Raw genomic sequence first — 57671 nt, 5'->3', positions numbered from 1 at the left:
CAAAGAAGAAAATCCGCGTCAATGCCGTTTGCCCGGCGGTGATCGACACCGACATGTTCCGTCGCGCCTATGAGGCCGATCCGAAGAAGGCCGAATTTGCCGCGGCCATGCATCCGGTCGGGCGCATCGGCAAGGTCGAGGAGATCGCCAGCGCGGTGCTTTATCTGTGCAGCGACGGCGCCGCTTTCACCACCGGTCATGCCCTGGCCGTGGACGGCGGAGCCACCGCGATTTGAGCTGTCGCTCGCTTCCCCCGGCTTCGTAGCCGTTTTGCAAGGAACCCGCCTAATGGCGGGTTTTTTTATGTCCGCCGGTGTTGGAAATACGGTCGGTGCATTCGCCTCGCTGTGTCAGTCGGTGTCTTCGGGGCCCGGCGGGCGGGCGTTCCACGGCATAGTCGAGAGGCTTTTTGTGCAAGCAAGGCCCCCGAGCTTTTGTGTTTAACTGTTTAACGAGAAATAACAATGGGTTGGAGCGTCAAACACAATGGATTTGGAAATTGATCGGCAGGCACTGGTCCCCGTCGTGCAGCAAATCGTCAACGCCGTGATCGAATGGATTCGCAGTCATCGCGCGGGCCCCGGGACTCGCCTGCCGTCCGTTCGACAGTTGGCCAAGGACAACTCCCTCAGCCAGGCGAATGTCCTGGAAGCCTGCCAGCGGTTGGTGGCACAAGGCGTGCTGACGCCGCGCAACGGCTCGGCCTTTATTGTCTCGGAAGCCCATGGCGACAGCCGCGACAGCGGTGAGCCACAGTGGTACGAAGGGTTGGAGGCGGAGTGGGGGGCGTTCAGTGAACATCCCCTGGGCGAGTTGAAGTTGGGCTGCGGCTGGGTGCCTGAAAGCTGGCGCGAGAGCGACGACATCGCCTATGCCATTCGCCAGGTCAGTCGTACGCAGATGCATGGGATGTTCAGCTACAGTACGCCGCTGGGGCTGCTGGCATTGCGTCAGCAGATCCAGAAACGCCTGACGCAAAAGGGCATCCCTTGTGCGCCCGAGCAGATACTGACGACCCATGGCGTCACCCAGGCCCTTGACCTGCTGGTACGCCACCTGCTCAAGCCGGGTGACTGTGTCGTGGTGGAAACCCCGGGCTACGCCAACCTCTACAAGCTGCTGGCACTGCAGGGGGTCAAGCTGCTGGAGGTGGAGCGGACCCATTGCGGACCGGACGTGGAGCAGTTGCGCAAGCTGTTGCAGCAGTACCGTCCGCGCTGCCTGTTTATCAACAGTCTCTACCACAACCCGACGGGCACCAGCCTGAGCCTGGCGGTGGCCACGCAGTTGTTGCAGTTGGCCCAGGCCCATGACTTCCTGATCGTCGAAGACGCTATCTACAGCGATCTGCAAAGCGGGCCGGGGGTACAGTTGGCGGCGCTGGACAGCGCGCAGCGGGTGATCTACGTCGGGGGGTTTTCGAAGACCCTGAGCAGTTCGTTGCGGGTCGGCTTTGTCCGTGCCCGGGGCGAACTCATCCAGCGCCTGGCACAAGTGAAGATGATCACCAGCCTTGGCGCCTCGCGTTTTGCCGAATGCGTGGTCGCCATGTTGCTGGCCAATGGCGCCTACCGCAAGCTGCTGCAGCGCCTGCGCCAGCGCCTGAACGTGGAGCGGGTCACCACCCTGGACACCCTGGAGAGGGCGGGCTGGGAGGTGTTCGCCGAGCCTGCCGGCGGCATGTTCATCTGGGCCCGCAGCCCGGGCTATCCTTTGGTGCAAGTCCTGGCCCGGGCGCGCAAGCTGGGGGTGCTGCTGGCACCGGGCGAGGCCTTCATGCCGCAAGGTATGAGCAGTGACTGGCTGAGGATAAATGTGGCCTATGCTTCGGATCTGCGCGCACAGAAGTTCTTCCGTCTGCTGGGTGGCGCCGAATCGACCTCGACCATCCTGAAAGCGACGCGGATGTAGCTTTTGGCCATTATTCCGGCGCCAAAGGCTTGTGCTTTACCCGTCCCGATTGCGAATCTGCATGAATCTTGAATGGGCGTGTGCACCTTCAGCATTCTAATCGGGGATTAAGCGCCATGATTTCTGCCGTGCAAGGACGTTTCGCCAATCTCGGTATGGCCAAGAAATTGGGTATCGGGTTTGCCCTGGTATTGCTACTGACCGGTCTGGTGGCGGCGATCGGTGTCTGGTCCTTGCAAACCATCAGTTTGCGCTTCGATGGGCTCAAGCAGATGTCTTCGCTCAACAGCCAATTGCTCCGGGTGCGTTTGCTCGAGCAGGAATATGCGCTGCATTCGGACCCCAAGACCGTTGATGCCCTGCACCAGGGCGTCGACGGCCTGTTGGCGCAGGCGCAGGTCCTCAAGGCGCAATCGGCGGCCAATGTGCCGGTCATGACCGATGTCGAGCAGGCCCTGGGGGCCTACCGCAAGGCGTTCGATGAATTTGTCGAGTTGACCCAGACCAAGGACCTGGCGTTGGAAATGGCCAGCTGGTCGGTTTCCAGCGTGGCCAACAACCTTGACGTGCTCCAGGCCGGGTTGTCCGACGACGGCACCTATGCCCTCAAGGACTCCCAGGGCAAGGACGGCAAGGAGTTTGTCGAGCAGGCCGGCCAGGTCAGTCATGTCTCGCAGTTGATGTTGCAGGCGATGAACGAGGCCCGGGTGCGCCTCGACCAGAGCCGCAAGGGCGATGAAGAGAACCAGAACAAAGGCAAGATCGAGCAGGCCGACCAGGCTCTGGCCCAGGTGGAACAACTCAAGACCGCGGTCAAGGACCCGGGCTATCAGACGGTACTCACCGAGGTCAGCGGTCATATCGCCAGCTTCGGTGAAAAACTCGCCGAATACACCGGCCTGCTGGAACAGGAGAAAAAGGTTTACCTGCAGTTGCATGAGCGCGCGGCTCAGGTGGTGCAGCGGGTCAACCAGGCTTATGCCGCCGAGGACCAGTCGATGCAGGCCGAGCTGAAAAAGAACTCGCTGTTGATCATCGGCTCGTCGGCCCTGGCCCTGTTGGTCGGCATGGTGGCGGCACTGGTGATTACCCGCCTGATTGTCGCGCCGTTGCGCAGTGTGATTCTGGTCGCCCAGCAGATTGCCGCCGGAGACCTGACCGGTAATCGTGTGGAGGTCCGGCGCCGTGACGAAATCGGCCAGCTGATGCTCGCCATGCAGCAGATGGGCGTGGGCTTGAGCAGCATTGTCAGCGGGTTGCAGGCGGGGATCGAGCAACTGGCGAGCTCGGCGCATTCGTTGTCGGCGGTCACTGAGCAGACCAACCTGGAAGTCAGCAGCCAGAAGGAAGAAACCGAGCAGGTTGCTACCGCAATGAACCAGATGACGGCGACCGTGCACGATGTCGCGCGCAATGCCGAAGAGGCCGCCCAGGCGGCGCAGACCGCCGACGACAAGGTCGACAGCGGCCAGCAGGTGGTGCGCCAGAGCATGCAGCGGATCGAGCAACTGGCGGATTCGGCCAGTTCGGCGAGCCTGAGCATCGAAAGCCTCAGCGCGGAAATCCAGAATATCGGCACGGTGCTCAGCGTTATCAAGAGCGTGGCCGAGCAGACCAACCTGCTGGCCCTCAACGCGGCCATCGAGGCGGCCCGGGCCGGCGAGCAGGGTCGGGGCTTTGCCGTGGTCGCCGATGAAGTGCGGGCCCTGGCCAAGCGTACCCAGCAGTCCACCGAAGAGATCGAGCGCCTGGTCAGTGCCTTGCGTACGGCGGCGCAGACCTCGGTGCATCAAATCCAGAGCAGTGGCGAGTTGGTCAAGCTGGCGGTCAGTGATGCCTTGCAGACCGAGAGCGCGCTGGGCAGCATCGCCGCGGCGGTGTCGCTGATCCAGCAGATGAACCAGCAGATTGCCGCGGCGGCCGAGGAACAGAGTTCGGTGGCCGAAGAGATCAACCGCAGCGTCACCAGCATCCGCGCCAGTGCCGATCAGTCGGCGCTGGCGATGCAGGGCAACGCGGCATCAAGCATCGAGCTGGCGCAACTGGGGATGGAATTGAAGGGCATGGTCGGGCATTTCCGGATCTGATCCCGACCATTGTGCCAAGCCTGGGGCGGCGATCCTCTGGGAGCGGTGCTTGCCCGCGAAGAACGATAAGGCGGTCTTCCTGACGAACCGCGGTGCTCCTTTCGCGGGCAAGCACCGCTCCCACAGGTTGTATGTTGTGCTCAGGCCTTTTCCAACGGTTGTATGTTGCTCAGGCCTTGCGCCAATTGAGGATCAGCAACGTCAGTACGCCCGCGACGATCCCCCAGAAGGCCGAGCCCACCGAAAACAGCGTGAACCCCGACGCTGTCACCATAAAGGTGATCAGCGCCGCTTCCCGCTCCTTGGGCTCGTTCATGGCCAGGTTCAAGCCGTTCATGATTGAACCGAACAACGCCAGTGCCGCGATCGACAGCACCAGCTCCTTGGGCAGCGCGGCAAACAGTGCCGCCAGCGTGGCGCCGAAGGTCCCGGCAATCCCGTAGAAAATCCCGCACCACACCGCAGCCGTGTAGCGCTTGCTCTTGTCTTCATGGGCATGGGGCCCGGTGCAGATAGCCGCGCTGATGGCCGCCAGGTTGATCCCGTGGGAGCCGAAGGGCGCCAGCAGCAGCGAGGCGATCCCGGTCACGCTGATCAACGGCGACGCCGGCACGTTGTAACCGTCGGCGCGCAGCACGGCGATACCGGGCATGTTCTGCGAGGTCATGGCCACCACGAACAGCGGAATACCGATGCTGATGGTCGCGGCCAGGGAGAACGACGGCATGGTCCACACCGGCGTCGCTACCTCCAGGTGGAAGCCACTGAAATCCAGCAGCCCCAGCAGCCCCGAGAGGGCGCTGCCGACCAGCAGGGCGGCGAGCACGGCATAGCGCGGTGACAAGCGCTTGACGATCAGGTAGCTGAAGAACATCCCCAGCACCAGCCCGGTGCGATGTTGCGCGGCGACGAAGATCTCGCTGCCGATCTTGAACAGGATGCCCGCCAGCAGCGCCGCCGCCAGTGAAGAGGGCAGGCGCTTGACCAGCTTCTCGAAACTGCCGGTCAGGCCGCAAATCGTCACCAGCAGCGCGCAGGTGATGTAGGCACCGATCGCCTCGCCGTAGGTCACCCCGGACAGGCTGGTGATCAACAGGGCCGCGCCGGGGGTCGACCAGGCGATGGTGATTGGCGTGCGGTAACGCAGGGACAGGCCGATGCTGCAAAGCGCCATGCCGATCGACAGGGCCCAGATCCACGAGGATATCTGGCCGCTGCTCAGCCCCGCGGCTTGCCCGGCCTGGAACATCAGCACCAGGGAGCTGGTATAGCCGGTCATCATCGCGATAAAGCCGGCGACCACGGCGGAAGGCGAAGTGTCGGCCAAGGGGCGCAGGCGCGCCCGGGTGATCTCGGTCATGGAACGGCATTCCTTGTACAGGGAAACGGGCGATGGCAGTCCGGTAGACTAAACGCAAAGGTGAGCGTCGATTGCAATACAGCCGCTGCGGCAAATAGCCGTACAGTCGTGTCGGCACTCGGCTTTGTGTACAATGTGCCATGCTTTTATGCGCTACTTGTCAGTGACCCGCTGTGCCGTTCGCCAGTCGGGGTCCATTCGCCGCCGTCTCCGATCCGAGTGACCATGAACGAACAGTTGCAACCCCTCAAGAAACAACCGCGTGCCGGCAAGGCCGGACGCACCGGGACCCAGGACGATATCGTCTATGCGCATATCTTCGAGGCCATTCTCGAACAGCGACTGGCACCCGGGACCAAGTTGAGCGAAGAGGCGCTGGGGGAGATTTTCGGGGTCAGTCGCACCATTATTCGGCGCGCCTTGTCGCGCCTGGCCCACGAAGGCGTGGTGCTGTTGCGGCCGAATCGTGGCGCGGTGGTGGCGAGTCCCAGTGTCGAGGAAGCCCGCCAGGTGTTCCTGGCCCGGCGCATGGTGGAGAAGGCGATTACCGAGCTGGCGGTCTTGCACGCCACGGCCGAGGAACTGGCCCTGTTGCGGCAGATGGTCAACGACGAGCGCGACAGCTTTTCCCGTGGCGATCGTGGGGCCGGGATCCGCCTTTCCGGCGAGTTCCACCTCAAGCTTGCGGAAGCGGCGAAGAATGCCCCGCTGATCAGCTTCCAGCGCAGCCTGGTGTCGCAGACGTCGTTGATCATCGCCCAATACGAAAGCGGTAATCGCTCGCACTGTTCCTACGATGAACACACCCAGTTGATCGACGCCATCGAGGCCCGGGATGCGGTGCTGGCGGTGGATCTGATGATGCACCACATGGATCATATCGACAGCAAGCTCAACCTCGATGAAGAGAGTGCCTCGGATGACCTGCATGCGGTGTTCTCGCACCTGTTGTTGGCGAAGAAGCCGGGGCGGTCCGGGGCAAAACTCTGATCGCAAGCTGTTCTTCGAGCCAAGGATGATCTTGAGTCGAGCCAGGCGTTGTGGCGAGCGGGCAAGCTCGCTCGCCACAGTAGTAGTGTCACCCTACAGCAGTGTGTAGTGCCGCAGCCCTTATCGCTGATGCACCAGATTCCCCGCCGCATAGGTCTGCTTCACCGTCCGGTCATCCCCCAGGGTCATCAGCACGAACAAAGTCTCGGCAATATTCCGGGCCTGTTTCAGGCGATAACTGAGCAGTGGCGTGGCATGGTAGTCCAGCACCAGGAAGTCGGCGTCGCTGCCCGGTTGCAGGCTGCCGATCCGTTCTTCCAGGCGCAACGCCCGGGCGCCGCCGAGGGTCGCCAGGTACAGCGATTTGAACGGACTCAAGCGCGCCCCCTGCAACTGCATCACCTTGTAGGCCTCGTTCAGCGTCTGCAGGATCGAGAAACTGGTCCCGCCGCCGACGTCCGTGCCGACGCCGACATTCAACTTGTGCTTCTCCGCCATCGGCAGGTTGAACAAACCGCTGCCGAGGAAGAAGTTCGACGTCGGGCAGAACGCCACCGCCGAGCCCGTCTGCGCCAGGCGCGCGCACTCGTCGTCACACAGGTGCACGCCGTGGGCGAACACCGAGCGCTCGCCGAGCAGTTGGTAGTGGTCATAGACATCCAGGTAGCCCTTGCGCTCGGGGAACAGCTCCTTGACCCATTGCACTTCCTGCAGGTTCTCACTGATGTGGGTCTGCATGTAGAGGTCCGGGTATTCCCCCAGCAGTTGGCCGGCCAGGGTCAATTGTTCCGGCGTCGAGGTCGGCGCAAAACGTGGCGTTACCGCATAGTGCAGGCGGCCCTTGCCATGCCAGCGTTCGATCAGCGCCTTGCTCTCCAGATAGCCGGACTCGGCGGTGTCGGTCAGGTAGTCCGGCGCGTTGCGGTCCATCATCACCTTGCCGGCGATCATTCGCAGGTCGAGCTTCTCGGCGGCCTCGAAGAACGCATCCACCGATTGCGGGTGCACGCTGCCGAAGACCAGGGCTGTGGTGGTGCCGTTGCGCAGCAGCTCCTTGATGAAAATATCCGCGACTTCCTCGGCATGCGCCCGGTTGGCGAACTGGCTTTCGCAGGGGAAGGTGTAAGTGTTCAGCCAGTCCAGCAGTTGCTCGCCATAGGCCCCGACCATCCCGGTTTGCGGCAGGTGGATATGGGTGTCGATAAACCCCGGGGTGATCAGGGCGTCGACATGATGGATGACTTCAACGTCGGCGGGCAGGCTCGGCAGCAGGTCGCTGGCGGCGCCGAGGGCGCTGATGCGACCGTTTTCGACCAGCAGCAGGCCGTCTGGGAAATATTCATAGGAGGCCTCGATGCCGACCTCGGCTGGATCGGCGAGGCTGTGCAGGAGGGCTGCGCGGTAGGCTTTGCGGGTCGAAGGCATGGTCTTTCTCAGTTTGTGACCTGGCTGCGGCGCGAAGCCGGCAGCAGTTTGGCAATAGGTTCGGCGCTGGCGCTGTGCTGGCCGAAATTCGCGTTATAGGTGGCGATGATCTCGCCGGCGATGGAGATGGCGATTTCCACCGGCAACTTGCCTTTGACTTCGGCCAGGCCCAGCGGGCAGCGCATGCGTTGCAGCAGGCTGGCATCGAAGCCGCGCTCTCGCAGGCGGTGTTCGAACTTGACCCGTTTGGTCTTCGAGCCGATCAGGCCGAAGTAGGCGAAGTCGTTGCGCTTGAGGATCGCGGCGCTGAGCTCCAGGTCGAGCGGGTGATTGTGGGTCATGACGATGCAGTAGCTGCCGGCGGGCAGGTTATCGATTTCATCCACCGGCTCTTCACTGACGATCTTGCGCACGCCGCTGGGCAGTTGCGCCGGAAATTCCTGCTCGCGGGAGTCGATCCAGCGCACCCGGCAGGGCAGGCTGGCGAGCAGGGGCACCAGGGCACGGCCGACATGGCCGGCACCGAATACCGCGATTTCCGCCTGGACCTGGCCCATGGGCTCGAACAGCAGCACCGTGGCGCCGCCGCAGCATTGGCCGAGGCTGGCGCCCAGGCTGAAGCGCTCCAGATGAGTGCTCTGCTGGCCGCGGGCGAGCATGTCCCGGGCGATCTGCATCGCCTTGTATTCCAGGTGGCCACCGCCGATAGTATCGAAGGTGCTGGCGGCACTGACGACCATTTTCGAGCCGGCATTGCGCGGCGTCGAGCCGAGCTCTTCGATGATGGTCACCAGTACGCAGGGTTCGCCCTGGCTTTGCAGGTCGGCGAGGGCACTGATCCAGTAGTTCATAGACACCTCTCTGTTGTCTGTCCCGGCCCCTTCGCGGCGGTGCGGCGACCCGACAAGCTTTTCATGGTGAGATCAACTCGATTTCGCTGCTCAAGGCCTGCTCCGCCTTGACCCGGCGCATCTGCTCACAGCCCCACAACACCCGCTCCGGCGTCGCCGGGGCATCGATTTTCGGTTGGACCCGATAATCCGCCAGGCTCGCCACCGCATCCTTGAGCGCGCACCACACGGCAATCCCCAGCATGAATGGCGGCTCGCCGACAGCCTTGGAATGGAACACCGTGTCTTCCGGGTTCTTGCGGTTCTCCACCAGCTTGACCCGCAGGTCCAGCGGCATGTCGGCCACCGCCGGGATCTTGTAGCTGGCCGGGCCGTTGGTCAGCAACTTGCCCTTGGCGTTCCACACCAGCTCTTCCATGGTCAGCCAGCCCATGCCCTGGACAAAGCCGCCTTCGACCTGGCCGATATCGATGGCCGGGTTCAGCGAGGCGCCGACGTCATGCAGGATGTCAGTGCGCAGCATCTTGTACTCGCCGGTCAGGGTATCGACGATCACCTCGGCACAGGCCGCGCCATAGGCGAAGTAATAGAACGGCCGGCCGCGGGCCTGGCTGCGGTCATAGTAGATCTTCGGGGTCTTGTAGAAGCCGGTGCTCGACAGCGAGACCTGAGCGAAGTACGCCTGCTGGATCAGGGTCTCGAAGGTCAGGATCTGATCGCGCACGCGTATATGGCCGTTGCGGAATTCCACGTCCGCCTCGCTGACTTTATAGTGCCGCGCGGCAAACTCCACCAACCGCTGCTTGATGGTTTCGGCGGCGTTCTGCGCCGCCTTGCCGTTCAGGTCGGCGCCGCTGGAGGCTGCCGTGGGCGAGGTATTGGGCACCTTGTCGGTGTTGGTGGCGGTGATCTGCACCCGGTCGATTTCCACCTGGAACACTTCGGCCACCACCTGCGCGACCTTGGTGTTCAAACCCTGGCCCATTTCCGTGCCGCCGTGGTTCAGGTGGATGCTGCCGTCGGTGTAGACGTGCACCAGCGCCCCGGCCTGGTTGAGGAAACTGGCGGTGAACGAGATACCGAACTTCACCGGGGTCAATGCCAGGCCCTTTTTCAGCACCGGGCTATGGGCGTTGTAGCGGCGAATGGTTTCCCGACGCTCGGCGTACTGGCTGCTGGCTTCCAGTTCGGCGGTCATCTCCTCGAGCATATTGTGCTCGACGGTCTGGTAGTAATGGGTAACGTTGCGCTCGGTCTTGCCGTAATAGTTGGCCTTGCGCACCGCCAGCGGATCAAGGCCCAGGTGCCGGGCGATGCTATCCATCACCTCCTCGATGGCGACCATGCCCTGCGGGCCGCCGAAGCCGCGATAGGCGGTGTTGGAGGCGGTGTTGGTCTTGCAGCGGTGGCCGTTGACGGTAACGTCGCCCAGGTAATAGGCGTTGTCGGCATGGAACATCGCCCGGTCGACAATCGACGCCGACAGGTCCGGCGAACAGCCGCAGTTGCCCGCCAGTTCCAGGTTGATCCCATGCAGGCGCCCGCTGCTGTCGAAACCGACGTCGTACTCGATATAGAAGGGGTGGCGCTTGCCGGTCATCAGCATGTCTTCGACCCGGGGCAGGCGCATCTTGGTCGGTTGTCCGGTCAGGTGCGCGACTACCGCACACAGGCAGGCGGGGCTGGCAGCCTGGGTTTCCTTGCCGCCGAAACCGCCGCCCATGCGCCGCATATCGACCACGATCTTGTTCATCGACACATCCAGCACCTCGGCCACCAGCTTCTGCACTTCGGTGGGGTTCTGGGTCGAGCAGTAGACGATCATGCCACCGTCTTCGGTGGGCATCACCGAGGATATCTGGGTTTCCAGGTAGAAGTGCTCCTGCCCGCCGATATGCAGGTTGCCCTGGATACGCTGTTCGGCAGTGGCCAGGGCCGCGGCTGAATCACCGCGCTTGTGGGTGTGGCTGTCGAGCACGAAATGGCGCTTGCGCAGGGCCTCGACCACATCCAGCACCGGTTCCAGGTCTTCGTATTCGATCAGTGCGGCCATGGCCGCCTGGCGTGCGGTGTCCAGGTCGCGGGCGGCTACCGCGAGCACCGGCTGGCCGACGAACTCGACGATGTCGATGGCCAGCAACGGGTCGCCCGGCAGCAGCGGGCCGATGTCCTTGAGACCGGGAATGTCCTCATGGGTAATGACGATGCGCACACCCTCGAAGGCGTAGCACGGTGCGGTGTCGATGCTGAGGATGCGCGCATGGGCACGGTCGGACATCCGCGCATAGACGTGCAACTGGTTGGGGAACTCCAGGCGGTCGTCGATATACACTGCTTCGCCGGCCACATGCTTGTCGGCGCTATCGTGCTTGACGCTGCGACCGACCCCGGTGCTCAGGTCGCGGGCGAACAGTTCGGCCATCTCGGCCTGGGTTTTTTCCACGGCGTGAGGATTAGACATAAGCGGTCACCCGAGTCTCGATATGCGGTGTCTGCAGCTCGATGAAGTACTTGCGCAACAGGTTGCGCGCACTGAGCAGGCGATATTCCTTGCTGGCGCGGAAGTCCGACAGCGGGGTGAAATCCTCGGCCAGCGCCGCGCAGGCACGTTCCAGGTTGTCCTGGTTCCAGGGCTGGCCGACCAGGGCGCGTTCGCAGGCGCGGGCCCGTTTGGGAATCGCCGCCATACCGCCGAAAGCGATCCGCGCCTCGGCCACAATGCCGTTTTCCAGGCGCAGGTTGAAGGCCGCGCAGACCGCCGAAATATCGTCGTCCAGGCGCTTGGAAACCTTGTAGGCGCGGAACTGCCAGGCGGCATTGGCCCGGGGCACGACGATGCTTTCGATGAACTCGCTGTCCTGCCGCGCGGTGACCCGGTAGTCGATGAAATAGTCTTCCAGCGCCAGGGTCCGAGTGCTGTCGCCCTTGCGCAGGCGCAGTTGCGCATCCAGCGCGATCAGCAGCGGTGGCGAATCGCCAATCGGCGAAGCGTTGCCGATATTGCCGCCGAGGGAGCCCTGGTTGCGGATCTGCAGCGAGGCGAAGCGTTGCAGCAGTTCGCCGAAGTCCGGGTACTCGGCCTTGAGGGCCGCGTAGCAATCGGAGAGCGGGGTGGCGGCGCCGATTTCCAGGTGATCGTCGAAGGTCTCGATGCGCTTGAGCTCGGCCACGTTGCCGACATAGATCATCACCGGCAAGGTGCGATGGAGCTGGGTGACTTCCAGCGCCAGGTCGGTGCCACCGGCCAGCAGGCGGGCTTGCGGATAGGAATCGTAGAGCGCGGCCAGGTCGGCGACCGTCAACGGCACCAGGCAGCGCTTGTCGCCGCTGTTGAGCTCGACGGTTTCGCTCGGCGCGATGGCCTTGAGGCGGGCGATGGTTTCGGCTTCGCGGGCATCGAACTGATCAGCCGGCTTGTTGCAACAGGCGCGCTCGGCGGCGGCCAGGATCGGCCGGTAGCCGGTGCAGCGGCAGAGGTTACCGGCCAGGGCTTCATGGGCCTTGTGGCTGTCCGGTGCGTCGCTGTTCTTTTGCAGGGCGAACAGCGACATCACGAAGCCCGGCGTGCAGAAACCGCATTGCGAACCATGGCAGTCGACCATCGCTTGCTGCACGCTGTGCAGCTTGCCTTGGTGCTTGAGGTCTTCGACGCTGATCAGTTGCTTGCCATGCAACGATGCAACAAAGGTCAGGCAGGAATTGAGGCTGCGATAGCGGATATGATCATGCCCCGCCGCGTCGTGCTGCAACTCGCCGACCACCACGGTGCAGGCGCCGCAGTCGCCGCTGGCGCAGCCTTCCTTGGTACCGGATTTGCCCAGATGCTCGCGCAAATACTCGAGCACCGTCAGATTCGGGTCCAGGGCGTGCTCGCGACGGAGTTCCTGGTTGAGTAAAAACTGGATCACGGAAGGCCTCGCAGACTCATTATTGTTGTTGACCGATGAGCAGAATCTAGTGATATCTGACTTTTTGGTCAACAAATATCTGACCTAAGGGTCAGGAAAATCTCGCGATTGAAAGCATGCAGCGCTTTCTCCCAGTCTAGCTGCTGAAATAATTGCGGGATTCGTGCCAAATTCCGCCCTTGGAGCCCTGCGCCACCAGGTATCAAGTGCGCTACACTGCGCCGCTTGCACCGATCGAAGATTTTGAAGGAAAACCATGACGTTCAAGGCGCCGGACAGCCTCGCCGAGCAAATTGCTCACCACCTCGCCGAGCGCATCATTCGCGGCGATCTCAAGCCCGGGGAGCGCATCCAGGAACAAAAGGTCACGCTGGCACTCAATGTCAGCCGTGGCTCCGTACGCGAAGCGCTGCTGATTCTCGAGCGCCGCCATCTGATCGCCATCCTGCCCAGGCGCGGCGCCCATGTCACCGAGCTCACCGCGCACAAGGTGCAGAGCCTGTGCACCCTGATGAGCGAGCTGTACATCCTGTTGGGCAATGCCGTGGCCCAGCGCTGGAAGGAGCAGGCCGATCTCGCGCCGTTCCTGCAATTGCAACAGCGCCTGAGCGCCAGCTTCGAGCATGGGGATATCCGCACTTTCGTCGAAGACAGCTTCAACGTGATGCGTGCGGCCTTTCCGTTCGCCGACAACCCATACCTGCAGGAAACCGTCGAGAACCTGCAGCCGGCCATGAGCCGCGCCTATTACCTGGCGCTGGAACGGCGCAAGGCGGAAATGAGCGAATACCTGAACCTGTTCGCGCAGCTGCTGGCTGCCGTCGTGGCCCGCGACCTGCCGCTGATCCGCACGGTCCTGGCCAACTACGCCCAGCGTAGTTGTGACATCGTCCTGTCAGCCCTGGCGGTCGACTAAGCGTGCGGCTCAAGTGCATCAAGTTGGCGGGGTTCAAATCCTTCGTCGACCCGACCACGGTGAACTTCCCCAGTAACATGGCGGCGGTAGTCGGTCCCAATGGTTGCGGCAAGTCGAACATCATCGACGCCGTCCGCTGGGTGATGGGCGAGAGCTCGGCGAAAAACCTGCGCGGCGAGTCGATGACCGATGTCATCTTCAACGGCTCCACCAGCCGCAAGCCGGTGAGCCAGGCGAGCATCGAACTGGTGTTCGACAACTCCGACGGCACCCTGGTCGGCGAATACGCCGCCTACGCGGAAATCTCCATCCGCCGCAAGGTCACCCGCGACAGCCAGAACAGCTACTTCCTCAACGGCACCAAATGCCGGCGCCGGGACATTACCGATATCTTCCTCGGTACCGGCCTGGGCCCGCGCAGCTATTCGATCATCGAGCAGGGGATGATCTCCAAGCTGATCGAAGCCAAGCCCGAGGACCTGCGCAATTTCATCGAGGAAGCGGCGGGCATCTCCAAGTACAAGGAGCGCCGGCGCGAGACCGAGAACCGCATTCGCCGCACCCATGAAAACCTCGCGCGCCTGACCGACCTGCGCGAAGAGCTGGAGCGCCAGCTCGAACGCCTGCACCGTCAGGCCCAGGCCGCCGAGAAGTATCAGGAATACAAGGGCGAGGAGCGTCAGCTCAAGGCCCAGCTGTCGGCCCTGCGCTGGCAGGCACTGAACGAACAGGTCGGCCAGCGCGAAGCGATTATCGGCAACCAGGAAATCAGCTTCGAAGCCCTGGTGGCCGAGCAGCGCAATGCCGATGCCAGCATTGAGCGCCTGCGCGACGGCCACCATGAGCTGTCCGAACGCTTCAATCTGGTGCAGGGGCGCTTCTATTCGGTCGGCGGCGATATCGCCCGGGTCGAACAGAGCATCCAGCACGGCCAGCAGCGTCTGCGCCAGTTGCAGGACGACCTGCGTGAAGCGGAGCGCGCGCGTCTGGAAACCGAATCGCACCTGGGCCACGACCGCACCTTGCTCGCGACCCTCGGCGAAGAGTTGGCCACGCTCGAACCCGAGCAGGAACTGACCAGCGCCGCCGCCGAAGAGGCCGCCGCCGCGCTGGAAGAGTCGGAAACCACCATGCACGGCTGGCAGGAGCAATGGGACAACTTCAACCTGAGCTCGGCCGAGCCGCGGCGCCAGGCCGAAGTCCAGCAGTCGCGTATCCAGCAACTGGAAACCAGCATGGAGCGCCTGGCCGAGCGTCAGCGGCGTCTGGCCGAAGAGCGCGCCTTGCTCTCGGCGGACCCGGAAGACGCGGCGATCCTCGAACTCAGCGAGCAGTTGGCTGAAAGCGAGCAGACCCTGGAAGACTTGCAGGCCAGCGAGGAAGGCCAGGTCGAGCGCCTGGAACAACTGCGCCAGGATCTGCAGCAGGCCATGCACGACCAGCAACAGGCCCAGGGCGACTTGCAGCGCCTCAACGGTCGCCTGGCCTCCCTGGAAGCCTTGCAGCAGGCCGCGCTCGATCCGGGCGCCGGGACGGCCGAATGGCTGCGTGAACAGCAGTTGGCACAGCGCCCGCGCCTGGCCGAAGGCTTGAAGGTCGAGGCGGGTTGGGAGCTGGCGGTGGAAACCGTGCTCGGCGCCGACCTGCAGGCGGTGCTGGTGGATGATTTCGCCGGCCTCGACCTCGGCGCTTTCCAGCAAGGCGACCTGCGCCTGCTCAGTCCTTCGGCGGACGGCGTGCGGGTGCCGGGCAGCCTGTTGGAGAAGGTCGAGGCGGATATCGATCTGTCGCCCTGGCTGGGTCAGGTCAAGCCGGTTGAAAGTCTTGAACAGGCTTTGTCCCTGCGCGGCCAGTTGGCGGTCGGGGCAAGCCTGATCAGCCGCGACGGCTTCTGGGTCGGCCGGCATTTCCTGCGGGTGCGTCGGGCCAGCGAGGCCGAGAGCGGCGTGCTCGCCCGCGGCCAGGAAATCCAGCGCCTGGGCCTGGAACGTGAAGAGCGCGAGGAAACCCTGGCCAGCCTCGAAACCCGCTTGCAAACCCTGCGCGCCACCCAGCGCCAGCAGGAAACCGGCCGCGAACACCTGCGCCGCCTGTTGCAGGACGAAGCCCGCCAGCAGGGCGAGCTCAAGGCCAAGTTGTCCGCCGGCAAGGCCAAGGTCGAGCAACTGCAATTGCGTCGCAGCCGTCTCGACGAGGAGCTGGGGGAGCTGGCCGAGCAGCGCGCACAAGAACACGAAGAAGTCGGCGAGGCGCGCCTGCAACTGCAGGAGGCCCTCGACACCATGGCCGTCGACACCGAGCAGCGCGAGTTGCTGCTGGCCCAGCGCGACAGCCTGCGCGAACGCCTCGACCGGGTTCGCCAGGAAGCCCGCCAGCACAAGGACCATGCCCATCAACTGGCGGTGCGCCTCGGTTCCCTCAAGGCCCAGCACGACTCCACGCGCCAGGCCCTGGAGCGCCTGGAGTTGCAATCCGAGCGCCTCAGTGAAAAGCGCGAGCAACTGAGCCTGAACCTGGAGGAGGGCGAGGCGCCGCTGGAAGAGCTGCGCCTCAAGCTCGAAGAATTGCTCGACAAGCGCCTGAGCGTCGACGTCGAACTGAAGGCCGCGCAGATCGCCCTGGAAGACGCCGACCGCGAACTGCGCGATGCCGAAAAGCGCCGCAGCCAGGCCGAGCAGCAGTCACAACTGATTCGCGGCCAGCTCGAACAGCAACGCATGGAATGGCAAGCCCTCAACGTGCGACGCAAGACCTTGCAGGACCAGTTGCTGGAAGACGGCTACGACCTGCATGGCGTGCTCGCCACCCTGACAGCCGAGGCCAGCGAGAAGGAAGCCGAGGAAGAGCTCGAGCGCATCGCCGCGCGCATCCAGCGGCTGGGCGCGATCAACCTCGCGGCCATCGACGAATACCAGCAGCAGTCCGAGCGTAAACGTTACCTGGATGCGCAGAACGCCGACCTGGTGGAAGCCCTCGATACCCTGGAAAACGTCATTCGCAAGATCGACAAGGAAACCCGCAACCGCTTCAAGGACACCTTCGACCAGATCAATGCCGGGATCCAGGCTTTGTTTCCAAAAGTGTTCGGTGGTGGCAGCGCTTACCTGGAACTCACCGGCGAGGATCTGCTCGATACCGGGGTCACCATCATGGCGCGGCCCCCGGGCAAGAAGAACAGCACCATCCATTTGCTCTCCGGTGGCGAAAAGGCCCTCACCGCCCTGGCGCTGGTGTTTGCCATTTTCAAACTGAATCCGGCACCGTTTTGCATGCTCGACGAAGTTGACGCGCCGCTGGATGACGCTAACGTTGGACGGTATGCCAGACTTGTCAAAGAGATGTCACAAACGGTGCAGTTCATCTATATCACCCACAACAAGATCGCCATGGAAATGGCCGATCAACTGATGGGGGTGACCATGCACGAGCCGGGTTGCTCGCGCCTGGTGGCGGTGGATGTGGAGGAGGCCATGGCCCTGGTGGATGCCTGAAACGCACGTCGCTGAGGCAAAGATTTTCAAGGCGTAAGGGGATTTCCTTGGGCGTTGTGGGAACTAGCACTGATCCTTGGGGACTTATAAATGCAAGCCTGTACGACAGACGGTGTAAAGTTTCCTTGTGTCGTGTTAATTTAATGTCAAGTTTTCTTGTGCGTGGGAAAAAAGGCCTGTCAGAACATAGAGTTGGCGCCACGCTTTAAAGGGTTTTCAGCCCTTTCTTCATAGAACCATTTATTTAGAGGCACGGGATTACATGGAAATCGGTCTGCGCGAGTGGCTGATCGTCATCGGCATCATAGTCATTGCCGGTATTCTTTTCGATGGCTGGCGTCGGATGCGCGGTGGCAAGGGCAAGCTCAAGTTCCGTTTGGACCGGAGCCTGTCCAACCTGCCCGATGAAGACACCAGTGCTGAATTGCTGGGCCCGGCGCGTGTGCTGGACACCCACAAGGAACCTGAGTTGGACGAGCATGACCTGCCGTCCGTCAGCATGCCGGCGCGTGAGTCCCGCGAGAAACCGTCCAAGCGCGGCAAACGTGGCGGCGAGCCGAGCCAGGGCGATTTGAACCTGAACCTGGATCTGGATGAAGGTCCGCGCTTCAGCAGCCGTGACGATGACTTCCCAGAGGAAGGCAACAAGCCGGCGGCGCGTCAGGAAAAGGAACAGCCGGCGGCGGAAGAAGTGTTGGTGATCAGCGTGATCAGTCGCGATGTCAACGGTTTCAAAGGTCCGGCGCTGTTGCAGAACATTCTGGAAAGCGGTTTGCGTTTCGGCGAGATGGATATCTTCCATCGTCACGAAAGCATGGCCGGCAACGGCGAAGTGCTGTTTTCCATGGCCAACGCGGTGAAACCGGGTGTGTTCGATCTCGATGATATCGACCACTTCACCACCCCGGCGGTGAGCTTCTTCCTCGGCCTGCCAGGCCCGCGTCATCCGAAGCAGGCGTTCGACGTGATGGTGGCCGCTGCGCGCAAATTGTCACAAGAGCTCAATGGCGAACTGAAGGATGACCAGCGTAGTGTGCTGACCGCCCAGACCATCGAGCACTACCGTCAGCGCATCGTCGAGTTCGAACGTCGCGCCTTGACCCAGAAGCGTTAACCGCCGCGAAGAGGCCAGATGGCTCACCGCAACAACCCGCACTAACATATTGAGCAGCCTCGGCTGCTCTTTTGCTTTATGAGAGAACTCCATGACCGCCGCCCACACCCGGATTCTAGAACTGCGCGCTGAACTGGATCAGCACAACTACCGTTACTATGCCCTCGACGAGCCGAGTATTCCCGACGCCGAATACGATCGCCTGTTCCGCGAACTCCAGGCCCTGGAGGCCGCGCACCCGGAATGGGTCAGCGCCGATTCGCCGACCCAGCGCGTCGGCAGTGCCGCGCTGTCGGCCTTTACCCAGGTCCGGCATGAAATCCCCATGCTCAGCCTGGGCAACGCTTTCGAAGAAACCGACATGCGCGAGTTCGATCGCCGGGTCAGCGAAGGCCTGGATCTGCCAGCCGGTGACCTGTTCGGCGGCGGTGCCGAAATCGAATACAGCTGCGAGCCGAAGCTCGATGGCCTGGCGGTCAGCCTGTTGTACCAGGACGGCGCACTGGTGCGTGGCGCCACCCGTGGCGACGGCACTACCGGCGAAGACATCAGCGTCAACGTGCGCACCGTACGCAACATCCCCCTCAAGCTCCACGGCAGCGGCTGGCCGGTGACCCTGGAAGTGCGCGGCGAAGTATTCATGTCCAAGGCTGGTTTCGAGCGGCTGAACGCTGCCCAACTGGAAGCCGGCGGCAAGACCTTCGCCAACCCGCGCAACGCCGCGGCCGGCAGCCTGCGCCAGCTGGACTCGAAGATCACCGCCAGTCGACCGCTGGAGTTCTGCTGCTACGGGCTGGGCCAGGTGTCCGCCGAGATTGCCGATACCCATATCGGCAACCTGAAGCAACTCAGGGAATGGGGCATGCCGGTCAGTCGCGAACTCAAGCTGGCGAAAGGCATCGGTGAATGCCTGGATTATTACCGCGATATCGGCGAGCGGCGTAACGCGCTGCCCTACGAAATCGATGGTGTGGTGTTCAAGGTCAACAGCCTGGCATCCCAGCGTGAACTGGGCTTCCGCGCCCGCGAACCGCGTTGGGCGATTGCCCACAAATTCCCGGCCATGGAAGAGCTCACCGAACTGCTCGACGTGGAGTTCCAGGTCGGGCGTACCGGTGCCGTCACCCCCGTGGCCCGACTCAAGCCGGTCAAGGTCGCGGGCGTGACCGTGTCCAACGCCACCTTGCACAACATGGACGAAGTGGCGCGCCTGGGGCTGATGATCGGCGACACCGTGATCGTTCGCCGGGCTGGTGACGTGATTCCGCAAGTGGTGCAGGTGGTCACCGAACGGCGTCCGGAAAATGCCCGCGCCGTGCAGATCCCGGAAAGCTGCCCGGTGTGCGGCTCCCATGTCGAGCGCACGCAACTGGTCAAGCGCAGCAAGGGTCGCGAGACGATCAGCGAGGGCGCGGTGTATCGCTGCGTCGGCCGTCTGGCCTGTGGCGCACAGCTCAAGCAGGCGATCATCCACTTCGTCTCCCGGCGGGCCATGGACATCGATGGTCTGGGCGACAAGACCATCGAGCAGTTGGTGGACGAAAAGCTGATCGCTTCGCCGGCGGACCTCTACATCCTGAAGTACGAACAGCTCGTCGATTTGGAAGGCTTTGCCGAACTGTCGACACGCAACCTGCTGGAGGCGATTGCCGCCAGCAAGAAGCCGAGCCTGGCGCGGTTTATCTATGCCCTGGGCATTCCCGATGTGGGCGAGGAAACGGCCAAGGTCCTGGCGCGCTCCCTCGGCTCGCTGGAGCGGGTCATGCAGGCCTTGCCGTCGGTGCTGACCTATCTACCGGATGTCGGCATGGAAGTGGCCTACGAGATCCGCAGCTTTTTCGAAGATGAACACAACCGCACGGTCATAGCGCAACTGCTGGAGCGCGGTCTGGAGTTGCAGGACCAGGGCGAACTGGGTGCCGAGTTTGCCGCCAGCACCACCTTGGGTGGGCTGATCGCCAAGCTGGATATCAGCTCGGTGGGGCCGACGGCAGCGGAAAAGCTGGCGACCAGGTTCGGCTCGGTCGAAGGCGTTATCGCGGCGGACTGGCTGGATCTGCGTCAGACGCTGAGTGAAAAACCGGCCAATGCCGTGCGTGAATTCTTCGCTCAGCCAGGGAATGCCCGGCGTGCCTTGGCGATTGAAGCGCAGTTGCGTGATTTTGGCATGCATTGGCATAGCGAGAAGAAGGCGGTGGAAGGCTTGCCGCTGGCGGGGCAGACCTGGGTGCTGACCGGTTCGCTGGAACTGATGAGCCGCGATGTGGCCAAGGACAAGCTGGAAAGCCTGGGGGCCAAGGTGGCGGGCTCGGTCTCGGCCAAGACCCACTGCGTGGTGGCGGGTCCGGGCGCGGGTTCGAAATTGACGAAGGCCAACGAGCTGGGGCTCAAGGTGCTGGATGAAGAGGCGTTCGTGGAGTTCCTGAAAGGACATGGCGTCGAGGTCTGAACCGCTACGCCAGCGCCGAACACGCCACGATTCCATGTGAGCCGGCTTGCTGGCGATGGCGTTCTTGAGATCGCCAAAAGCTTCGCGGGCAAGCACCGCTCCCACAAGTTCTCCGTCATTCGCAGCAATTGCGTCGGTCTCAAAACTTACATGTGGGAGCGGAGCTTGCCCGCGAAGAGGCCCTTGAGGCCACCAAGTCTTCTGCGGCGAGCCACATTCCGACCGCCCATGGTTCTTCCCTACATCAGGGAACCCACCACCGTGCCCAATGATCTAGTCTAGGCAGGCCCCTGGAGAGATCGCCATGTACCGGTTCTTCGAACAACTCAGTTCCCGCATCGCCGCGCCCTTCGTCAGCGAGCCCTCGCGCAGCAGCAAGGTCTGGCATTGCCGCTGCGGACAATCGGTATTCTTCCGCAACAGCCAATGCCTGGCCTGTTCCGCGGCCTTGGGCTACGAGCCCCAGGGCAGTGCACTGTCGTCCCTCCAACCCGGCCCCTACCCAGAGAGCTGGCAACTGGACACCGACCCTGACGCGGGCCTGTTCCGCCGCTGCGCCAACCTCGACACCGCGGCCGCCTGCAACTGGTTGATTCCCTACGCCCACGGCAGCAGCCTGTGCACCGCGTGCGCCCTCAACCGGACCATCCCCGACCTGTCCGTCGCGGAAAACCCCGAGCGTTGGCGCAAGGTCGAAACCGCCAAGCGCCGCCTGGTCGCCCAGTTGATCACCCTGGGCCTGCAAGTCATCCCGAAAACCTGGAACGAAGAAAGCGGTCTGGCCTTCGATTTTGTCGGTGTCGACCTGGAAGGCAAGGTGCCCATGACTGGCCACGCCAAGGGCCTGATCACTCTCGACATCAAGGAAGCCGACGACGAGCACCGGGAAAGAGTCCGCGTGCAGATGCGCGAGCCATACCGCACCTTGCTCGGCCATTTCCGCCATGAAGTGGGGCATTACTACTGGGACCGGCTGATTGCCAACAGCCACTGGCTGGAACCGTTTCGCGGCCTGTTCGGTGATGAACGCGCCAGCTATGCCGATGCCCTGGAACGCCATTACCAGAAGGGTGCGTCGCAGGACTGGCCGCAACACTTCGTCAGTGCCTACGCCACCATGCACCCTTGGGAAGACTGGGCCGAGACCTGGGCGCATTACCTGCACATGATGGATGCGGTGGACACGGCGCTGGGCTTTGGCATGAGTGCCAAAGAGTCGGACTTCGACTATCCATCGTTTCCCCTGAGCGCGCTCTACGACCCGCAACATCCGGAGGGGCCGGCGTTCCTGTCGTTCGTCAACGCCTGGATCGAATTGGCGGGCATGCTCAACGAACTATCCCGCAGCATGGGCCAGCCGGACTTCTACCCCTTTGTGCTACCGCCAGCGACTATCGCCAAGCTGCACTTCATTCACCTGGTGATCCAGGAGGAGGGTGGTCGGGCGGATGAGGTGTTGCAGGTCACATAGCCGGCTGGACTTGGCGCTCTCCCTGTGGGAGCCGGCTTGTCGGCGATGGCCGTGAGAGCGCCGCGTTGTTCCAGAGCATCCGCATCGGTACTGACGCCTCACTTGTCCTGCCTGTAAATCCGCTTCGGGTGGAACACCAGGCTCTTGACCTGCACATCCAGCTCTTTGCTGTGATAAAGGTCCAGGCATTTCAGTAGATCGAAACGCACGCCCTGGACTTCCGACTCCACCAGCGGGTTGTGATAGTCGCGGGCCAGGTAGCGATCCACCAGAGAGTTGATTGCGTCAGGAGCCTTTTCCAGGTCGTATTCGGTCCAGTCGCGTAATGCGCTGACGCTGCTTCCCGCGTCAACGGCGGCCTGCTTGTCGCCCTTGTAGGCGTTCGCAATGCAGGTCGCCAGGACCATGTCCTTGTAGTTTTGCCCATAGGTACGTGCACCGGCCTGCGGAGAGGTGCCTGCATCGTCCTTCGCATAAGCCGCGGATGTCAGCAGCATCAGGATGGAGGCTGGCAGTATGCCCAATAGAACCTTCTTCACAGCAAGCTCCAGAAGTTCGCCCGGTCGGTGCGATAGTTTGCGCCGGGCTCGTTGAAATAGCAGTGGTCGTAGCAGGTGCTGCCGTTGAACAGCGTGGCGTGCCCCTGGGCATCCGACCAACCCTGTACTTCAAACAGGATCACGCCCTTCTGGCCTCTCAGGGTTCCGCCCCCGGAGGGTGGATACTGCACGACCTCGGCTTTACCCCAGCGCTGTTCCAGAAAGGCAATGAGGTTTTTGACGCGAAAGAAGTACTGCGACTTGTCGGCACCGGATACGGTCTGCCCCGGCATGCTGGGAATTTTCAGGCCGGCCTGATTCAGGATGTAGCTCATCCTTACTGCGCAGGTGTTGCTCCAACGCTGTGCCGGGTCGGGGTTGTTGATGTTCTTTTCAACGTATCCGCCAATGACTTCGGCAACCTTGGCGCCGGAGTTGGAGGGATCATAAATTTGCTGCGAAGCCGTCCAGGCAGCAATGAAAGGGACTCTTTTCATCTGTACGTCCTTGTTTTGAATATTCAGCAAAATCGTCGTGATGGTATTGCCGATGATCGTTCTGGCTCCAGCAGTCCGGCAGGCATGGGCCGGATAAAGCGTAGGTCATATCGATCATTGTGCTGAGGTGGCAGGAGCCAAACGACTGTCTTATTGACCTGCCTCCAGTCAGAAAAATCCCTTAATGAAGTGGATTTTTCTTCTTGTCGAGATAGCCGGGGCTATTAACTACCACTTGATATATCGACCGTGGTAATGGCTAACCTGCTGGACAGGCAAGGGCATCCCGCCTGACCTTGAGCGGGGCCAGTCAGTTAAGAGCAATCTCTAGTCTGGCTGAGGTTTGTGGCGAGCGGGCTTGCCCGCGCTGGGGTGCGAAGCGCCCCTAAAACCGGATAACTCGGCGTATCAGGTAAGCCGAGATAACCGGTTTTACGACTGCTGCGCAGCCGAGCGCGGGCAAGCCCGCTCGCCACAAGACCGTGCTCGGCGATATTTGCGTTGGAACGCCGACCTGTAGGGGCCGGTTTGCTGGCGATGACGGCAGTGAATCCGCCACCGCCGTCGCTGGCAGGTCACAGGGCCTGATCCACGCCGAGGACCGCCACACACCAGGCACCGACAAGTACTTGACCCTCATCGAATTTTTATCGACACCAAGCGGTTGTAACTTCTCGTTATCTAGGTACAATGGCGCGGCTCGCCGTCAGGCGGGCGTCGTTATGGTGACCCCATCGGTCCCCCCGCAACGATTACCCGTGAACCTGGTCAGATCCGGAAGGAAGCAGCCACAGCGGGAACATTGTGTGCCGGGGTGTGGCTGGTGGGGTTGCCTCCATAACGCCCACCATCAAAGCTTATCCCCCTGAATATCAGTCAAAGTGCCAGATCAAGATCGGCGCTTCGATTTTCCACGTCCGAAATTCAAGATTCGATCCGAAGCCTTGGCACCCTGGCTCGTGCCACAAATCCGGACGCCACACGGAACCTGGCCGGATGTTCTATAAGGCTGTTACCTTCGTTTGACGACTCTCGTGTGATATCAGAGATGTCCAGGGGGGTAAGGGTGGGGAGAAAAATGCTATATCAGACATCCACGACCTTCGGTTGCATGGCCGGATTCAGCGCCACCTCATGGGTCAGCATATTAAAAGTTTGCGGTTGCACGACATATTTCCATTTGCCTTCTTTGTAGAACAGAAAATTGAACGCGTTGGGCGCAGGATATTTCTGGTCGCTACGGCAATAGTCACTGGCGTCAATGCAGGAAAGAATGGATTGTCCCTGGGCCAGGATCAGTTGATTGATAGTTGCGCTGTCTGGATGTTGGTGATGATAAATCCTGAGCATGTTGCTGCCGGCCGGAGAGGTTGTTGTGACCAGCGCGCACCCGTTCATGGCGGCAGTGAATACAAAATTATGCTGTGGATTATGCCGTGGTATATCGACAAAGCCGGGCAATACATTACCTTGAATGAAGGGGCACCAGTAGGCAGTGACCAAGGGATCGGTATGCGTAGGGTTGCCGGTGGGTGCCAGTATGACTTCTTTCGCTTGCCCGTCACCCAGTAGGTCGAAGGCGCCTGATTTGACGGTATTGAGCACCCTGTTTCGCTGTTGGTTCGTGCTGTTCGCTTGGCCCTTCATAAACCACGACACATTGTTTATCGCTCGCTGAGCGACATACCATATCGGATTGTTCCTAAAAGTCAGGTTGTGGCCGTTCATAATGATCTCCAGTTATTGCACAAATACCCGGCATTAAGAAGAACGCCAGTGGGTGTGTAGTATTTTGTGAATGGAGAGAATGGTATTTATGGAGTAGAGGGCGGGCAAGTGATCAAGCATGATGAGATGTTTCCGCGTTCAAGAGCTGAATGCGAAAATGTTTAAGTGTGTTGCGCCACGCTTGAATAACCGGATGTTCCTAAAGTACCGCCCGCAACTCCCGCGGCGACAACCCATAATGCTTGCGAAACCGCACGGCAAACCGTGAAGCCGAAGCATAACCACTGGCCGCAGCAATTTCCCCGATGGGCCGCGGAGTGACCTGCAACCACTGCAACGCCATCCCCAGCCTGACGTTCTCCAGGATATTGCTGAAGCTATCGTCCTCGTTCGCCAACTGCCGTCGCAATGTCGAAGCTCCGAGGTTCAGGCGCTCGGCAACACTGGCAACGGTCCAGTCCCGTGCCGGATCGCTCATGACAATCTGCTGCACGCGCTCGCACAGCGGATCTCGGCGGTCCAGTAGTACCGGCCCGGCCCAACCGCCCAGGGCCAACGCCAACAACACCGCTTCCGCATAATGCGTGCGCAAGGCATCCGGCGAGTCGGCGTTGATGCAGTCCAGCAGGTTTTCCCAGGCCTGGGTCGTATGCCGATCCAGCGGTACACAGAGTTCCTGCGTCGCCGTTCGCCCGGGGTGCGGGGTGATCTGCTGGCTGTAACGAACGCTGAAGGCGCGCAACAACTCGGTGGGAAAGGTCACCGCATCGGCGATGTAGTAACCCTGTGCCCCGGGATAGTTGCTGATCCCCACTTCGCACCCCGCCGGCATCAGGATCAGATGCCGCGAACCCACGCGCATTTGCCGATCATCCCAGCCCATCAGCTTTTCGCCCTGGCGGACACGGCACAGGGTGGTGACGAAAATCGGCACCCGTTGCAAGGCGTGGGGTTGGCGCGCCTGTATGACACTGGCGCCGATGCGGCTCTGGCGATGCTGGATGCCGGCGGGGGCGTTCATGGTTTCTAGCGTCCGTAGGGGGCGGTGAGGGTGGCTTTGCCCAGTGCGTTGGCGTTGAGCATGTAACCTACCATGGCACCGCTGGATTGTTCATTGACCGGCAGTTTATCGACCTTCAAGGCCCAGACGGTGAATTGATAGCGATGCGGTTTATCGCCGGCCGGCGGGCAAGCGCCGCCGAAGCCTGATTGACCATAGTCGGTGCGGCCCTGGACGGCACCTGCGGGCAGTTGGCTGGCAGTGGGGTTGCCTGCGCCGGAAGGCAATTCGTGGGTGGAAATTGGCAGATTGACGACGGTCCAGTGCCACCAGCCGCTGCCGGTCGGAGCATCAGGATCGTAGACGGTGATGGCAAAGCTTTTGGTGCCGGCCGGAGCGTTTTGCCAGGAAAGTTCAGGCGAGGTGTTGCCGCCTTCGCAACCGAAGCCCTGGAACACTTCGCGGCTGCTCAACGGCTTGCCGTTGGCGATGTCGCGACTGCTGAGGGTGAAGTCGGCAGCATGGGCGGTGAGGCTCAGGCCGAGGGTAAGGACGGTGAAGAGGAATCGGGTTTTCATGCTGGTCTCGTCTTGGTGGGAGAGGAGAGACGAGTCTATTGAGGGCGGGAAGTAGCCATTGTGCCGCTGCGCTCGACCATTGTGCCGAAACGCTCAGGGTGATTTTTGCGGGAGCGGCCGGCTGAGGCTCGATGGTCGTCGGAGCAGCCTGGTGTGCCAGGCGCTCCGCGTTTTCGTTGAGGTTTATCGCTGGCAAGGCCTACCAGGTGTGGTGTGTCACTGGCGTTTGAATAACTTGCGGAAGAACCCGGCAACCACCACCAGTCCCACCACGATAAATTTCTTCAGCGCCAGCAGCATCACGCCGATCTTGGCGAACAAGCCGGCCTTGGCGGCAAGACCGCCCGCCACCAACGCCGCCAACCCATAAGGCGCGAGCTTGTCGGTCTTCGAGTCGTAGTCGGCATAACGGTTGCCGTCGGTGAAGTTGGTGAACGCAAGGATCTTCGGTGTTTCCTCTTTGATGGTTTGCAAATCGGCCATCGCCGCCACGGCATTGAGTTCCAGAACACCCTCGCGACCCAGCACGCGGATGCTGTAGTTCAGGGTGGTCTGTTGCGCATCGTCGGCCTTCAATTCGCGGGCCCAGTACATCTTGTGGCTGCCCTGGTCGTAGCTCGGCGGCTCGGCCCAACCCAGCAGCGACAGGCCGGCATAACCCTGCTTGTGCCGCTCCTTGTTGTTTTCTTCGTCATCGGCCTGCATCTGCTTGAGCAGGTCGGTGTAGTCGATCCTGGTCGCGTCATCGTCGGAAATGTGCCCGTCGTTCTTGTAGCTGACGATCACGCCCCAGCCATTGTCCGCCAGCGGGCTGACCGCCTTGGGAATGATCATGCCCAAGGTCTTGTGACCGGGCGGGTTGCCCCAGCCCTCGGTCAGCAGGCGCTCGGTGTCGGCCGGTGACAGGTAGTAGAAATCGTCATTGAGTTGCAGCGTGGCAATGCCGCTGGGCAGGGTGATATTGCCGTGTTGCTGCTTGAGGGTGGCCAACCATTGTTCGCTGGTCTGGTGCGGTTGGGGGCTGGCAGTCGGCGCCGGAGCGGGGGAGGTGGCGGCCAGGGCAGGCAATGTGAGGCTGAACGCCAGCGCGGCCAGAAGCTGGCGCAGATGAAGTTTCATTGTAATCCCTTACATTTGGAAATAATTTTGCCGGCAGGATAACGGAAGTGACTTTGTATTGCCAAACTTGGGCCTGGCCGGGTTTCAGACGGCCTCTCCCTCATCCGCCGAGCCCCGCGGGAGCGGGGGGGGCGGGCTGCGCAGTGTGTAGCTATCTGGCGAGCGTTTGCTGGTCAGCGGCAGGCGTGAGACTAAGGCTTGGACAAGGCTAGATCGACCGCCGCGATCAGCTTTCCCAGGTCCTTCGGGGGAGCGTTGTGAATGACGCCGAACAGATAGGCACGCTGCTCGTCTTCGTCACCCAGATCCGTGAAAAAGGCTTTGAGCTTCACGCCCAGTACGTCTGAAAACAGGAACAAGGCCTCGACGCTGGGTGTGTAACTGCCGGTTTCGAAGCGGCTGATGGTTTTGGGGTCAAAACCGGTTTTCTCTCCGAGTTCAGCCTGAGTTAGCCCCGCTACCTTGCGATAGCGCCTGATGGCTGAACCCAAACTTGAAATTTTCATCGCTCAATTCCCATTTAGAATCAAGAACTTAACGATAAATCTTTACATTAGACAACGCCATGGATCATCACCTTCTGTTGAATAATGTGATGTAATTCGTAGAATCAGCATTTAGGACAGGTATTTGGTGACCCAGTTTCCGTTGAATTATTGGTGAGACGGGAAATCCGCGCATTTCTTTGGTGCCTATGCCATGACGGTCACAAGCCCTGGGCAACGCATGGTCTCGGGACGCTCACGAATACCTGTCCCTGCTGATGATGGCCTTCATCAATCCTAGTTGATCTTCGTCGAAGTACGGCCAGGCAACGCCGCCAGGCGCGGTTGTGCTACGAATTCGGGACAACCTCTAGCTGCCCAGGTGAGTTGACTCATGGATGAGACGTATCGCAGGGTCGTGGACGTCGCCGCCATTTTCTCCGAGACCGACCTGAGCGGACGGATTACCTACGTCAACGATCCTTTTTGCGCGATTTCCGGCTATAGCCGCGAGGAACTGCTGGGGCAGAATCACCGGATCCTGAATTCCGGCTACCATCCGTCCGAGTTCTTTGTCGACATGTGGCGCACCATTGCCCTGGGCCGGGTCTGGAAAGGCGAAGTCTGCAACCGTGCCAAGGACGGTTCGCTGTACTGGGTCGACAGCACCATGGTGCCGTTGTTGGACGAGGCCACCGGAAGGGTGCGCAAATATGTCTCGATCCGCTTCGACGTCAGCGAAAAACTGCGCCTGTTGCATACCCTGCAATGGCGGGTAGGGCACGATGTGCTGACCGGCCTGCCCAATCGGGCGTTCCTCTCGGACCTGTTGAACCAGGCCCTGGACTTTTCCCGGCGCGAAGAGATTCCGCTGGCGGTGTGCATGCTCGATCTGGACGGCTTCAAGGCGGTCAACGATAGTTACGGGCACGCGAGCGGCGATTCGTTGCTGGTGGAAGTGGCGGCGCGCCTGCGCGGTATCATGCGCGGCGAGGATGTGGTGGCCCGGCTGGCTGGCGACGAGTTCGTGCTGATCCTGCGTTATGTGCGCGACGTCGATGAACTGCACGCGGCGCTGCAACGGGTGCTCGCGGCGATTTCCGCTCCCTATTCGATCCTCGGCCAGGCCATTCATGTGGATGCCAGCATTGGCGTGACGCTGTTTCCCGCCGACGACGAAGACGCCGATACCCTGTTGCGCCATGCCGACCAGGCGATGTACCTGGCCAAGCAGGGCGGGCGCAATCGCTTCCATTTGTTCGATGTGTCGCTGGACCAGGAGGTCAAGGCCACCCACCAGACCGTGGCGTTGATGCGCCAGGCCCTGGCCAATGGCGAGTTCCGCCTGTTCTATCAACCCAAGGTCAATATGCGTACCGGTGGTGTGGTCGGGTTCGAGGCGCTGATGCGCTGGCAGCATCCCTGCGATGGCCTGCTCCAGCCCCAGGCATTTTTGCCGTTGGTGGCGCAGACCGATGTAATCATCGATATCGGCGAATGGGTCATCGACCGGGTCATGGCGCAGATGCAGGCCTGGCGCCGGGCTGGCTACGAGTGGCCGGTCAGCCTCAATATCGCCGCCCGGCATTTCCAGCGCGGTGATTTTGTCGAGCGCCTGCGCGCCTTGCTGGTGCGCCATGCCGAGGTGCCGCCGCATATGCTCGACCTGGAGATCATCGAGTCGGTGGCCATCGAGAACATCCAGCGGGTCAGCCAGTGCCTGCAAGACTGCCAGGCGCTGGGGGTGCGGTTTTCCCTGGATGACTTCGGCACCGGTTACTCGTCCCTGAGCTACCTCAAGCGCTTGCCCAGCCAGACGATCAAGATCGATCGATCGTTCGTGCGCGATATCCTCCATGACCAGGATGACCTGGCGCTGACCACGGCGGTGATCGGCCTGGCCCGGGCCTTTGGCCGCGAAGTGATCGCCGAGGGCCTGGAGTCCGCCGAGCACGGTCGCTTGCTGATGAGCCTGGGCTGCGACGTGGCGCAGGGCTACTTCATTGCCCGGCCGATGACAGCGGATGAGGTGCCGGCCTGGGTCGAGGCGTTCGAGCCGCCGGCGTTATGGCGCAGTGCGGTCTGACTCGACAGCGCCGATCGGGTTGTCATGTCCGGTGTAGAGGTGGATGGTCCGATCGATTTCCCCGGACATTTTCATTCTCAGCAAGGTCCTGAGGATACGTTGCACCGGCAGGGCCGGGTCATTGCGCACGAAGCAACCCACCGCTTCTTCCTGCACCACCAGCACCGCGTGCAACTGCTGATCCGGCATCCGGGTCTGGTTGAACCAGTCCAGCGTCCACTGGCTGCTGATGGCATAGGCATAGCGGCCGGCCTCGAGCTTTTGCAGGACCTGTTCCTCGTTACGTGCATCGTCGCGGATGAACCGCGCACTTTCGAACTGCGCCCGCAGGGCCGGGTACGAATAGCCCAGTACGGTGCCGAGTCGTTGTGGTTCAAGATTTTTCAGCGTCAGTGTCGCGGGCGGTTTGGTCTTGCTGACCAGCAGGTTGCGCTGGGTGAGGAAGGGGATGCTCCAGATATAGTCGCCGGACTGGTTGGGCAGCCAGGATTGCGCGGCGTAGCAGCGCACATCGATTTCGCCGCGCTCCATGGCCGTTTGCACCCGGGTGCGGGCCAGAACGTGAAATTCGGCCGGACTGCCGACCTGGTGCGCCAGGCTGGTCATCAGATCATACAAAATGCCCTGGGTCGGTTGTCCGTGCTCGATCTCAATGATCGGCATGCTCCAACTGTCGGCCACGGCGAAGCGCAACGGCGCCGGCGCGGCGAAAGCCGGGGCGGTCATCAAGGCCAGGGCGTAAAAAACTGCACGCATCAAACTCTCCGGCGGGAGTACGACCAGGCCGCCAATTTTTACCCAAAGTGCAGCTTAGCCAGATTAGCATCCCATGCCGGATGCATTTTTACCCCTGCTCCGCTAGCATTAGCGGTCTTCCGCTTCCCCGACGCGATGGTTATCGATGAGTTATCAGGTTCTTGCACGTAAATGGCGTCCGCGCTCGTTCCGCGAAATGGTCGGCCAGACCCATGTGCTCAAGGCTCTGATCAATGCCCTGGACAGCCAGCGGTTGCATCACGCCTACCTGTTCACCGGTACCCGCGGGGTCGGCAAGACCACCATCGCGCGGATCATCGCCAAGTGCCTGAACTGCGAGACCGGCATTACCTCGACCCCTTGCGGGACCTGCTCGGTCTGCCGGGAGATCGACGAGGGGCGTTTCGTCGACCTGATCGAGATCGACGCCGCGAGCCGGACCAAGGTCGAGGACACCCGCGAGCTGCTCGACAATGTGCAGTATGCCCCCAGCCGCGGTCGCTTCAAGGTCTACCTGATCGACGAAGTGCACATGCTCTCCAGCCACTCCTTCAACGCGTTGTTGAAAACCCTGGAAGAGCCGCCACCCTACGTCAAGTTCATCCTGGCGACCACGGATCCGCAGAAGCTTCCGGCCACGATCTTGTCGCGCTGCCTGCAGTTCTCCCTGAAGAACATGACTCCCGAGCGGGTGGTCGAGCACCTGACCCATGTGCTCGGGGTCGAGAACGTGCCGTTCGAAGACGATGCCCTGTGGTTGCTCGGGCGGGCCGCCGACGGTTCGATGCGCGATGCCATGAGCCTGACCGACCAGGCGATAGCCTTTGGTGAGGGCAAGGTCATGGCCGCCGATGTGCGGGCGATGCTCGGTACCCTCGACCATGGCCAGGTCTTCGACGTGCTGCACGCGTTGATCGACGGCGATGCCAAGGCGCTGCTCGAAGCGGTGCGGCATCTGGCCGAGCAGGGCCCGGACTGGAATGGCGTGTTGTCGGAAATCCTCAATGTGTTGCACCGGGTGGCGATTGCCCAGGCGTTGCCGGAGGGGGTCGACAATGGCCATGGTGACCGCGACCGCGTGTTGGCGCTGGCCCAGGCCCTACCGGCCGAGGATGTGCAGTTTTATTACCAGATGGGCTTGATCGGCCGCCGCGACCTGCCGTTGGCGCCGGACCCGCGAGGCGGTTTCGAGATGGTCCTGCTGCGTATGCTGGCTTTCCGCCCAGCCGACAGCACGGCGGCGCCGAGACCGCCGCTAAAGCCAGTGGGGATCAGCCAGGCCACAGTTGATTCCGCACAGGGCGTGGCTGGCGCAGCTATTGCCGCGCCAGCCGCCGCTGTGGCGCCTGTGGTCGCAGCCGTTGTCGAAACCCCAGTGGCAGCCCCCGCGGGGGTAGCGCCGCCGATGGTCGCGCCAGTCGCGCCCGTGGTTGCCCCGGTCGAGGTCGAGGTCGAAGTCGCGCCAGCGGTGGCGGCGGCCGAGGCTGAGCCGCCGGCCGAACCGGTTGCCCCGGCGGCGGTCGTGGATTTGCCGTGGAATGATCCGGTCGAACCCGAAGAGGTTGTGCAGGAGCCCGCTGCCGCGCCGGTGCTGGAAACCGTCGCCGAGCAGCCGGAGCTGGCCGCGATGCCGTTGCCGACTCCGGACAGCGTGGTCCCGGATGCGCCGGAGTGGGTCGCCGCGACCCTGCCCGAGCCGACGCCTGCCCAGGTCGATGCCGCGACACCGGGGCTGGACCCGGACGACGAGCCGCCACTGGATGAAGACTATATCGAGCCGGACATGGATTCGGCCTACAGCTATCTCGACGAGCTGGCCAGCGAGCACGCCGCCGACCCGGTCCCGGAGCCAGAGCCGCAACCGGCTGCGGCACCGGCCACCGGTCTGGCGCTGGAGTGGCTGGAGCTGTTCCCGAAACTGCCCGTCTCTGGCATGACCGGCAGCATTGCGGCCAACTGCACCCTGATGGCGATCAGCGGGGACGACTGGCTGCTGCACCTGGACCCGGCCCACAGCGCCTTGTTCAACGCCACGCAGCAGCGTCGTCTCAACGACGCCTTGAACCAGTATCATGGGCGTCCCCTGACGCTGACCATCGAGTTGATCAAACCCGAGCAGGAAACCCCGGCCCAGGCGGCTTCCCGTCGGCGCCATGAGCGCCAGGACGAAGCAGTGGCATCGATTCATGCCGATCCGCTCATCCAACAGATGATTCAACAGTTCGGCGCGGTGATCCGTGGCGATACAATCGAACCTGTCGATGCGCTGGTGGTCCAGGGCTAATAACTGAACGACGCCAGGCCCTGGGCCTCGCGTCTCTTTGTACATGTAACTCTTGAGGTGATTCCCATGATGAAAGGTGGCATGGCCGGCCTGATGAAGCAGGCGCAGCAGATGCAGGAAAAAATGGCCAAGATGCAGGAAGAACTGGCCAACGCCGAAGTGACCGGCCAGTCCGGCGCCGGCCTGGTGTCGGTGGTGATGACCGGTCGTCACGACGTCAAGCGCGTCAGCATCGACCCGAGCCTGAAGGAGGAAGACCTGGAGGTACTGGAAGATCTGATCGCCGCCGCGTTCAACGACGCCACGCGCAAGATCGAAAGCAACAGCCAGGACAAGATGTCGGGCATGACCGCCGGCATGCAACTGCCTCCGGGTTTCAAGATGCCGTTCTAAGGCTGTTTGCGTTTTATCCTGCGGGGCCGGCCTGCATGGCGATGGGATGACGATTCATCGCCACCCTCGCGCCAGTTCGGCTCCTGCAAGTTTCAGTGTTCCAGCGTCCCCCCTGGACGTTGGCTGGAGGCGCGGGTATAAACCGCGTCTCGTGTTCTGTCGGACCCTTTGCCATGAGCTTCAGCCCCCTGATTCGCCAACTGATCGATGCCTTGCGGGTACTCCCGGGCGTCGGCCAGAAAACCGCCCAGCGCATGGCCCTGCAACTGCTCGAGCGTGATCGCAGCGGCGGGTCGCGCCTGGCCCAGGCCCTTGGCCAGGCCATGGACGGGGTCGGGCATTGTCGCCAGTGCCGCACCCTCACCGAAGACGATCTTTGCCCGCAGTGCGCCGACCCCCGGCGTGATGACAGCCTGCTGTGCGTGGTCGAAGGCCCGATGGATGTCTATGCGGTGGAGCAGACGGGCTACCGCGGCCGCTACTTCGTGCTCAAGGGGCACCTGTCGCCGCTCGATGGCCTCGGCCCGGAAGCCATCGGTATTCCGCAACTGCTGGCGCGAATCGAAGAGCAGGGCAGTTTTACCGAGATCATCCTCGCCACCAACCCGACCGTCGAAGGCGAAGCCACGGCTCATTACATCGCCCAGTTGCTGAGCAACAAGGGCCTGATCACCTCGCGTATCGCCCATGGCGTGCCGCTGGGGGGGGAGCTGGAGTTGGTGGACGGTGGCACCCTGGCGCATTCGTTTGCCGGACGTAAGCCGATTTCCTTGTAAGCCGGCCAGGCCTGGGCCACGACGCTGACGCTTGAGGCCTGCGGGGCCCGGTCGCGCCCCAGCGACGCGACACGGGTAACGGGGGGGTCAGGAGGTCAGCAACAGCAGGATCTGATCCATGCGATTGTTGGCAATCCAGGCCAGGGGCGCGCCGATCACCGCGGCGGCACCGGCAATGTAGGTCAGTCGGCTCTTGATGGATTTTACATCGTTGCGCACCTCGTTCAGGTCGCGGTGGATGTATTCGAAGCGGGTTTCCAGCTCTGTGATTCGGGGTTCCATAGCATCGCCTCCAGGGGTTCGGGTCGTCTTGGCCTTGTCATGGCGGGGCGGGAATTGCGGTTTGGCGTCGTGATGGCCCGGCTCGTGGGCCGAAGCGCTCAAGCGCGGTGCCGCGCAGTGCTGTAGCTCGACTTCCATGTGAATATGCTTCCTCGATGGTTCAGGTCCAGAGTGTTATTCGCTCGATAAAAAGAGCTTGAAGAAGTTCGCCTTATTTCGTCTCTGGGTCAATTGAGGCTGTTCTCTGATGGTTATCGGAAAAGTCCTCGGCGTTTGAAGGCTCTCCCGATCAGGCATGCGGGGGCGGCGCGATCAGGCCGGTTCAAAGGTGCCGTCGCTGGAGCTGATGCCATTGCCCACATGGGACTTGGGCACGAACACCACGTGGCCTCGTTGCAGCAATACCGATGCGCGGTTGCTGGCGCCGGCGGCCTTGACGTTCATGGCCGGGATACTGCAGGCACTGATGAATAAAAACACTGAGGATCTGCAGGAGTTTGTTCATTGATCAGTCTTCCCCTTTGTGCATGCTTACCCGTCCTGACAGACCAAGGTCCGTGCAGGTGGGCGCTCCTACTGGTTCAGGTGTTTCGGGGCTTGTCGGTTTCGGCGGGAGTCCGCCCATAAATGTCGTTGAAGCGCACGATGTCGTCTTCGTCGAGGTACTCGCCGCTCTGCACTTCGATCATCACCAGTTCGATCACCCCGGGGTTGGCCAGCCGGTGTTGTTTGCCCGGCTTGATAAAGGTCGACTCATTGGTGTCGAGCATGAATTCGTTGTCCCCATTGGTGACCTGTGCCATGCCGCTGACCACGATCCAGTGTTCGCTGCGATGGTGGTGCATCTGCAGCGACAGCGAGGCGTTGGGTTTGACCACGATGCGCTTGATCTTGAAGCGCTTGCCTTCCTCGATCACGGTGTAGGTGCCCCACGGACGGCTTACGGTACGGTGCAGGCGATAGGCGTCGTGGCCCTGGCGCTTGAGCTCCTGGGCGATCAGCCGGACGTCCTGGCTGCGCTTGCCGTCGGCGATCAGCAGGGCGTCCGGGGTGTCGATGATGACCAGGTCCTTGAGTCCGAGCGCGCCCACCAGGCGCTTGGGCGAATCGATGTAGCAGTTGCTGACGTCGTGCAGCACGGTCTCGCCGTTGCACTGGTTGCCCTGGGCATCGGCCGGTGTCAGTTCACGCACTGCCTGCCACGAGCCGATATCGCTCCAGCCGAGTTGGCAGGGCAGCACCGCGACTTTGTGTGAGCGCTCCATCAGGGCGTAGTCGATGGAAATGTCCGGTGCCCGGGACAGGCTCTTGCCATCCAGCTCCAACTGAAGCTCCTGGCTGCCTTCGCGGCTGTGGCTGTGGGCCAGGCACTCGGTCATGGCGTCGAGTACGTCCGGGGCGTGTTCGCGCAGTTCGCGCAGCGCGGCGTCGGCCCGCAGGCAGAACATGCCGGCATTCCACAGGTGCCGACCGCCGTCGAGGTAGTGCTGCGCGGTCTTCGCATCGGGCTTCTCGACGAAGCGCGCGACCTGGAAAGCCCCGTCGCCCAGGGCCTGGCCTTTCTCGATGTAGCCGAAGCCGGTCTCGGGTTGGCTCGGAACCAGGCCGAAGGTCACCAGCCAGCCTTGCTCGGCCAGTCGTCGAGCGCTGTCGACCGCCTTGGCGAAGGCGTCCAGGTCCTTGATCAGGTGATCGGCCGGCAGCACCAGTAACTGCGCGTCTTCCCCGTAGAGCCTGGCCACATGCAAGGCCGCCGCGGCGATGGCCGGGGCGGTGTTGCGGCCAAAGGGTTCGAGGATGAAGTCCAGCGCCGCGTCGCCCTTGTTCAGCAGGCGGTAGTCATCCAGGGTGCGGAAGAACACCTCGCGGTTGGTCACCGTCAGCACCCGCTGGACATCGGCCAACCCGACGGCCCGGCGGAAGGTCTTCTGCAGCAGGCTTTCGCCGTCGGGCAGGCGCATGAAAGGTTTCGGCATGGCTTCGCGCGACACAGGCCACAGGCGGGTGCCGGCGCCACCGGCGATGATGCAGGGAATGAGTGTGCTCATTCAGAAGGCCTCGCGAGTCATGAGCACTGCCGGAGCAGTGCGGAGCGGGATGTAGAGGTCGAACCAGATCGACCGGTTTTCGATGTATTGCAGATCAAATTCGACACATTTCTCGATTTTTTCCAGGGTATCGGTTTCACCCCTGTAGCGATTGATCTGTGCCAACCCGGTGATTCCCGGTTTGACCCGGTCGCTCTAGGCAGCTTCCTCGAACAGGATGCCCGCGGCCTTGGTGGCCGTGTCGTGAGCGCGCGGGCCGACCATCGACATGCTACCGATGAAGACGTTGAACCGTTGTGGTAGTTCATCGAGGCTGGTCTTGCGGATGAAGCGCCCGGCCCGGGTGGTTTGTGTCTCGGCGGTGGCATCGCTCTGGTGCTGATGCATCGAGCGAAACTTGAAGGCTTCGATCAGGCGATTGTTGTAGTCGTAGTGTTTCTGGCGGAACAGCGCCGGGCCCGGCGAATCGAGCTTGATCGCCAAGGCCGCCAGCAGCATCACCGCTGACAACATCAAGCCAAGTGAATGCTTGTTCTTGTCGGAATCGTAGATAAACTCTTTGAATTAAAGGGATTTTCGCTTCGGCCGCGGTCAACGTCTTTCAGGTCATTCTGGAGGGAGAGGCGTTCATGAGCGAGCGCAAGGCATTTCGAGGCCCGCTCGGCGGCTCTACGAGTGCATCCTGCCCAAGGGTTCGCCGCTGCTCAGTCGTCGAGGCTGATGATGTGCTCACGCACCGCGAACAGTACCAGGCCGGCGACATCGAAGATCTGCAGCCGCTTCATGATCTGCGAGCGGTGGGTTTCCACGGTCTTGATGCTCAGGCCCAGGCCGTTGGCGATTTCCCGGGTCGACTTGCCGCGCACGATCAGTCGCAGGATCTCCAACTGACGTCCGGTCAGGTTATGGGTCTCGGCCCGTTCGGCCGGTAGGTTGCGCTGGACCTGGGTCAGGGCCTGGTTGATCACCGTATGGGCGATGGCCGGGCTCAGGTAGCGTTCGTTGCTGCGCAGGGCATCGAGGGCCTGGGCCAGTTCGGTGGCGGTGGTGTCCTTGAGCAGGTAGCCGTGCGCACCGATTTCCAGGGCTTGCATGATCAACTGCGGGTCGGTGTGCATCGACAGGATCAGCACCTTGCTCTGGGGGCGCACAGCCTTGAGTTTGCGCAGGGCATCCAGGCCACCGGTTTCGCGCATGGACAGGTCGAGCAGGATGATATCCGGGTTCAGCCGTTCCACGGCGTCGAGCAGCTGCGCGCCATCGCTGGCTTCGCCGATCACGGCGTAACCCGGGATATCCAGTACCAGGGCGCGGACACCGGCCCGGATTAGTGAGTGGTCATCCACCAGAAGTAGGGTGCAGGTCATGGAGCCTTATTCTTGCTGGCGCGTTCCAGGGCGCGTGGTGCCCAGGGCAGCAGTGCTTCGATCTGCGTACCTTTGCCGGGTCCGCTGCTGACTGTCAATATTCCGCCTGCCTGTTCGATGCGCTCGGCCATGCCGGCCATGCCACGCTGGCCGGCCGCGCCGGGATTGCGCTCCGGTGAAAAGCCCTGGCCGTCGTCGGCGATGTGCAGGGACAAACCTTCGGGCAAGCGCTTGATACGCACCAGCAGGTTACGTGCCTGGGCGTGGCGCAGCATGTTGGTGACGGCTTCCTGGGTCACGCGGAACGCGGTCAGCGCCATCTCCTCGGGAATCCCGGTCAGCCGTTGCTGACACTCCAGGCTCCAGAGCACGCTGGTGTTTTCCAGGGTCTTGAGCAAATGCGCGCGCAGGCTGGCTTCCAGGCCAAGGCTGGCCAACTGGCGGGGATTGAGAATGGCCGAGACGTCGCGGACTTTGGCCAGGGTTTCGTCCAGGGTGTGGTCGAGGCTCTCGAAGTGGCTTTGCAGGTCGTCGGGCAAGCGCCGTTGCAACCACTGGGCCTGGAGCTTGGCCGCCGTGAGCAACTGGCCGATGTCGTCATGCAGTTCGCGACTGAGGCGGTGTCGTTCGTTCTCCTGCACCTGCAGCAGGCGATCGGCCAGCTCCTGCGGCTGGAACTGGATGGAGGTGCCGGCGTCTCGATGCTGGAGCCAGACGCTGGCCAAGGCGGCCAGGTTGAGGATCAGTAACCCCAAGGGGAAGCGGGCGTAGGTGCTGTAGATGAGCACGCTGGCGATGGCCGAGCTGATGCACAGCACGGCTGTCAGCCGGCGGGCATTTTTGCGAGAAGGTAGCCAAGGCTTGAATGACTTGAGGCTGGCGTACATAGCGTATGGAGCCAATGAATGTTCGCTACGGGTAGACCGTCAGGACAACCGACAGGCCAAGTTTGAAAAACAGGTACGGTTTATTGTATGCATTCGAGATGAAACAGTGTCAGGGTGAGGAACTTTGCGCAATGATGTCATTTTGATATCTGTTGGTAAAATTACTAAGCTGTACAAGCACATATGCGAATCGCAGGCATAGTACCACGCCATCCGGGGGCGGTCGCTGTTGGTTGATATATGTCCAGGTGGTCAACTTTTTTCGTACGTTTGTTCCACAAAGTGCGGTTAAGGCAGCTTACTCTAACTGAAGTCGGAAGGCTGTTCCGGTACTTTAGTCGGGTAGACACTAGTTATTCTTTTTGCATTAAAAAACCAGCACCTGAAACCGGGAAGTTCGAGGTGAGTTGTTATTGTCGTTTTTGGGTATGAAGAGGGCGGATCGAAGGTGTGAGGATGGCGAGCTGTTCAAGCGGAGCGTTCGGGGAAGGTGATCAGGGTGAAGGTTTTCGGCTCGGTGACGGTTGATCCGTATTGGCCGGTCTGGATGGCGAGCGCGGTGATCAGTTCAGACTCCTCTTCGTCGTCCAGGCCCAATTGGCCGGTCCGCGGGTCGATCAGTTCGACCTGCCAGGCCAGCAGCGTCAGGCAATTGCGCAAGGCCAGCAAGGCGTCCTCATGCAGGTTGATAGGGTCCTGGGGCTGGTTCAGGAGGGCATGGATCTGCCGCGAAAAGCGGGCCATCGAGCGAACACCCAGGCCTTGCGCGCAACTGGCCAGGGTGTGCAGCGAGGCGAGGAGGCAATCAATGGCATCCTTGTCGTTGCGGATCAGTTCCAGATGCTGGCAGCACTCCTGCATCTTCGTTTGCAGGGCTTGGGCCTCGACCAGGAACTCCGGCAAGCTGGCTTGCCGCTCTTTACCGTTCAGCATGCTTTATCTCCTTGATTGCATAGGCAGGCGATAGAAGGTCGCACGGGGCGAACGGTTTAAAGTTAATGCCGACAGGCCGTGTGTGTCTGTAGTCTGTTTCTGATTGTTTCGAATTGCTGTTATTGCATTTTGTTCTCAAGTGCAGGTCGCCGGGCGTCAAAAGGCCCCGCAGGCAGGCCCGCGGAAAATCACCGGAAGCGACGGTCCAGAGGGCTTGGGCATGGTCGGTGAAGGTTTTCACCTGGCTGTCTGGCCGTGGTCCTGCGATCGAAAGCAAAAGCCTGACTCCATTCATGCAATGAGAATGGCGTCACATTAATGGCTATTGGATATTGCGAATATCAGGTTGGACCTGATTGTGGCTAGGGGATTCCCCTAGCATGAGGAACTATAGCTCAAATCTGTTGTCGCGCATGGCGACGGCGGGGGTGAACTGAGTAAAGCATGATGCTAATGTGACATCAATGCTTTTGACTGGCATTTGGTCGGAGGGTCAAGCTCCGATGTTCTCCGCCGATAACCTATTCAATGTCACTTTCAGCAGCAAGCCCAGGAGTCACTAATGGCCGGCATTCTCGACACAGTAGATCAACGTACGCAACTGGTGGGTGAGAACCGGCTGGAGATTCTCATGTTTCGCTTGGCGGGGCGCCAGCTGTTCGCGATCAACGTGTTCAAGGTCCAGGAAGTGCTGCAACTGCCCAAGTTGACCTTGATGCCTCAGCGCCATCCGTTCGTCTGTGGCGTGGTCAACCTGCGCGGCCAGACGTTGCCGGTGATCGACCTGTCCCAGGCGATCGGCATGCGTCCGCTGGTACCGGGCCCCGACAGCACCATCATCGTTACCGAATACAACCGTTCGGTGCAGGCGTTCCTGGTCGGTGGCGTGGACCGCATCGTCAACATGAACTGGGAAGCCATCCTGCCGCCGCCGACCAGCGCCGGTCGCCAGCATTACCTGACCGCCATCAGCAAGGTGGACGATCAGTTGGTGGAAATCATCGACGTGGAAAAGGTCCTGGCCGAGATTGTGCCTTACAACGCCAAGGTGTCCCGTGAAAAGCTCGACGATCCGATCATGGAGCAGGCCCGTGGCCGCGAAGTGTTGCTGGTCGATGACTCGAACGTGGCCCTCTCCCAGTTGCGCGATACCCTCGGGCAACTGGGGGTGAAAATGCATATCGCCAGCGACGGTCTGAAGGCCCTGAACATGCTCAAGGGCTGGGCGGATGGCGGTGCGGTCATGACCGACAAGCTGCTGATGGTTTTCACCGATGCGGAAATGCCGGAAATGGACGGTTATCGCCTGACCACCGAAATTCGCAACGACCCGCGCTTGCGCGGCCTGTATGTGGTCCTGCACACCTCATTGTCCGGCAGTTTCAACGATGCCATGGTGAAGAAAGTCGGTTGCGACAACTTCCTCTCCAAATTCCAGCCGGACAAGCTGGTGGATGTGGTGCGCCAGCGCTTGATGCTGGATATCACCTGACTCCCGTAGGCGCTGGCTTGTCCGAGATGAGGCCGGTAAGCCCTGGATTGACCTTGCGGGCTTCATCGCCGGCAAGCCGGCGCCCATAAAACCGCGTTCTGGCACAAAAATGCCGTCGTGCCCACCCTCCTGTAGAATCGCTATTTTGTCTGTCGGGAGCTGGGCATGTTACGTCTGAGCGCGCTGTATCGATATCCGTTGAAATCCGCCCGGGGCGAGGCCTTGGACCGGAGTCCACTGGATGAGCTGGGCCTGTCCGGGGACCGACGCTGGATGCTGGTGGATGAGGCCAGCGGGCGCTTTCTGAGCCAGCGCGCGGTGGGCAAGATGAGTCAGTTGTCGGCATTGTGGAATCTTGCCGGTGGCCTGACCCTGAGTGCTCCGGGCTATTCGGCGCTGGACGTGGCCTTGCCCGGGAAGGACGACACCTTGCGCGGCGTGACTATCTGGAGCGACACCTTGCGCGTGCCGGATGCCGGTGACGAGGCAGCCGCCTGGCTGAGCGAGTTTATCGGCAAGCCGACCCGCCTGGTGCATGTGCCGCTGGAGCGGGCCCGTCTCACCGAGGCCGGCTACGGCAAGGAAGGGGATCGGGTGGCGTTTGCCGATGGTTTCCCCCTGCTGCTGATCGGCCAGGCTTCACTGGATGACTTGTCGCAAAAGGTCGGGCGTAAGCTGGAGATGCTGCGTTTTCGGCCAAACCTGGTGATCGAGGGTAGCAACGCCTTTGCCGAAGACGGCTGGACGCGTATTCGTATCGGTGATGTCGAGTTTCGGCTGGTGAAGCCCTGTTCCCGCTGCATCCTGACCACTCTTGACCCGCAGACCGGTGAGCGCAGCACCGACCGTGAGCCGTTGACGACCCTCAAGACCTATCGTGAGCAGGATGGCGAGGTGATGTTCGGGCAGAACCTGGTCAATGATGGCCTGGGGCTGCTGGAGGTCGGGATGCCGGTAACGGTGCTCGAATAGCCGGGCTCCACAGTCTTGATCTTATCGCGCAGTCACTGTGGGAGCCGGCTTGCCGGCGATGAGGCCCTGGAGTCTTGCATTGATCTCGCGGACGCCATCGCCGGCAAGCCGGCTCCTGCACAAAGCAGATCATTGGTCGTCAAAATACCGCTCATGCCAATCCACCAGCGGCTGCGGCACATTGAGCTTCTGGCCGTAGATCACCGAGTACGATAATACGTTCTGTACATACTGCCGGGTTTCGTCGAACGGGATGCTTTCCACCCAGACGTCGAAGCCCAGGTGGTTGGCGCCCTTGAGCCACTGCCTGACACGGCCGGGGCCGGCGTTGTAGGCGGCCGTCGCGAGCACGCGGTTGCCATTGAACTGTCCATGCACCTGGCTCAGGTAAGCCGCTCCCAACTGGATGTTCTTGTCCGGGTCCAGGACCTGCTGCGGCGAGGCCAGTGGAATGCTGAACTTGCGTGCGGTTTCCTTGGCCGTCCCCGGCATCAGTTGCATCAGGCCGCTGGCGCCCACGCCCGAACGGGCGTCATCCATGAAGGCGCTTTCCTGGCGAGTGATGGCGAACACCCAGCTCGAGTGTAGCCCGCGTACCTTGGCTTCACGCACCAGGGTGTCGCGATGGGCCATGGGGAAGCGGATATCCAGGTCATCCCAGTATTGCGCCTGGCTGATGGTGCGAATGGCCGGGAAGTACCATTGCAGGTCATAGGCCAGGCGGGCCTGGGCGACCATTTCATCACGGCTGAACAGGCGGCTGGCGTGGTACCACTCGCGGCGCCCGTCGACGATCTGGCCACGGTCATGCAGCTCCAGCGCGCGGCGTATGCCCGGGGTGTTACGGACCTTGTTCATTATTTGCGGGCTGAGTACCAGGGGGCGGTTGGCCAGTTGGTAGGGCGACTGGGAACGGTCGGCTGCGAGGAAGCCGTAGAAGTCACGCTCACGGGCGACGTTCTTCAGCAGGACCATGGCTTGCGGATTCTGCGGCTCCGCCAGCTCCAGGCTGCGGGCCTGCCAGTAGCGCCAGCGATTGGTGGTCGCCAGGTCCTGTGGCAAGCGGCGTGTCAACTGGTAGGCATCCTCCCAGCGGGCCAGGCGCAGCAGCAGGCGCAGGCGCCATTCGGTCACGGTGTTGTCCCGCAGCTCCGGATCGTACTGGGTCATGATGTCCAGTGCGCGGCTGTCATAGCGGCGGGCCAGGGTCAGGCCGATTTCGCGGGCGATCGCAACCTTTTCGTCACGGGAGAAGTGCATGCTCGCGGCATAGCTGTCGAGCAGCGGCATGGCCTTGTCCGGGTCCTGGCGGGCCAGGCGGCGCAGGCCGAGGCCGACCGCGTCGGACATGGCCTCGTCCGCCGGGACGAAGCGTGAAGGCTGGCTCAGCAGCTCGGGTTTCTGGGCGACTTCGATCAGCAGTCGGCCTTGTCCGGCGAGGGTGGTCAAGCCGCTCGCCAGGCTGCTGGCCAGGCCGTAGTTGCGTGCTTCGGCCGCGAGTTTCAGGCGCTGCCAGCGTTTCTGCTCGGTCAGTTGGCCGTCGGCGGCCCAACTGCCGAACAAGGCGTCGCAGGCACTCGGCTGGTTCTTGCCGGTCAGCCAGAGTTTTTCCGCCGTGGCATAGCCCTCGGCACGCAAGTTGTGGCTGAGTTGGTACTGGCCGTTGAGGCAGTCGAGCTCGGTGAAGTTCAGCTTGGGGTCATAGTATTTGACGAAGGGCTGCCAGTCGCCGCGCTCGGCCAGCCAGCGCAGCCAGCGCAGCTTCATCCAGTTGGCCTGGGGCAGGTCGCCATGCTCGGCGAGGAATTGCTCGATCTCGGCATTGCTCGCGGTTTTCAGACGCGCGGTCAACTCGTCGTAGGCCAGGTAGGGTTCCAGCGGATAGTCCCGCAGGGCGTCCTGGTAACGGAAATAGGGGCCCGAGTCGCCTTTGGCGAGGGCGCGCTTGGCTTCATCGTAAAATTGGCGTTGCTGGGAGAGCTCTACCGCCTGGGCAGCATGGACAGCGCAGGTAGAAAGAAGCAGGCACGATAAAAAATTGAACAGACGGCTGCGCATGGGAGTTCCGAAAAAATAAAACCTGACAAACCGTGGAAAATTCCGCGGCTGATTACTAATAGCTTAGCTGTTTGCCACCCGCGGGAGAACGTTTTAGCGGTCGCCGTACGTAACTTGATACCAATTGTCATCTTCAACCGAGGTGCTGATAAAAATGCCGGCCGCCTCCTGGCTCAAGTCAGGTAGAATGCGCCCCCGGTTTTTGGAGAAGCTCATGACCCTGCTCAAATTCAGCGATGTGTCCCTTGCCTTCGGCGCCATGCCGTTGTTGGACAAGGTGTCGTGGCAGATCGCCCGTGGTGAGCGGGTGTGCATCATCGGCCGCAACGGCACAGGCAAGTCCAGCATGTTGAAGCTGGTCAAGGGCGTGCAAAAGCCCGATGACGGCTCCGTCTGGCGTGCGCCCGGCCTCAAGATCGGCGAGCTGCCGCAAGAGTTGCCGCTGGCCGACGACCGCACCGTGTTCGATGTGGTTGCCGAGGGTCTGGACGGTGTTGGCGCCTTGCTCGCCGAGTACCACCACCTGAGCCAGAACATCGTCACCGATGCCGACCTGGACAAGCTCATGCATGTCCAGCATGACCTCGAGGCCCGCGATGGCTGGCGTTTGCAGACCCTGGTCGACAGTACCCTGAGCCGCCTGCAACTACCGGCCGACAAGACACTTGCCGAGTTGTCCGGCGGCTGGCGTCGACGTGTCCTGCTGGCCCAGGCACTGGTTTCCGAACCGGACCTGCTGCTGCTCGACGAACCGACCAACCACCTGGACATCGGCGCGATCGCCTGGCTGGAAGAAGCCTTGAAGGATTTCCAGGGCGCGGTGTTGTTCATCACCCACGACCGTTCCTTCCTGCAGAACCTGGCGACGCGCATCCTGGAGTTGGATCGCGGCGGCCTGATCGACTGGAACGGCGACTACGCGAGCTTCCTGGTGCACAAGGAAGCCACGCTGGCCGCCGAGGAAACCGCCAACGCGTTGTTCGACAAGCGCCTGGCCCAGGAAGAAGTCTGGATCCGCCAGGGCATCAAGGCCCGCCGCACCCGTAACGAAGGCCGCGTGCGGGCGTTGAAGGCCCTGCGCGTGGAGCGTAGCGAGCGTCGCGAGCGCACCGGCAAGGCGAATATCCTGCTCGACACCGCCGACAAGTCCGGCAAGCAGGTGATGGTGCTGGAAAACGTCAGTTTCGCGCATCCGGGCGGCCCGTTCCTGATCAAGGACTTCTCCATGGTCCTGCAGCGTGGCGATCGGATCGGCTTGCTGGGCGCCAACGGTACCGGCAAGACCACCTTGCTCAAGCTGATGCTCAATGGCCTGCAACCGACCAGTGGCACGGTGGAAGAGGGCACGCGGATCGACGTGGCCTACTTCGACCAGTTGCGCCATCAGTTGGACCTGGAAAAGACCGTGATCGACAACGTCGCCGAAGGTCGCGACTTTATCGACATCGACGGCCAGAGCCGCCATGTACTGAGCTACCTGGGCGACTTCCTGTTCAGCCCGCAGCGCGCCCGTACGCCGGTCAAGGCCTTGTCCGGTGGTGAGCGCGCGCGCCTGCTGTTGGCCAAGCTGTTCAGCAAACCGTCCAACCTGCTGGTGCTCGACGAACCGACCAACGACCTCGATGTGGAAACCCTCGAGTTGCTTGAAGAAGTGCTGCTGACGTTCAGCGGTACCGTATTGATGGTCAGCCACGACCGGGCCTTCCTCGACAACGTGGTTACCAGCACCCTGGTCTTCGAAGGCGAGGGCAAGGTGCGCGAGTACGTCGGTGGTTACCAGGACTGGTTGCGCCAGGGCGGTTCGCCGCGTTTGCTCGGTGTGACCGAGAACAAGTCGGGCAAGGCCGAGCTCAATTCGGCGGTGGTGACGGCGGCGCCGGCGGCGGCTGCGGCTGTCGAGCAGCCAGCGGCGAAGAAAAAGCTCAGCTACAAATTGCAGCGCGAGCTGGAAGCGTTGCCAGGTGAGATCGACGCCAAGGAACAGCAGATTGCCGCCGTTGAAGCCGAAATGGCCGAGGCCGGGTTCTATCAGCGTCCGGCAGCGGAAACCGCCGCGGTCATCGCCGGGCTGGAAAAACTCCAGGCCGAGCTGGAAGTGATGGTGGAGCGTTGGGCCGAGCTGGACGCCTGAGCGATCGCTGAGTAACGAAAAGCCCGGCCCCGACTTGTGTGGGTGCCGGGCTTTTTATTGGTCGCGACGATATTTTTGCTATGCACAGACCTGTAGGCGCTGGCTTGCCGGCGATGCGATGTTGTATTCGCCGCCGCTATCGCTGGCAAGCCAGCTCCTACAGGTTGCGCGTTGTTATCAGGTCGGGCGTTTGACCAGGTGCACCGCCAGCACGTCGCAGGGCGCGCCATGCAGTACGTCATTGGCGGTGGAGCCCAGCAGCAGCGCCAGGCCATGACGTCCGTGGCTGCCAACCACGATCAGGTCGCAATGCTGTTCCTTGGCCAGGTGATGGATTTCCTGGCGCGGTTGGCCGTATGTCAGGTGGCAGTTGTCTTTCGAGAGTTCCGGGTACTTGACGATCAGGCGATCGAGGCGCTCCTTGGCCTGGTCGAATTGTTGTTGCTGCAATTGCGAAAGGTCCATGGGCACGTCGCCACCGAAGGCCATGGCCATGGGTTCGACGATATGCACCAGGGATAGCTTGGCTTCGCTGCTGACCGACAGTTCGCGTGCGCGCTTGATGACCGGGTCGCATTCTTCTGTCAGGTCGACAGCTACCAGAATGTGTTCGTAGCTCATGAAAGGCACTCCTGAGGATCGCAATAGCGTTAAGTATGGCTGGTTTCAAGCGGATTGGCTCATTGGCGAGCCAGTCGCTCATCAAGAATCGAGAGAGTTAGAGATATGACGGTATGGATAGTGGTGTCAATCCTGGCGCTGGTATTGAGCCCTCTGGCCTGGTTGCGTCCTTCGCGCCGCCAGAGCGCAATGATGGCTGTGCGCATGGAGGCACGGCGCATCGGCCTGGGCATGCAACTGGCCCCCCAGGAGTGGCCGCACTGGCTGCCTCACGAGCCGCCGAGCCCCTGCGCGCAATACCATCGGCCGCGTCTGCACGCCGACAGTCCTTGCTGGTGCTATTGGCAAACCGCCCCTGGCGTATGGGCCAATCAATGGCGTGAGCCGCTGACGGACGACAGGCTGCTGATGCATTTCAGGACGTTGCCGGACAACGCTTACAAGATCGAGGCGGACAAGCAGATGATCGCCGTGTATTGGGGCGAGCGCGGCGATACCCAGGCCTTGCAAGCCATCGCGACGGTGCTCAAGGCTCTGGCCTGACGCAGGATTGGCCACTCGCCGCTACACTATTGATTCGCTGAATGGTTGGCCATAACCCCTGGCGCCCGGGCGCTTTCACGCCCGGAATATGACCGGGAAGTCGCTTTTTCGGCAACGTTTTCGGCAATTGACAATTGCCGCGAATTCCGTGAAGGTGTCCACACCCAAATCAAACGGGCGTATGAATTGAGCGTTTGTCTGATCAGACGGCTCCAAACAGAATCCCGACTATCGCGTTGGCGGGTGTGCCTGGCGGCTTGGCGTAGCATCGACGGTAACGTCAGTGCCGTACCATCCGCTCGCGTCCGACGTGTACTGTTCAGCTTCCATATCGTGGAGATCAGTTGATGATTTACGAAGGTAAAGCCATCACGGTTAAGGCTCTTGAAAGTGGCATCGTCGAACTGAAGTTCGACCTCAAGGGTGAGTCCGTCAACAAGTTCAACCGTCTAACCCTGGGCGAATTGCGCCAGGCCGTGGACACCCTCAAGGCTGATGCGTCCGTCAAGGGCGTTATCGTCAGCAGCGGCAAGGACGTGTTTATCGTCGGCGCCGACATCACCGAATTTGTCGACAACTTCAAGTTGCCGGATGCCGAGTTGGTCGCCGCCAACCTCGAAGCCAACAAGATTTTCAGCGATTTCGAAGACCTGGCCGTGCCGACTGTCGCCGCGATCAATGGCATTGCCCTGGGCGGTGGTCTGGAAATGTGCCTGGCCGCGGACTTCCGGGTCATGTCCAGCAGCGCCAAGATCGGCCTGCCGGAAGTCAAGCTGGGGATCTACCCGGGCTTCGGCGGCACTGTCCGCCTGCCGCGCCTGATCGGTGCGGACAATGCCATCGAGTGGATTGCCGCGGGTAAGGAGAACCGTGCCGAGGACGCCCTGAAGGTCGGTGCCGTCGATGCCGTGGTCGCTCCGGAAAAACTCCGGGAAGCCGCCCTGGAACTGCTCAAGCGCGCCATTTCCGGCGAACTCGACCACAAGGCCAAGCGTCAGCCGAAGCTGGACAAGCTCAAGCTCAACGCCATCGAGCAGATGATGGCCTTCGAAACCGCCAAGGGTTTCGTCGCCGGTCAAGCCGGTCCGAACTACCCGGCGCCGGTCGAAGCCATCAAGACCATCCAGAAAGCTGCCAACTTCGGTCGCGACAAGGCCCTGGAAATCGAAGCCGCCGGCTTCGTGAAACTGGCCAAGACCTCGGCCGCGCAAAGCCTGATCGGTCTGTTCCTGAATGACCAGGAACTGAAGAAAAAGGCCAAGGCCTACGACGAAATCGCCAAGGACGTGAAACAGGCCGCCGTATTGGGCGCCGGTATCATGGGTGGCGGTATCGCTTATCAGTCGGCCTCCAAAGGTACGCCGATCCTGATGAAGGACATCAACGAGCACGGCATCGAGCAGGGTCTGGCGGAAGCCGCGAAGCTGCTGGTCGGTCGCGTTGACAAGGGCCGCATGACCGCGGCGAAGATGGCCGAAGTGCTCAACGGTATTCGTCCGACCCTGTCCTACGGTGACTTCGGTCATGTCGACCTGGTGGTCGAGGCGGTCGTCGAGAACCCCAAGGTCAAGCAAGCGGTACTGGCGGAAGTGGAAGCCCAGGTCAAGGAAGATGCCATCCTGGCCTCCAACACCTCGACCATTTCCATCAGCCTGCTGGCCAAGGCCCTCAAGCGTCCGGAAAACTTCGTCGGCATGCACTTCTTCAACCCGGTGCACATGATGCCGCTGGTGGAAGTGATCCGTGGCGAGAAGTCCAGCGAGCAAGCGGTCGCCACTACCGTGGCCTACGCCAAGAAAATGGGCAAGAACCCGATCGTGGTCAACGACTGCCCGGGCTTCCTGGTCAACCGTATCCTGTTCCCGTACTTCGGCGGTTTCGCCAAGCTGGTCAGCGCCGGTGTGGACTTCGTCCGTATCGACAAGATCATGGAGAAGTTCGGCTGGCCGATGGGCCCGGCCTACCTGATGGACGTGGTCGGTATCGACACCGGCCACCATGGTCGTGACGTGATGGCCGAAGGTTTTCCGGACCGTATGAAGGACGACCGTCGTTCGGCGGTGGATGCTCTCTACGAAGCCAAGCGCCTGGGCCAGAAGAACGGCAAGGGCTTCTATGCCTACGAGACCGACAAGCGCGGCAAGCAGAAGAAAGTTGCCGATTCGTCGGTGCTGGAAGTGCTCAAGCCGATCATCTACGAACAGCGTGAAGTGAGCGACGAGGACATCATCAACTGGATGATGGTCCCGCTGTGCCTGGAAACCGTGCGTTGCCTGGAAGACGGTATTGTCGAAACCGCCGCCGAAGCCGACATGGGTCTGGTCTACGGCATTGGTTTCCCTCCTTTCCGTGGCGGTGCGTTGCGCTACATCGACTCCATCGGTGTGGCCGAATTCGTTGCCCTGGCCGATCAGTACGCCGACCTGGGCGCGCTGTACCACCCGACCGCGAAGCTGCGTGAAATGGCCAAGACCGGCCAGCGGTTCTTCGGTTAAGCGCCCACACTAGAGCGAGAGTGAACGATATGAGCTTGAATCCTAGAGACGTCGTGATTGTCGACTTCGGTCGTACTCCGATGGGCCGCTCCAAGGGCGGCATGCACCGAAACACCCGTGCCGAGGATATGTCGGCGCACCTGATCAGCAAGCTGCTGGAACGCAACGTCAAGGTCGACCCGAACGAAGTCGAGGACGTGATCTGGGGCTGTGTGAACCAGACCCTGGAGCAGGGCTGGAACATCGCCCGCATGGCCTCGCTGATGACCCAGATCCCGCATACTGCCGCCGGCCAGACCGTCAGCCGCCTGTGTGGTTCGTCAATGAGCGCGTTGCACACCGCCGCCCAGGCGATCATGACCGGCAACGGTGACGTCTTCGTCGTCGGCGGCGTCGAGCATATGGGCCACGTCGGCATGATGCACGGTGTCGATCCGAACCCGCACATGTCGCTGTACGCGGCGAAAGCCTCGGGCATGATGGGGCTTACCGCGGAAATGCTCGGCAAGATGCACGGCATCACCCGTGAGCAGCAGGACGCCTTCGGCGTGCGTTCCCACCAGTTGGCCCACAAGGCCACCGTGGAAGGCAAGTTCAAGGACGAGATCATCCCGATGCAGGGTTATGACGAGAACGGCTTCCTCAAGGTGTTCGACTACGACGAAACCATTCGTCCGGAAACCACCCTGGAGAGCCTGGCGGCCTTGAAGCCGGCGTTCAACCCCAAGGGCGGCACCGTGACGGCGGGGACTTCCTCGCAGATCACCGATGGCGCCTCGTGCATGATCGTGATGTCGGCCCAGCGTGCCCAGGACCTGGGGATCCAGCCATTGGCGGTGATCCGTTCCATGGCCGTGGCGGGTGTCGACCCGGCGATCATGGGCTACGGTCCGGTACCGGCGACCCAGAAAGCCCTCAAGCGCGCGGGCCTGGGCATCACCGACATCGACTTCTTCGAGCTCAACGAAGCCTTTGCCGCACAGGCCCTGCCGGTGCTCAAGGATCTGAAAGTGCTCGACAAGATGAACGAGAAGGTTAACCTGCACGGCGGCGCGATTGCCCTGGGCCACCCATTCGGTTGCTCCGGTGCACGGATCTCCGGTACTTTGCTCAACGTGATGAAGCAGAATGGCGGTACCCTTGGGGTGTCCACCATGTGCATTGGCCTCGGCCAGGGCATCACCACCGTCTTCGAACGCGTCTAAGCGTCTCGTCGAAGAAAGCCGGGGCCTGGTGCCCCGGCTTTTGTTTTTCCGATTTTTTTTATTTTTATTTGTAAGGAGCCGATACATGAAATTGGAACCCGGGCTCTATCAGCATTACAAGGGGCCGCAGTACCGTGTTTTCAACGTTGCGCGGCATTCCGAGACCGACGAGGAATTGGTGTTCTACCAAGCCCTGTATGGCGATTACGGCTTTTGGGTGCGTCCCTTGAGCATGTTCCTGGAGTCGGTCGAGGTTGACGGCGAACAGGTCCCACGCTTTGCTTTGGTGCAAGCCGAACCGAGCCTTTTTTCAAGGCCTTGAGGGGCGGTCGCGCAGAACCCTGCGCTTGACCTCACCTTGTAGCCACTATATATAGCGGTGCCGCGTCAGGCGCAGGCCGCCTCTCACTTCTAGCATTCAGGAATTTTCTGATCCATGGGCAAATCGCTGGTCATTGTGGAATCCCCGGCTAAGGCCAAGACCATCAACAAGTACTTGGGTACCCAGTACGTGGTGAAGTCGAGTATCGGCCATATCCGAGACCTGCCCACCAGCGGTTCGGCGAGTGCCACCAAAGAGCCTGCTGCCAAGCGCGGCAAGGCGGCGGTTGGCGAAGCCCCCGTGCTGACGGCGAAGGAGAAGGCGCGCAAGCAGCTGGTCTCGCGCATGGGTGTCGATCCGGACCATGGCTGGAAGGCCCGCTACGAGATCCTTCCCGGCAAGGAGAAGGTGATCGAGGAGTTGCGCCGCCTGGCCAAGGATGCCGACACCATCTATCTCGCGACGGACTTGGACCGCGAAGGGGAAGCCATTGCCTGGCACCTGCGCGAAGCCATCGGTGGCGATGACAGCCGCTACAAGCGCGTGGTGTTCAACGAAATCACCAAGAAAGCCATCCAGGAAGCCTTCTCCGCGCCTGGCGAGCTGGACATCGACCGCGTCAATGCCCAGCAGGCCCGACGTTTCCTCGATCGTGTCGTGGGTTACATGGTCTCGCCGTTGCTGTGGTCGAAGATCGCCCGTGGCCTGTCCGCCGGTCGCGTGCAGTCGGTAGCGGTGAAGCTGGTGGTCGAGCGTGAGCGCGAGATCCGTGCCTTCAATCCTGAAGAGTACTGGGAAGTCCACGCCGACCTCGGCACCGCCAAGGGCGCCAAGGTGCGCTTCGAAGTGGCGCGGGAGAAGGGCGAGGCGTTCAAGCCGCTCAATGAAGCCCAGGCCATGGCGGCCCTGGAGAAGCTCAAGGCATCGGCCTACACCATTGCCAAGCGCGAGGACAAACCGACCAGCAGCAAACCGTCGGCTCCTTTCATTACCTCTACCCTGCAACAGGCCGCGAGCAACCGCCTGGGCTTCGGGGTGAAGAAAACCATGATGATGGCCCAGCGCTTGTACGAAGCGGGCTACATCACCTATATGCGTACCGACTCCACCAACCTCTCGGCCGATGCCGTGGCGATGGCGCGGACCTATATCGAAGGCGAGTTCGGCGCGAAATACCTGCCGGAAAACGCTAACGTCTACAGCAGCAAGGCTGGCGCCCAGGAAGCTCACGAAGCCATCCGTCCGTCGGATGTGAATACCGACCCGAGCAAGCTGTCGGGCATGGAGCGGGATGCCGAGCGCCTCTATGAGCTGATCTGGCGCCAGTTCGTGGCCTGCCAGATGCTGCCGGCGCAATACCTGTCGACCACCGTCAGTGTCGCCGCCGGTGACTTCGAGCTGCGTGCCAAGGGCCGTATCCTCAAATTCGACGGTTACACCCGGGTCCTGCCGCAAATGAGCAAGCCGGGCGATGACGACGTGCTGCCGGACATGGTCCAGGGCGAGGTCATGAAGCTGATCAAGCTCGACCCGACCCAGCACTTCACCAAGCCGCCGGCACGTTACTCCGAAGCCAGCCTGGTCAAGGAAATGGAAAAGCGCGGCATCGGTCGTCCTTCGACCTATGCGGCGATCATTTCCACCATCCAGGACCGTGGCTATGTGGCGCTGCACAACCGCCGCTTCTACTCCGAGAAAATGGGCGACATCGTCACCGAGCGCCTCTCGGAAAGCTTCTCCGACCTGATGGACTACGGCTTTACCGCCAGCATGGAAGAGCACCTCGACGACGTCGCCCAGGGTGAGCGCGACTGGAAGAACGTGCTCGACGAGTTCTACGGCGACTTCAAGAAAAAGCTTGAAGTGGCGGAAAGCCCTGAGAGTGGCATGCGCGCCAACCAGCCGGTGATGACTGACATCCCGTGCCTGACCTGTGGCCGGCCGATGCAGATCCGTACCGCTTCCACCGGTGTGTTCCTTGGTTGCTCGGGCTACAGCCTGCCGCCCAAGGAACGCTGCAAGGCCACCGTCAACCTGGTGCCGGGCGATGAAATCGCCGCCGACGACGAGGGCGAGTCGGAATCCCTGGTACTGCGCGGCAAGCATCGCTGCCCGATCTGCAGCACGGCGATGGACGCCTACCTGCTGGACGAGAAGCGCAAGCTGCACATCTGCGGTAACAACCCTGATTGCGACGGCTACGAGATCGAAGAAGGCAGCTATCGCATCAAGGGCTATGAAGGCCCAAGCCTGGAGTGCGACAAGTGCGGCAGCGAGATGCAGCTCAAGACCGGCCGTTTCGGCAAGTTCTTCGGTTGCACCAATCCGACCTGCAAGAACACCCGCAAGCTGCTCAAGAGCGGTGACGCGGCGCCGCCGAAGATGGACCCGGTGAAGATGCCGGAGCTCAAGTGCGAGAAGGTCAACGACACCTATATCCTGCGTGATGGCGCTTCCGGTCTGTTCCTGGCCGCCAGCCAGTTCCCGAAAAACCGCGAGACCCGTGCGCCACTGGTGATCGAGATCCTTCCGCACAAGGACGAGATCGATCCCAAGTACCACTTCCTGTGTGACGCCCCGCAGAAGGACCCGGACGGTCGTCCGGCGGTCATTCGCTACAGTCGCAAGACCAAGGAGCAGTACGTGCAGACCGAAGTGGACGGCAAGCCGACCGGCTGGAAGGCGTTCTACGACGGCGGCAAATGGAAGGTGGAAGACAAGCGCTCGTAAGCTGAGCAGCTGATCCTCTGATCGGATTTGATGTGGGAGCGGAGCTTGTATTGGGAGTCGAGCTTGTCTGGGAGCGGAGCTTGCCCGCGAAAGCGCCCTTGAGAGCGATAGAAGCTTCGCGGGCAAGCTCCGCTCCCACAGTTTCCTCTCCTGTGCCTTCAGGCCGTGTGAAAACCCTAACTCAGTGATATCAGGGTTTTCACGCGGCCTTTGTTTTTTTGCGCTTGCGGCGAACTTGGTTGATCCCTGAAACTGACTGACCTGCCCGTGGCCTTTTTTCCTGGAGCGCGCCGTCATGGCCAACGAACTCTATACCCGCACCAACCAGAAGATCTTTTACGCCGGCCTCGCCCTGGAAGCCCTGGGCAAGGCCGAGCGGAGCGGAGCAATGAATGCCCTGGCGTTGATCCAGGCCGAGCGCGAAGCAGCACTGTTTCATCTGTACGGTGCACTGCTCGGGCTGTGCCATGAGATTGCCGGGTTCTACCGCTTGCCCCAGGCCGCCGCGCCGCGGGCCGAGTTGTTGCTGACCCGCGAGGTGCTGGAGGCGATCGCCATTCCGGAAATGGCTGAACTGGTGGAATTGGCCCATAGCCCGCAAACCTGGCTGGCCCGCTTGATCAGTGCGCATGCCGCGCTGTATCTGCCGCCCCAGGCCCCCAGGAAGGTCAAGGGCGACGTGTTGCAGCCGTTGATCGTGGCCGTCAGCCTGGATGAGGACGAGGTGCCCGAACTGGGGCGTGAGGAGCTGGAAAGCTGGCGGCAGAACCTGAAGGCGCTGGCGATCCGTTTTCGCGATGGGCTCAACGAGTGCTGAGTGATTGAACGGGATTATGGATGAACAGGGGGTGATTACTTTGTCGTTTTTTTCTTCGAAAAAAGTAGTCTCCATCTGTCAGATGTTCATCAAGCGGTAAAGAAAGCGCTGCAGTTCTCCTGCGAGGTGCCGTTGATGACTGATATAATGATGGCCTTTCGTGGAGAACAGACATTATGCCTACGTCCTTTCTAGAAATTGTCGAGCTGCCGGACGGCCGTATCGAGCTGCGCCGAGCCGAGGACGAAGGTTCTCTGGTGACCCTTAACTTTTCCGAAGATGCCAAGGCATTCCTGCAGGGCCAGCACGTCGAGGTGGCCAAGGCCATGTTGAGCGTGGGTGTGCAGATGGCCGGGCGTCTGGTTGAGGGTGAAATCGAGAAAGACGACGGCGGGCCACGGGTTCTTCACTGAACCGAGGCTCGTTCGGCGCTGGATAACGTTTCAGATCGGCTTCCCTGCCCTGGAGAAGCCCTGAGGCGATTGATATGCACTACCGGCCCTGACGGCCGTTCAATTCGTCAGCCCAAGCGAACATTCAGACTTTGCGCATCGCCTTGACGAGCCGCGCCGATCAGCTGTTGGCGAGCGTTCGCGTTCAGCGGGTTCAGCCAGCTGACCACGGTGTGGCTGCGGCCCAGGCGCAAGGCTTCGCAGGTCAATTGCAGGGCGCTTTGGGCGCTGCTCGGCTGCAACAGCAGAATCCGCTCCCGGTTGAGTCCGGCATCCCGCAACCAGGTCTGTGTCAGGCTGGACGGTGGGGCGATCAGGGTCAGCCAGCGGGCTTCCTGGTCCTCGCTCAGCTCCCGCAGGATCGGCGCCAGCAGGCTCAGGCAACTCCCGGCAGCGCCCCGCAACGACAGCTCACTGAAGACTTCTGGCTCGCTGCTCCAGGGGGCTTCGACCACCTCCTTGAGCAGGGGCGCGAGGGGTTGCGCCATGAACGCTTCGAACAGGGAAAGCTGTGCGTGTTGTGGGGTTTGCTGGAATTGCATGACGCCTCCTTCAGCGGCGAATAACGCCGACACTCAAACCTTCGATGACGAAGTCCTGATCTTTCAGGTTGACTTCTATGGGAGCGAACTCGGGGTTTTCCGCCAGCAGCCAGACCTTGCTGCCTTCGCGCTTGAAGCGCTTGACGGTGACATCGTCGCCGATCCGCGCCACCACGATCTGGCCGTTGCGGGCTTCGCGGCAGGTGTGCACGGCCAGCAGGTCGCCGTCGAAAATGCCGACGTCCTTCATGCTCATGCCGTGGACGCGCAACAGGTAGTCGGCCCGGGGATGGAAGAAGGTCGGGTTGATGTTGCAAGATTCTTCGACGTGCTGCTGGGCTAGAATCGGCGCACCGGCGGCCACGCGGCCAATGATCGGCAGGGTGGATTCATCGGTCTTGGCTTCGAAGCCGGGGATGCGAATCCCGCGGGACGCGCCCGGGGTCATCTCGATCGCACCCTTGCGGGCCAGGGCCTTGAGGTGCTCTTCAGCCGCGTTCGGTGACTTGAAACCCAGCTCCAGGGCAATTTCCGCCCGGGTCGGCGGATAGCCATTGTCATCCAGGCAACGTTTGATAAAGGCCAGAATCTCGGCTTGGCGTGGCGTCAGTTTTATCATTTTGAGCGCTCTGTCTTTTTATACAGTGACTGGGATTATATACAGTGCAAGGCGCTTGGCAATCCTCCTTTTTCTCGCGTCCGCTGGACGGTCGCCGGGTCGTGGTATCCGAGGATGGCTACAGGCCAGGATTTGTATGATTTAATGCCTGACCTGCGGGCCACGAACGGACCGCCAGACTTGACATTCGCGGGGCTGAAACGTATGTTTCAAACAAGTGTTTGTCAGGCGGAGTAACCATGGCCCAGTCGGAAACCGTTGAACGCATTCTCGATGCTGCCGAGCAATTGTTCGCGGAAAAAGGTTTCGCCGAGACCTCATTGCGGTTGATCACCAGCAAGGCGGGGGTCAATCTCGCGGCGGTGAACTACCACTTCGGCTCGAAGAAAGCCCTGATCCAGGCGGTGTTCTCGCGTTTCCTCGGACCGTTCTGCATCAGCCTCGACCGTGAGCTGGAGCGACGCCAGGCCAAGCCCGAGGTCAAGCCGGGACTGGAAGAGCTGCTGGAAATCCTCGTCGAGCAGGCGCTGGTGGTACAACCGCGCAGCGGCAACGACCTGTCGATCTTCATGCGCTTGCTCGGCCTGGCCTTCAGCCAGAGCCAGGGGCACCTGCGCCGCTACCTGGAAGACATGTACGGCAAGGTGTTCCGTCGCTATATGCTGCTGGTCAACGATGCCGCGCCACGGATTCCACCGATCGAGCTGTTCTGGCGCGTGCACTTCATGCTCGGCGCGGCGGCGTTCAGCATGTCGGGGATCAAGGCATTGCGGGCGATTGCCGAGACTGACTTCGGGGTCAACACTTCCATCGAGCAGGTCATGCGCCTGATGGTGCCGTTCCTCGCGGCTGGCATGCGCGCCGACAGCGGTGTCACCGACGCCTCGATGGCGGCGGCGCAGTTGCGCCCGCGCAGCAAGTCGACGTCGGCGGTGGCCAAG

At 61.6% G+C, this 57671-nt stretch carries 47 protein-coding genes, 1 other RNA gene and 2 pseudogenes (1 of these 50 running past the window's edge); 26 read left to right on the top strand and 24 right to left on the bottom strand.

All coding sequences use genetic code 11. The annotated features are described in order from the left end of the window. From M5B96_RS30095 to M5B96_RS32910, 4 genes and pseudogenes are all read left to right on the top strand, one after another. Positions 1-236, top strand: the final stretch of a protein-coding gene (locus M5B96_RS30095; RefSeq protein WP_248800579.1) for an SDR family oxidoreductase. Its footprint begins 526 nt before the window's first position; 236 of the gene's 762 nt are visible here — the last part of the coding sequence; its start codon lies off the left edge, out of view; its stop codon occupies positions 234-236. 250 nt (positions 237-486) lie between these two features. Further along, positions 487-1911 (top strand): PLP-dependent aminotransferase family protein, encoded by a 1425-nt coding sequence (locus M5B96_RS30090; RefSeq protein ID WP_248800578.1) that lies wholly within the window; start codon positions 487-489, stop codon positions 1909-1911. Between the two features lie 116 nt (positions 1912-2027). After that, positions 2028-3080: pseudogene (locus M5B96_RS32915) on the top strand (methyl-accepting chemotaxis protein); the annotation flags it as partial. Positions 3081-3116: 36 nt separating this feature from the next. Further along, positions 3117-3998, top strand: a complete 882-nt coding sequence (locus M5B96_RS32910) for a methyl-accepting chemotaxis protein (RefSeq protein WP_412548667.1) — start codon at positions 3117-3119, stop codon at positions 3996-3998. 169 nt (positions 3999-4167) lie between these two features. Here the strand turns inward: M5B96_RS32910 and M5B96_RS30080 are convergent, their stop codons facing one another. Continuing rightward, positions 4168-5358, bottom strand: a complete 1191-nt coding sequence (locus M5B96_RS30080) for a benzoate/H(+) symporter BenE family transporter (protein WP_248800575.1) — start codon at positions 5356-5358, stop codon at positions 4168-4170. Between the two features lie 225 nt (positions 5359-5583). On the opposite strand from M5B96_RS30080, the gene M5B96_RS30075 reads away from it, so the two are divergent. Then, on the top strand, positions 5584-6348 hold the full coding sequence (locus M5B96_RS30075) for a GntR family transcriptional regulator (RefSeq protein ID WP_100939121.1): 765 nt from the start codon (positions 5584-5586) through the stop codon (positions 6346-6348). Between the two features lie 120 nt (positions 6349-6468). On the opposite strand, the gene guaD is transcribed toward M5B96_RS30075, so the two are convergent. The 4 genes from guaD to xdhA all read right to left on the bottom strand — a co-directional run bounded on the left by guaD (position 6469) and on the right by xdhA (position 12532). Beyond that, positions 6469-7773: a guanine deaminase gene (gene guaD / locus M5B96_RS30070; RefSeq protein WP_248800574.1), complete on the bottom strand. Its 1305-nt coding sequence runs from the start codon at positions 7771-7773 to the stop codon at positions 6469-6471. A gap of 8 nt (positions 7774-7781) precedes the next feature. Beyond that, the gene (xdhC, locus tag M5B96_RS30065) at positions 7782-8624 is read right to left on the bottom strand and encodes a xanthine dehydrogenase accessory protein XdhC (RefSeq protein ID WP_248800573.1); all 843 of its coding nucleotides are present in this window, start codon (positions 8622-8624) and stop codon (positions 7782-7784) included. A gap of 61 nt (positions 8625-8685) precedes the next feature. After that, entirely contained in the window at positions 8686-11085 is a 2400-nt protein-coding gene (xdhB, locus tag M5B96_RS30060) for a xanthine dehydrogenase molybdopterin binding subunit (protein WP_248800572.1), read from the bottom strand. Then, on the bottom strand, positions 11078-12532 hold the full coding sequence (xdhA, locus tag M5B96_RS30055; protein WP_248800571.1) for a xanthine dehydrogenase small subunit: 1455 nt from the start codon (positions 12530-12532) through the stop codon (positions 11078-11080). Before xdhA ends, xdhB begins: the two co-directional genes overlap by 8 nt. 256 nt (positions 12533-12788) lie before the next feature. Here xdhA and M5B96_RS30050 point away from each other — a divergent pair, with 256 nt between their 5' ends. The 5 genes from M5B96_RS30050 (at position 12789) to M5B96_RS30030 (ending at position 21973) form a co-directional block, all read left to right on the top strand. After that, positions 12789-13448 carry a GntR family transcriptional regulator gene (locus M5B96_RS30050; protein WP_248800570.1) on the top strand — a complete coding sequence of 220 codons (660 nt, stop codon included), beginning with the start codon at positions 12789-12791 and terminating at the stop codon, positions 13446-13448. 2 nt (positions 13449-13450) lie between these two features. Beyond that, positions 13451-16939 (top strand): chromosome segregation protein SMC, encoded by a 3489-nt coding sequence (gene smc, locus M5B96_RS30045; protein WP_248800569.1) that lies wholly within the window; start codon positions 13451-13453, stop codon positions 16937-16939. 262 nt (positions 16940-17201) lie between these two features. Beyond that, the gene (zipA, locus tag M5B96_RS30040) at positions 17202-18053 is read left to right on the top strand and encodes a cell division protein ZipA (RefSeq protein ID WP_248800568.1); all 852 of its coding nucleotides are present in this window, start codon (positions 17202-17204) and stop codon (positions 18051-18053) included. A gap of 91 nt (positions 18054-18144) precedes the next feature. Further along, entirely contained in the window at positions 18145-20502 is a 2358-nt protein-coding gene (gene ligA, locus M5B96_RS30035; protein WP_248800566.1) for an NAD-dependent DNA ligase LigA, read from the top strand. Positions 20503-20806: 304 nt separating this feature from the next. Beyond that, positions 20807-21973 carry a putative zinc-binding metallopeptidase gene (locus M5B96_RS30030; RefSeq protein WP_248800564.1) on the top strand — a complete coding sequence of 389 codons (1167 nt, stop codon included), beginning with the start codon at positions 20807-20809 and terminating at the stop codon, positions 21971-21973. 98 nt (positions 21974-22071) lie between these two features. Here M5B96_RS30030 and M5B96_RS30025 read toward each other — a convergent pair whose 3' ends face one another. Then, positions 22072-22470, bottom strand: coding sequence for a type VI secretion system amidase immunity protein Tai4 (locus M5B96_RS30025; protein ID WP_248800583.1), 399 nt, complete (start codon positions 22468-22470; stop codon positions 22072-22074). Between the two features lie 38 nt (positions 22471-22508). Next, the gene (locus M5B96_RS30020; RefSeq protein WP_248800562.1) at positions 22509-23009 is read right to left on the bottom strand and encodes a type VI secretion system amidase effector protein Tae4; all 501 of its coding nucleotides are present in this window, start codon (positions 23007-23009) and stop codon (positions 22509-22511) included. A gap of 732 nt (positions 23010-23741) precedes the next feature. Here M5B96_RS30020 and ffs point away from each other — a divergent pair. Further along, positions 23742-23838: signal recognition particle sRNA small type (gene ffs, locus M5B96_RS30015), an RNA gene on the top strand. A gap of 257 nt (positions 23839-24095) precedes the next feature. Here the strand turns inward: ffs and M5B96_RS30010 are convergent. From M5B96_RS30010 to M5B96_RS29990, 5 genes are all read right to left on the bottom strand, one after another. Further along, on the bottom strand, positions 24096-24737 hold the full coding sequence (locus tag M5B96_RS30010; RefSeq protein WP_248800560.1) for a hypothetical protein: 642 nt from the start codon (positions 24735-24737) through the stop codon (positions 24096-24098). A gap of 199 nt (positions 24738-24936) precedes the next feature. Beyond that, entirely contained in the window at positions 24937-25758 is an 822-nt protein-coding gene (locus M5B96_RS30005; RefSeq protein WP_248800558.1) for a helix-turn-helix transcriptional regulator, read from the bottom strand. Between the two features lie 5 nt (positions 25759-25763). Then, positions 25764-26315 carry a kinase inhibitor gene (locus M5B96_RS30000; protein WP_248800556.1) on the bottom strand — a complete coding sequence of 184 codons (552 nt, stop codon included), beginning with the start codon at positions 26313-26315 and terminating at the stop codon, positions 25764-25766. 216 nt (positions 26316-26531) lie between these two features. Continuing rightward, a complete protein-coding gene (locus M5B96_RS29995; RefSeq protein ID WP_248800554.1) occupies positions 26532-27434 on the bottom strand; it encodes a DUF2167 domain-containing protein in 903 nt (300 codons plus the stop codon). Between the two features lie 191 nt (positions 27435-27625). Beyond that, complete coding sequence (locus tag M5B96_RS29990; RefSeq protein WP_248800553.1) at positions 27626-27940, bottom strand: helix-turn-helix domain-containing protein; 315 nt, start codon at positions 27938-27940, stop codon at positions 27626-27628. A 373-nt stretch (positions 27941-28313) separates the two neighbouring features. Here M5B96_RS29990 and M5B96_RS29985 point away from each other — a divergent pair, with 373 nt between their 5' ends. After that, on the top strand, positions 28314-30005 hold the full coding sequence (locus tag M5B96_RS29985; RefSeq protein WP_248800551.1) for a putative bifunctional diguanylate cyclase/phosphodiesterase: 1692 nt from the start codon (positions 28314-28316) through the stop codon (positions 30003-30005). On the opposite strand, the gene M5B96_RS29980 is transcribed toward M5B96_RS29985, so the two are convergent. Continuing rightward, positions 29985-30761, bottom strand: coding sequence for a substrate-binding periplasmic protein (locus M5B96_RS29980; RefSeq protein ID WP_248800549.1), 777 nt, complete (start codon positions 30759-30761; stop codon positions 29985-29987). The two genes, M5B96_RS29985 and M5B96_RS29980, sit on opposite strands and share 21 nt — an antisense overlap. A 145-nt stretch (positions 30762-30906) precedes the next feature. On the opposite strand from M5B96_RS29980, the gene dnaX reads away from it, so the two are divergent. From dnaX to recR, 3 genes are all read left to right on the top strand, one after another. Then, a complete protein-coding gene (dnaX, locus tag M5B96_RS29975) occupies positions 30907-33045 on the top strand; it encodes a DNA polymerase III subunit gamma/tau (RefSeq protein WP_248800547.1) in 2139 nt (712 codons plus the stop codon). A gap of 66 nt (positions 33046-33111) precedes the next feature. Then, positions 33112-33438 (top strand): YbaB/EbfC family nucleoid-associated protein, encoded by a 327-nt coding sequence (locus tag M5B96_RS29970; RefSeq protein WP_248800545.1) that lies wholly within the window; start codon positions 33112-33114, stop codon positions 33436-33438. Positions 33439-33611: 173 nt separating this feature from the next. Continuing rightward, positions 33612-34214, top strand: coding sequence for a recombination mediator RecR (gene recR / locus M5B96_RS29965; RefSeq protein WP_248800543.1), 603 nt, complete (start codon positions 33612-33614; stop codon positions 34212-34214). Between the two features lie 87 nt (positions 34215-34301). Here the strand turns inward: recR and M5B96_RS29960 are convergent, their stop codons facing one another. The 7 genes and pseudogenes from M5B96_RS29960 to M5B96_RS29930 all read right to left on the bottom strand — a co-directional run bounded on the left by M5B96_RS29960 (position 34302) and on the right by M5B96_RS29930 (position 39731). After that, positions 34302-34634, bottom strand: coding sequence for a hypothetical protein (locus M5B96_RS29960; RefSeq protein ID WP_248800542.1), 333 nt, complete (start codon positions 34632-34634; stop codon positions 34302-34304). A 174-nt stretch (positions 34635-34808) separates the two neighbouring features. Continuing rightward, positions 34809-34976 carry a hypothetical protein gene (locus M5B96_RS29955; RefSeq protein ID WP_248800541.1) on the bottom strand — a complete coding sequence of 56 codons (168 nt, stop codon included), beginning with the start codon at positions 34974-34976 and terminating at the stop codon, positions 34809-34811. A 101-nt stretch (positions 34977-35077) separates the two neighbouring features. Continuing rightward, on the bottom strand, positions 35078-36544 hold the full coding sequence (locus M5B96_RS29950) for a mannose-1-phosphate guanylyltransferase/mannose-6-phosphate isomerase (RefSeq protein ID WP_248800540.1): 1467 nt from the start codon (positions 36542-36544) through the stop codon (positions 35078-35080). Next, positions 36545-37060, bottom strand: a pseudogene (locus M5B96_RS29945) (sugar transferase); the annotation flags it as partial. A 188-nt stretch (positions 37061-37248) separates the two neighbouring features. Continuing rightward, on the bottom strand, positions 37249-37911 hold the full coding sequence (locus M5B96_RS29940; RefSeq protein WP_248800538.1) for a response regulator transcription factor: 663 nt from the start codon (positions 37909-37911) through the stop codon (positions 37249-37251). Then, positions 37908-38798, bottom strand: coding sequence for a sensor histidine kinase (locus M5B96_RS29935; protein WP_248800582.1), 891 nt, complete (start codon positions 38796-38798; stop codon positions 37908-37910). The genes M5B96_RS29940 and M5B96_RS29935 overlap by 4 nt, the downstream gene beginning before the upstream one ends. Before the next feature lie 468 nt (positions 38799-39266). Then, entirely contained in the window at positions 39267-39731 is a 465-nt protein-coding gene (locus M5B96_RS29930) for a hypothetical protein (RefSeq protein WP_248800537.1), read from the bottom strand. Between the two features lie 562 nt (positions 39732-40293). Between M5B96_RS29930 and M5B96_RS29925 the strand changes: the two genes are divergently transcribed. Beyond that, entirely contained in the window at positions 40294-41223 is a 930-nt protein-coding gene (locus tag M5B96_RS29925) for a chemotaxis protein CheV (RefSeq protein ID WP_248800536.1), read from the top strand. 165 nt (positions 41224-41388) lie between these two features. Further along, positions 41389-42195: an MOSC domain-containing protein gene (locus tag M5B96_RS29920; protein WP_248800534.1), complete on the top strand. Its 807-nt coding sequence runs from the start codon at positions 41389-41391 to the stop codon at positions 42193-42195. A gap of 129 nt (positions 42196-42324) precedes the next feature. Here the strand turns inward: M5B96_RS29920 and M5B96_RS29915 are convergent, their stop codons facing one another. Beyond that, a complete protein-coding gene (locus M5B96_RS29915; RefSeq protein WP_248800533.1) occupies positions 42325-44253 on the bottom strand; it encodes a transglycosylase SLT domain-containing protein in 1929 nt (642 codons plus the stop codon). Between the two features lie 214 nt (positions 44254-44467). On the opposite strand from M5B96_RS29915, the gene M5B96_RS29910 reads away from it, so the two are divergent. Continuing rightward, on the top strand, positions 44468-46384 hold the full coding sequence (locus M5B96_RS29910) for an ATP-binding cassette domain-containing protein (RefSeq protein WP_248800532.1): 1917 nt from the start codon (positions 44468-44470) through the stop codon (positions 46382-46384). Positions 46385-46561: 177 nt separating this feature from the next. Here M5B96_RS29910 and M5B96_RS29905 read toward each other — a convergent pair whose 3' ends face one another. Continuing rightward, positions 46562-47005 (bottom strand): universal stress protein, encoded by a 444-nt coding sequence (locus tag M5B96_RS29905; protein WP_248800531.1) that lies wholly within the window; start codon positions 47003-47005, stop codon positions 46562-46564. A gap of 105 nt (positions 47006-47110) precedes the next feature. On the opposite strand from M5B96_RS29905, the gene M5B96_RS29900 reads away from it, so the two are divergent. The 7 genes from M5B96_RS29900 to M5B96_RS29870 all read left to right on the top strand — a co-directional run bounded on the left by M5B96_RS29900 (position 47111) and on the right by M5B96_RS29870 (position 55530). Further along, the gene (locus tag M5B96_RS29900; RefSeq protein WP_248800530.1) at positions 47111-47548 is read left to right on the top strand and encodes a hypothetical protein; all 438 of its coding nucleotides are present in this window, start codon (positions 47111-47113) and stop codon (positions 47546-47548) included. Between the two features lie 347 nt (positions 47549-47895). Then, positions 47896-50043 carry a fatty acid oxidation complex subunit alpha FadB gene (fadB, locus tag M5B96_RS29895; RefSeq protein ID WP_248800528.1) on the top strand — a complete coding sequence of 716 codons (2148 nt, stop codon included), beginning with the start codon at positions 47896-47898 and terminating at the stop codon, positions 50041-50043. A 29-nt stretch (positions 50044-50072) separates the two neighbouring features. Then, positions 50073-51248 (top strand): acetyl-CoA C-acyltransferase FadA, encoded by a 1176-nt coding sequence (gene fadA / locus M5B96_RS29890; protein WP_248800527.1) that lies wholly within the window; start codon positions 50073-50075, stop codon positions 51246-51248. Positions 51249-51333: 85 nt separating this feature from the next. Further along, on the top strand, positions 51334-51570 hold the full coding sequence (locus M5B96_RS29885; protein ID WP_100939173.1) for a DUF1653 domain-containing protein: 237 nt from the start codon (positions 51334-51336) through the stop codon (positions 51568-51570). A 114-nt stretch (positions 51571-51684) separates the two neighbouring features. Then, on the top strand, positions 51685-54300 hold the full coding sequence (topA, locus tag M5B96_RS29880) for a type I DNA topoisomerase (RefSeq protein WP_248800526.1): 2616 nt from the start codon (positions 51685-51687) through the stop codon (positions 54298-54300). 295 nt (positions 54301-54595) lie between these two features. Further along, positions 54596-55117: a DUF6586 family protein gene (locus M5B96_RS29875; protein WP_248800525.1), complete on the top strand. Its 522-nt coding sequence runs from the start codon at positions 54596-54598 to the stop codon at positions 55115-55117. Between the two features lie 176 nt (positions 55118-55293). Further along, positions 55294-55530: a hypothetical protein gene (locus M5B96_RS29870; RefSeq protein ID WP_040063188.1), complete on the top strand. Its 237-nt coding sequence runs from the start codon at positions 55294-55296 to the stop codon at positions 55528-55530. A 107-nt stretch (positions 55531-55637) separates the two neighbouring features. Here M5B96_RS29870 and sulA read toward each other — a convergent pair whose 3' ends face one another. After that, entirely contained in the window at positions 55638-56111 is a 474-nt protein-coding gene (gene sulA, locus M5B96_RS29865) for an SOS-induced cell division inhibitor SulA (protein WP_248800524.1), read from the bottom strand. Between the two features lie 10 nt (positions 56112-56121). Beyond that, complete coding sequence (gene lexA / locus M5B96_RS29860; RefSeq protein ID WP_248800523.1) at positions 56122-56730, bottom strand: transcriptional repressor LexA; 609 nt, start codon at positions 56728-56730, stop codon at positions 56122-56124. A gap of 239 nt (positions 56731-56969) precedes the next feature. Between lexA and M5B96_RS29855 the strand changes: the two genes are divergently transcribed. Next, positions 56970-57671: TetR/AcrR family transcriptional regulator (locus M5B96_RS29855; protein WP_248800522.1), on the top strand; the 702-nt coding region annotated here is incomplete at its 3' end.

The organism is Pseudomonas sp. MWU13-2105 (assembly GCF_023242315.1).
In the GTDB taxonomy this organism is placed as follows: Bacteria; Pseudomonadota; Gammaproteobacteria; order Pseudomonadales; family Pseudomonadaceae; genus Aquipseudomonas.
This window is presented reverse-complemented; position numbering and strand designations above follow the sequence as displayed.

Bases quoted from the DNA above. Each gene is read 5' to 3' on its own strand.
- M5B96_RS29985 (WP_248800551.1), top strand. From the start codon at position 28,314: ATGGATGAGACGTATCGCAGGGTCGTGGACGTCGCCGCCATTTTCTCC.
- xdhC (WP_248800573.1), bottom strand. From the start codon at position 8,624: ATGAACTACTGGATCAGTGCCCTCGCCGACCTGCAAAGCCAGGGCGAA.
- M5B96_RS29925 (WP_248800536.1), top strand. From the start codon at position 40,294: ATGGCCGGCATTCTCGACACAGTAGATCAACGTACGCAACTGGTGGGT.
- M5B96_RS29935 (WP_248800582.1), bottom strand. From the start codon at position 38,798: ATGTACGCCAGCCTCAAGTCATTCAAGCCTTGGCTACCTTCTCGCAAA.
- M5B96_RS30020 (WP_248800562.1), bottom strand. From the start codon at position 23,009: ATGAAAAGAGTCCCTTTCATTGCTGCCTGGACGGCTTCGCAGCAAATT.
- M5B96_RS30010 (WP_248800560.1), bottom strand. From the start codon at position 24,737: ATGAACGGCCACAACCTGACTTTTAGGAACAATCCGATATGGTATGTC.
- M5B96_RS30090 (WP_248800578.1), top strand. From the start codon at position 487: ATGGATTTGGAAATTGATCGGCAGGCACTGGTCCCCGTCGTGCAGCAA.
- zipA (WP_248800568.1), top strand. From the start codon at position 17,202: ATGGAAATCGGTCTGCGCGAGTGGCTGATCGTCATCGGCATCATAGTC.
- fadA (WP_248800527.1), top strand. From the start codon at position 50,073: ATGAGCTTGAATCCTAGAGACGTCGTGATTGTCGACTTCGGTCGTACT.
- M5B96_RS30025 (WP_248800583.1), bottom strand. From the start codon at position 22,470: ATGCTGCTGACATCCGCGGCTTATGCGAAGGACGATGCAGGCACCTCT.
- M5B96_RS30050 (WP_248800570.1), top strand. From the start codon at position 12,789: ATGACGTTCAAGGCGCCGGACAGCCTCGCCGAGCAAATTGCTCACCAC.
- xdhB (WP_248800572.1), bottom strand. From the start codon at position 11,085: ATGTCTAATCCTCACGCCGTGGAAAAAACCCAGGCCGAGATGGCCGAA.
- M5B96_RS29990 (WP_248800553.1), bottom strand. From the start codon at position 27,940: ATGAAAATTTCAAGTTTGGGTTCAGCCATCAGGCGCTATCGCAAGGTA.
- M5B96_RS30005 (WP_248800558.1), bottom strand. From the start codon at position 25,758: ATGAACGCCCCCGCCGGCATCCAGCATCGCCAGAGCCGCATCGGCGCC.
- M5B96_RS29940 (WP_248800538.1), bottom strand. From the start codon at position 37,911: ATGACCTGCACCCTACTTCTGGTGGATGACCACTCACTAATCCGGGCC.
- M5B96_RS29995 (WP_248800554.1), bottom strand. From the start codon at position 27,434: ATGAAACTTCATCTGCGCCAGCTTCTGGCCGCGCTGGCGTTCAGCCTC.
- M5B96_RS29910 (WP_248800532.1), top strand. From the start codon at position 44,468: ATGACCCTGCTCAAATTCAGCGATGTGTCCCTTGCCTTCGGCGCCATG.
- M5B96_RS29970 (WP_248800545.1), top strand. From the start codon at position 33,112: ATGATGAAAGGTGGCATGGCCGGCCTGATGAAGCAGGCGCAGCAGATG.
- M5B96_RS29980 (WP_248800549.1), bottom strand. From the start codon at position 30,761: ATGCGTGCAGTTTTTTACGCCCTGGCCTTGATGACCGCCCCGGCTTTC.
- guaD (WP_248800574.1), bottom strand. From the start codon at position 7,773: ATGCCTTCGACCCGCAAAGCCTACCGCGCAGCCCTCCTGCACAGCCTC.
- M5B96_RS29920 (WP_248800534.1), top strand. From the start codon at position 41,389: ATGTTACGTCTGAGCGCGCTGTATCGATATCCGTTGAAATCCGCCCGG.
- M5B96_RS29885 (WP_100939173.1), top strand. From the start codon at position 51,334: ATGAAATTGGAACCCGGGCTCTATCAGCATTACAAGGGGCCGCAGTAC.
- recR (WP_248800543.1), top strand. From the start codon at position 33,612: ATGAGCTTCAGCCCCCTGATTCGCCAACTGATCGATGCCTTGCGGGTA.
- M5B96_RS29870 (WP_040063188.1), top strand. From the start codon at position 55,294: ATGCCTACGTCCTTTCTAGAAATTGTCGAGCTGCCGGACGGCCGTATC.
- M5B96_RS29875 (WP_248800525.1), top strand. From the start codon at position 54,596: ATGGCCAACGAACTCTATACCCGCACCAACCAGAAGATCTTTTACGCC.
- M5B96_RS29960 (WP_248800542.1), bottom strand. From the start codon at position 34,634: ATGGAAGTCGAGCTACAGCACTGCGCGGCACCGCGCTTGAGCGCTTCG.
- M5B96_RS30080 (WP_248800575.1), bottom strand. From the start codon at position 5,358: ATGACCGAGATCACCCGGGCGCGCCTGCGCCCCTTGGCCGACACTTCG.
- topA (WP_248800526.1), top strand. From the start codon at position 51,685: ATGGGCAAATCGCTGGTCATTGTGGAATCCCCGGCTAAGGCCAAGACC.
- M5B96_RS29950 (WP_248800540.1), bottom strand. From the start codon at position 36,544: ATGAGCACACTCATTCCCTGCATCATCGCCGGTGGCGCCGGCACCCGC.
- ligA (WP_248800566.1), top strand. From the start codon at position 18,145: ATGACCGCCGCCCACACCCGGATTCTAGAACTGCGCGCTGAACTGGAT.
- M5B96_RS30000 (WP_248800556.1), bottom strand. From the start codon at position 26,315: ATGAAAACCCGATTCCTCTTCACCGTCCTTACCCTCGGCCTGAGCCTC.
- M5B96_RS32910 (WP_412548667.1), top strand. From the start codon at position 3,117: ATGCTCGCCATGCAGCAGATGGGCGTGGGCTTGAGCAGCATTGTCAGC.
- sulA (WP_248800524.1), bottom strand. From the start codon at position 56,111: ATGCAATTCCAGCAAACCCCACAACACGCACAGCTTTCCCTGTTCGAA.
- M5B96_RS29900 (WP_248800530.1), top strand. From the start codon at position 47,111: ATGACGGTATGGATAGTGGTGTCAATCCTGGCGCTGGTATTGAGCCCT.
- fadB (WP_248800528.1), top strand. From the start codon at position 47,896: ATGATTTACGAAGGTAAAGCCATCACGGTTAAGGCTCTTGAAAGTGGC.
- M5B96_RS29930 (WP_248800537.1), bottom strand. From the start codon at position 39,731: ATGCTGAACGGTAAAGAGCGGCAAGCCAGCTTGCCGGAGTTCCTGGTC.
- M5B96_RS30075 (WP_100939121.1), top strand. From the start codon at position 5,584: ATGAACGAACAGTTGCAACCCCTCAAGAAACAACCGCGTGCCGGCAAG.
- M5B96_RS30030 (WP_248800564.1), top strand. From the start codon at position 20,807: ATGTACCGGTTCTTCGAACAACTCAGTTCCCGCATCGCCGCGCCCTTC.
- M5B96_RS29915 (WP_248800533.1), bottom strand. From the start codon at position 44,253: ATGCGCAGCCGTCTGTTCAATTTTTTATCGTGCCTGCTTCTTTCTACC.
- M5B96_RS29905 (WP_248800531.1), bottom strand. From the start codon at position 47,005: ATGAGCTACGAACACATTCTGGTAGCTGTCGACCTGACAGAAGAATGC.
- dnaX (WP_248800547.1), top strand. From the start codon at position 30,907: ATGAGTTATCAGGTTCTTGCACGTAAATGGCGTCCGCGCTCGTTCCGC.
- lexA (WP_248800523.1), bottom strand. From the start codon at position 56,730: ATGATAAAACTGACGCCACGCCAAGCCGAGATTCTGGCCTTTATCAAA.